52 protein-coding genes, 2 pseudogenes and 1 other annotated feature (1 of these 55 running past the window's edge) are annotated in these 57671 nt (G+C 43.3%); of the genes and pseudogenes, 25 read left to right on the top strand and 29 right to left on the bottom strand.

What is annotated here, in order from left to right:
• The 3 genes from A1232T_RS07255 to recG form a co-directional block, all read right to left on the bottom strand.
• Window positions 1-75, bottom strand: the 5' portion of a protein-coding gene (locus A1232T_RS07255) for a flavin-containing monooxygenase (protein ID WP_077448792.1). It extends 1647 nt beyond the left edge of the window; 75 of the gene's 1722 nt are visible here — the first part of the coding sequence; it begins with the start codon at window positions 73-75; its stop codon lies beyond the left edge, outside the window.
• 102 nt (window positions 76-177) lie between these two features.
• Window positions 178-1086 carry a DMT family transporter gene (locus tag A1232T_RS07250; protein WP_077448791.1) on the bottom strand — a complete coding sequence of 303 codons (909 nt, stop codon included), beginning with the start codon at window positions 1084-1086 and terminating at the stop codon, window positions 178-180.
• 176 nt (window positions 1087-1262) lie between these two features.
• Window positions 1263-3539, bottom strand: coding sequence for an ATP-dependent DNA helicase RecG (gene recG / locus A1232T_RS07245; RefSeq protein ID WP_077448790.1), 2277 nt, complete (start codon window positions 3537-3539; stop codon window positions 1263-1265).
• Window positions 3540-3828: 289 nt separating this feature from the next.
• On the opposite strand from recG, the gene lnt reads away from it, so the two are divergent.
• The 4 genes from lnt to A1232T_RS07225 all read left to right on the top strand — a co-directional run bounded on the left by lnt (window position 3829) and on the right by A1232T_RS07225 (window position 9864).
• A complete protein-coding gene (lnt, locus tag A1232T_RS07240) occupies window positions 3829-5403 on the top strand; it encodes an apolipoprotein N-acyltransferase (RefSeq protein WP_077448789.1) in 1575 nt (524 codons plus the stop codon).
• A gap of 219 nt (window positions 5404-5622) precedes the next feature.
• On the top strand, window positions 5623-6030 hold the full coding sequence (locus A1232T_RS07235; RefSeq protein WP_077448788.1) for a hypothetical protein: 408 nt from the start codon (window positions 5623-5625) through the stop codon (window positions 6028-6030).
• Window positions 6031-6307: 277 nt separating this feature from the next.
• Window positions 6308-7882: a peptide MFS transporter gene (locus tag A1232T_RS07230; protein ID WP_077448787.1), complete on the top strand. Its 1575-nt coding sequence runs from the start codon at window positions 6308-6310 to the stop codon at window positions 7880-7882.
• Window positions 7883-8040: 158 nt separating this feature from the next.
• A complete protein-coding gene (locus tag A1232T_RS07225) occupies window positions 8041-9864 on the top strand; it encodes an aminopeptidase P family protein (RefSeq protein WP_077448786.1) in 1824 nt (607 codons plus the stop codon).
• Between the two features lie 93 nt (window positions 9865-9957).
• Here A1232T_RS07225 and A1232T_RS07220 read toward each other — a convergent pair whose 3' ends face one another.
• The 4 genes from A1232T_RS07220 to lgt form a co-directional block, all read right to left on the bottom strand.
• The gene (locus tag A1232T_RS07220; RefSeq protein ID WP_077448785.1) at window positions 9958-11499 is read right to left on the bottom strand and encodes a phospholipase D family protein; all 1542 of its coding nucleotides are present in this window, start codon (window positions 11497-11499) and stop codon (window positions 9958-9960) included.
• A 163-nt stretch (window positions 11500-11662) separates the two neighbouring features.
• Window positions 11663-12244, bottom strand: a complete 582-nt coding sequence (locus A1232T_RS07215; RefSeq protein ID WP_077448784.1) for a dihydrofolate reductase — start codon at window positions 12242-12244, stop codon at window positions 11663-11665.
• A 69-nt stretch (window positions 12245-12313) separates the two neighbouring features.
• On the bottom strand, window positions 12314-13174 hold the full coding sequence (locus A1232T_RS07210; protein WP_208606925.1) for a thymidylate synthase: 861 nt from the start codon (window positions 13172-13174) through the stop codon (window positions 12314-12316).
• Window positions 13175-13205: 31 nt separating this feature from the next.
• On the bottom strand, window positions 13206-14090 hold the full coding sequence (gene lgt / locus A1232T_RS07205) for a prolipoprotein diacylglyceryl transferase (RefSeq protein WP_077448782.1): 885 nt from the start codon (window positions 14088-14090) through the stop codon (window positions 13206-13208).
• A 233-nt stretch (window positions 14091-14323) separates the two neighbouring features.
• Here lgt and A1232T_RS07200 point away from each other — a divergent pair, with 233 nt between their 5' ends.
• Window positions 14324-15196 (top strand): NRDE family protein, encoded by an 873-nt coding sequence (locus A1232T_RS07200; protein ID WP_077448781.1) that lies wholly within the window; start codon window positions 14324-14326, stop codon window positions 15194-15196.
• Window positions 15197-15336: 140 nt separating this feature from the next.
• On the opposite strand, the gene A1232T_RS07195 is transcribed toward A1232T_RS07200, so the two are convergent.
• On the bottom strand, window positions 15337-15858 hold the full coding sequence (locus A1232T_RS07195) for an RNA pyrophosphohydrolase (RefSeq protein ID WP_077448780.1): 522 nt from the start codon (window positions 15856-15858) through the stop codon (window positions 15337-15339).
• Between the two features lie 469 nt (window positions 15859-16327).
• Between A1232T_RS07195 and A1232T_RS07190 the strand changes: the two genes are divergently transcribed.
• The 3 genes from A1232T_RS07190 to A1232T_RS07180 all read left to right on the top strand — a co-directional run bounded on the left by A1232T_RS07190 (window position 16328) and on the right by A1232T_RS07180 (window position 19574).
• On the top strand, window positions 16328-18343 hold the full coding sequence (locus A1232T_RS07190) for an autotransporter domain-containing protein (RefSeq protein WP_077448779.1): 2016 nt from the start codon (window positions 16328-16330) through the stop codon (window positions 18341-18343).
• 320 nt (window positions 18344-18663) lie between these two features.
• Entirely contained in the window at window positions 18664-19074 is a 411-nt protein-coding gene (locus tag A1232T_RS07185) for an OsmC family protein (protein WP_425272065.1), read from the top strand.
• Between the two features lie 74 nt (window positions 19075-19148).
• On the top strand, window positions 19149-19574 hold the full coding sequence (locus tag A1232T_RS07180; protein ID WP_077448777.1) for an MAPEG family protein: 426 nt from the start codon (window positions 19149-19151) through the stop codon (window positions 19572-19574).
• A gap of 104 nt (window positions 19575-19678) precedes the next feature.
• Here the strand turns inward: A1232T_RS07180 and A1232T_RS07175 are convergent, their stop codons facing one another.
• The 6 genes from A1232T_RS07175 to hisIE all read right to left on the bottom strand — a co-directional run bounded on the left by A1232T_RS07175 (window position 19679) and on the right by hisIE (window position 25373).
• Window positions 19679-20650, bottom strand: coding sequence for a tRNA dihydrouridine synthase (locus tag A1232T_RS07175; RefSeq protein WP_077448776.1), 972 nt, complete (start codon window positions 20648-20650; stop codon window positions 19679-19681).
• 96 nt (window positions 20651-20746) lie between these two features.
• Window positions 20747-22261 (bottom strand): UvrD-helicase domain-containing protein, encoded by a 1515-nt coding sequence (locus A1232T_RS07170; protein WP_077448775.1) that lies wholly within the window; start codon window positions 22259-22261, stop codon window positions 20747-20749.
• 317 nt (window positions 22262-22578) lie between these two features.
• Window positions 22579-23424 carry a twin-arginine translocase subunit TatC gene (tatC, locus tag A1232T_RS07165; protein WP_077448774.1) on the bottom strand — a complete coding sequence of 282 codons (846 nt, stop codon included), beginning with the start codon at window positions 23422-23424 and terminating at the stop codon, window positions 22579-22581.
• Window positions 23421-24062, bottom strand: coding sequence for a Sec-independent protein translocase protein TatB (gene tatB, locus A1232T_RS07160; RefSeq protein ID WP_077448773.1), 642 nt, complete (start codon window positions 24060-24062; stop codon window positions 23421-23423). The genes tatC and tatB overlap by 4 nt, the downstream gene beginning before the upstream one ends.
• A 54-nt stretch (window positions 24063-24116) precedes the next feature.
• Entirely contained in the window at window positions 24117-24371 is a 255-nt protein-coding gene (gene tatA, locus A1232T_RS07155; RefSeq protein ID WP_077448772.1) for a twin-arginine translocase TatA/TatE family subunit, read from the bottom strand.
• 84 nt (window positions 24372-24455) lie between these two features.
• On the bottom strand, window positions 24456-25373 hold the full coding sequence (gene hisIE, locus A1232T_RS07150; protein ID WP_077448771.1) for a bifunctional phosphoribosyl-AMP cyclohydrolase/phosphoribosyl-ATP diphosphatase HisIE: 918 nt from the start codon (window positions 25371-25373) through the stop codon (window positions 24456-24458).
• Between the two features lie 516 nt (window positions 25374-25889).
• Between hisIE and rpmI the strand changes: the two genes are divergently transcribed.
• The 5 genes from rpmI (at window position 25890) to A1232T_RS07125 (ending at window position 30892) form a co-directional block, all read left to right on the top strand.
• The gene (gene rpmI, locus A1232T_RS07145; protein WP_007394883.1) at window positions 25890-26087 is read left to right on the top strand and encodes a 50S ribosomal protein L35; all 198 of its coding nucleotides are present in this window, start codon (window positions 25890-25892) and stop codon (window positions 26085-26087) included.
• 83 nt (window positions 26088-26170) lie between these two features.
• The gene (gene rplT, locus A1232T_RS07140; RefSeq protein WP_007394884.1) at window positions 26171-26527 is read left to right on the top strand and encodes a 50S ribosomal protein L20; all 357 of its coding nucleotides are present in this window, start codon (window positions 26171-26173) and stop codon (window positions 26525-26527) included.
• Window positions 26528-26746: 219 nt separating this feature from the next.
• Window positions 26747-27850, top strand: a complete 1104-nt coding sequence (pheS, locus tag A1232T_RS07135) for a phenylalanine--tRNA ligase subunit alpha (RefSeq protein WP_244152408.1) — start codon at window positions 26747-26749, stop codon at window positions 27848-27850.
• Window positions 27851-27923: 73 nt separating this feature from the next.
• Window positions 27924-30335, top strand: a complete 2412-nt coding sequence (pheT, locus tag A1232T_RS07130) for a phenylalanine--tRNA ligase subunit beta (protein WP_077448770.1) — start codon at window positions 27924-27926, stop codon at window positions 30333-30335.
• Between the two features lie 227 nt (window positions 30336-30562).
• On the top strand, window positions 30563-30892 hold the full coding sequence (locus A1232T_RS07125) for an integration host factor subunit alpha (protein ID WP_077448769.1): 330 nt from the start codon (window positions 30563-30565) through the stop codon (window positions 30890-30892).
• Between the two features lie 291 nt (window positions 30893-31183).
• Here the strand turns inward: A1232T_RS07125 and A1232T_RS07120 are convergent, their stop codons facing one another.
• Window positions 31184-31525 (bottom strand): hypothetical protein, encoded by a 342-nt coding sequence (locus A1232T_RS07120; protein ID WP_077448768.1) that lies wholly within the window; start codon window positions 31523-31525, stop codon window positions 31184-31186.
• A 635-nt stretch (window positions 31526-32160) separates the two neighbouring features.
• Between A1232T_RS07120 and ypfJ the strand changes: the two genes are divergently transcribed.
• On the top strand, window positions 32161-33030 hold the full coding sequence (gene ypfJ / locus A1232T_RS07115; protein WP_077448767.1) for a KPN_02809 family neutral zinc metallopeptidase: 870 nt from the start codon (window positions 32161-32163) through the stop codon (window positions 33028-33030).
• A 154-nt stretch (window positions 33031-33184) separates the two neighbouring features.
• On the opposite strand, the gene A1232T_RS07110 is transcribed toward ypfJ, so the two are convergent.
• From A1232T_RS07110 to trxA, 3 genes are all read right to left on the bottom strand, one after another.
• Window positions 33185-33424, bottom strand: a complete 240-nt coding sequence (locus A1232T_RS07110; RefSeq protein ID WP_077448766.1) for a YMGG-like glycine zipper-containing protein — start codon at window positions 33422-33424, stop codon at window positions 33185-33187.
• 309 nt (window positions 33425-33733) lie between these two features.
• Window positions 33734-35002: a transcription termination factor Rho gene (rho, locus tag A1232T_RS07105; protein WP_077448805.1), complete on the bottom strand. Its 1269-nt coding sequence runs from the start codon at window positions 35000-35002 to the stop codon at window positions 33734-33736.
• 1036 nt (window positions 35003-36038) lie between these two features.
• Window positions 36039-36365: a thioredoxin gene (gene trxA, locus A1232T_RS07100; protein ID WP_077448765.1), complete on the bottom strand. Its 327-nt coding sequence runs from the start codon at window positions 36363-36365 to the stop codon at window positions 36039-36041.
• Window positions 36366-36660: 295 nt separating this feature from the next.
• On the opposite strand from trxA, the gene A1232T_RS07095 reads away from it, so the two are divergent.
• The 3 genes from A1232T_RS07095 (at window position 36661) to A1232T_RS07085 (ending at window position 39444) form a co-directional block, all read left to right on the top strand.
• Complete coding sequence (locus A1232T_RS07095; RefSeq protein WP_077448764.1) at window positions 36661-37374, top strand: RluA family pseudouridine synthase; 714 nt, start codon at window positions 36661-36663, stop codon at window positions 37372-37374.
• A 163-nt stretch (window positions 37375-37537) separates the two neighbouring features.
• Window positions 37538-38644 (top strand): MBL fold metallo-hydrolase, encoded by a 1107-nt coding sequence (locus A1232T_RS07090; protein ID WP_077448763.1) that lies wholly within the window; start codon window positions 37538-37540, stop codon window positions 38642-38644.
• Window positions 38623-39444, top strand: coding sequence for an SDR family NAD(P)-dependent oxidoreductase (locus A1232T_RS07085; RefSeq protein ID WP_077448762.1), 822 nt, complete (start codon window positions 38623-38625; stop codon window positions 39442-39444). The genes A1232T_RS07090 and A1232T_RS07085 overlap by 22 nt, the downstream gene beginning before the upstream one ends.
• 135 nt (window positions 39445-39579) lie before the next feature.
• Here the strand turns inward: A1232T_RS07085 and A1232T_RS07080 are convergent, their stop codons facing one another.
• Window positions 39580-40191, bottom strand: coding sequence for a nitroreductase family protein (locus tag A1232T_RS07080; RefSeq protein ID WP_077448761.1), 612 nt, complete (start codon window positions 40189-40191; stop codon window positions 39580-39582).
• A 305-nt stretch (window positions 40192-40496) separates the two neighbouring features.
• Complete coding sequence (locus A1232T_RS07075) at window positions 40497-41429, bottom strand: pirin family protein (RefSeq protein ID WP_077448760.1); 933 nt, start codon at window positions 41427-41429, stop codon at window positions 40497-40499.
• Between the two features lie 215 nt (window positions 41430-41644).
• On the opposite strand from A1232T_RS07075, the pseudogene A1232T_RS07065 reads away from it, so the two are divergent.
• Window positions 41645-42927, top strand: a pseudogene (locus A1232T_RS07065) (IS3 family transposase).
• Window positions 41920-42036, top strand: a sequence feature (AL1L pseudoknot). (Overlaps the previous pseudogene by 117 nt.)
• Window positions 42928-43061: 134 nt before the next feature.
• On the opposite strand, the gene A1232T_RS14605 reads toward A1232T_RS07065, so the two are convergent.
• Together A1232T_RS14605 and A1232T_RS14600 are read right to left on the bottom strand one after the other, a co-directional pair.
• Window positions 43062-43949 (bottom strand): IS256 family transposase, variant Zn-binding type, encoded by an 888-nt coding sequence (locus A1232T_RS14605; RefSeq protein ID WP_425272064.1) that lies wholly within the window; start codon window positions 43947-43949, stop codon window positions 43062-43064.
• Complete coding sequence (locus A1232T_RS14600) at window positions 43901-44134, bottom strand: hypothetical protein (RefSeq protein WP_077448757.1); 234 nt, start codon at window positions 44132-44134, stop codon at window positions 43901-43903. Before A1232T_RS14600 ends, A1232T_RS14605 begins: the two co-directional genes overlap by 49 nt.
• Window positions 44135-44395: 261 nt before the next feature.
• Between A1232T_RS14600 and panD the strand changes: the two genes are divergently transcribed.
• Together panD and A1232T_RS07045 are read left to right on the top strand one after the other, a co-directional pair.
• Window positions 44396-44776 (top strand): aspartate 1-decarboxylase, encoded by a 381-nt coding sequence (gene panD, locus A1232T_RS07050; RefSeq protein ID WP_028858625.1) that lies wholly within the window; start codon window positions 44396-44398, stop codon window positions 44774-44776.
• A gap of 90 nt (window positions 44777-44866) precedes the next feature.
• Window positions 44867-45835 (top strand): calcium/sodium antiporter, encoded by a 969-nt coding sequence (locus tag A1232T_RS07045; RefSeq protein ID WP_077448756.1) that lies wholly within the window; start codon window positions 44867-44869, stop codon window positions 45833-45835.
• A gap of 117 nt (window positions 45836-45952) precedes the next feature.
• Here the strand turns inward: A1232T_RS07045 and A1232T_RS07040 are convergent, their stop codons facing one another.
• The gene (locus A1232T_RS07040; protein WP_077448755.1) at window positions 45953-48157 is read right to left on the bottom strand and encodes an NADPH-dependent 2,4-dienoyl-CoA reductase; all 2205 of its coding nucleotides are present in this window, start codon (window positions 48155-48157) and stop codon (window positions 45953-45955) included.
• A 357-nt stretch (window positions 48158-48514) separates the two neighbouring features.
• Between A1232T_RS07040 and A1232T_RS07035 the strand changes: the two genes are divergently transcribed.
• A complete protein-coding gene (locus A1232T_RS07035; RefSeq protein WP_077448754.1) occupies window positions 48515-50197 on the top strand; it encodes an AMP-binding protein in 1683 nt (560 codons plus the stop codon).
• 109 nt (window positions 50198-50306) lie between these two features.
• Here A1232T_RS07035 and A1232T_RS07030 read toward each other — a convergent pair whose 3' ends face one another.
• From A1232T_RS07030 to A1232T_RS07010, 5 genes are all read right to left on the bottom strand, one after another.
• Window positions 50307-51455, bottom strand: a complete 1149-nt coding sequence (locus tag A1232T_RS07030; RefSeq protein ID WP_077448753.1) for an aminotransferase class V-fold PLP-dependent enzyme — start codon at window positions 51453-51455, stop codon at window positions 50307-50309.
• 230 nt (window positions 51456-51685) lie between these two features.
• On the bottom strand, window positions 51686-52156 hold the full coding sequence (gene bfr / locus A1232T_RS07025) for a bacterioferritin (RefSeq protein WP_077448752.1): 471 nt from the start codon (window positions 52154-52156) through the stop codon (window positions 51686-51688).
• Window positions 52157-52224: 68 nt separating this feature from the next.
• Window positions 52225-52704 carry a bacterioferritin gene (bfr, locus tag A1232T_RS07020; RefSeq protein WP_077448751.1) on the bottom strand — a complete coding sequence of 160 codons (480 nt, stop codon included), beginning with the start codon at window positions 52702-52704 and terminating at the stop codon, window positions 52225-52227.
• 260 nt (window positions 52705-52964) lie between these two features.
• Entirely contained in the window at window positions 52965-53174 is a 210-nt protein-coding gene (locus A1232T_RS07015) for a (2Fe-2S)-binding protein (RefSeq protein WP_077448750.1), read from the bottom strand.
• A 274-nt stretch (window positions 53175-53448) separates the two neighbouring features.
• Window positions 53449-54090, bottom strand: a complete 642-nt coding sequence (locus A1232T_RS07010; protein ID WP_077448749.1) for a thiol:disulfide interchange protein DsbA/DsbL — start codon at window positions 54088-54090, stop codon at window positions 53449-53451.
• Between the two features lie 578 nt (window positions 54091-54668).
• On the opposite strand from A1232T_RS07010, the gene ubiG reads away from it, so the two are divergent.
• The 4 genes from ubiG to A1232T_RS06990 all read left to right on the top strand — a co-directional run bounded on the left by ubiG (window position 54669) and on the right by A1232T_RS06990 (window position 57509).
• The gene (ubiG, locus tag A1232T_RS07005) at window positions 54669-55379 is read left to right on the top strand and encodes a bifunctional 2-polyprenyl-6-hydroxyphenol methylase/3-demethylubiquinol 3-O-methyltransferase UbiG (protein ID WP_244152411.1); all 711 of its coding nucleotides are present in this window, start codon (window positions 54669-54671) and stop codon (window positions 55377-55379) included.
• A gap of 86 nt (window positions 55380-55465) precedes the next feature.
• Window positions 55466-56173, top strand: a complete 708-nt coding sequence (locus tag A1232T_RS07000; RefSeq protein ID WP_077448748.1) for an HAD family hydrolase — start codon at window positions 55466-55468, stop codon at window positions 56171-56173.
• Between the two features lie 69 nt (window positions 56174-56242).
• A complete protein-coding gene (locus A1232T_RS06995; RefSeq protein WP_077448747.1) occupies window positions 56243-57019 on the top strand; it encodes a YciK family oxidoreductase in 777 nt (258 codons plus the stop codon).
• 223 nt (window positions 57020-57242) lie between these two features.
• Window positions 57243-57509, top strand: a complete 267-nt coding sequence (locus A1232T_RS06990) for a DksA/TraR family C4-type zinc finger protein (RefSeq protein WP_077448746.1) — start codon at window positions 57243-57245, stop codon at window positions 57507-57509.
• Window positions 57510-57583: 74 nt separating this feature from the next.
• Here A1232T_RS06990 and A1232T_RS14390 read toward each other — a convergent pair.
• A pseudogene (locus A1232T_RS14390) lies at window positions 57584-57671 on the bottom strand (RNA-guided endonuclease TnpB family protein); the annotation flags it as partial.

Here is a 57671-nt window from a genome sequence, read left to right as displayed (position 1 = left end):
TGACGGCTTCGAAGAAAGAGAGTTAGTGCGGTTAGGGGAGACAATCGCTGTTTTTAGCTTACCGAGCATACGCATGGTTCATCCTTTGAACTCTAAGGGGGTAGTTTACTTTTCTAGGTTAGTGATAACCTTCAACCCAATGGGTTTTATTTCTTTATTAACATTATGGGGATAAAGTCAGGCTTTAGCCAGCTTTCTAAGAGACAAGTCTAAAGACAGGTAGGTGCCAAATAAAATAACCATAGACCCGACAATAGCAAAAATATCTAGTGACTCACCCAGCAAAATATAACCAAAAATAATAGCAAAAATAGGAATTACTAAGGTAATGCTGGTGGCTCGAACAGGGCCAATGCTTTTGATCAACTGATTCATAAATATCAGCGCAATAGCTGTCGATAAAATACCGATACAAATCACAGAGCCCCAAGCTTTTACGCTAATCGATTGACCATAAGGAAAGCTGTAGAGAGCCACAGGCAGCATGACAATACTAGCAATGATGAGCGTGCCTGAGGTGATGGCAATGGGGGAGACATGCTCTAAGTAGTTACGGGTTATATTGGCGCCAGCGGCATATCCCACGCAAGCAAATAAGGCAAATCCCATCGGCCATAGTTGGGTGTGTAGATCTCCTTGTGCTTCGCTACCTAACATCGCAACTAAGGTTTCGCTCATTAAGATAATAACGCCCACCACCCCAATGGCCAGTCCAAGCAGTTGTTTTTTTGACATTTTGTCATTAAAAAACAAGCTGGCAATCACGCCACTCATCATGGGTACTGACGCATTTAATACTGCCAATACTCCAGCATTGACAGACTTAGCGGCAAAGCCAAATAAGATAAACGGAATCGCTGTAGAGCATAACCCAACGATGGCCATCAGCTTCCAATGAGCGAGAATGCCTTGGCGGTTTTTTGGATTAAGTAATACGAAGATGAGCATGGTCAATCCAGCCAGCTCCAAACGAATAGTGGCAAAGGCCAGTGAGCCAAACTCGGGCACCCCGATTCGATAAAAAATAAAGGACAATGACCACATAAAAGAGAGGGTAAGAAAGGTAATTAGGTCGCGTTTGCTCACAGAGAGGTCCTATGGTCATCTAAGTTAGACAGCTGTATAAAATAACGAAGAAAGCTCGCTATTATAAGACGGGTTGTGAATCAAGGATATGGCGTTAACAAAATATAGCGAAAAAATCTCAGTCTTAAAGATACGCTATAAACCTCACCCTTGAATATCAAAATAGAAAGCTAGCCTTATACATTGGTATATTTGCTGGCCTCAGGCATCCAGCGGTGAATCAACTGGGTCACTTCCGTTTTACGTGAGTCATCATTAATCAGGCGTTTGGCCAAATGACTGGCAATCATCAATAGGTTTTCATCTCGGCTTAAATCCGACACGTAATAGCTCACATTGCCGGTTTGGCGTTTACCGAGTAACTCGCCTGGGCCACGCAGTTGTAAGTCTTTTTGAGCAATAACAAAGCCATCGTTACTGTCACGCAGCACGTTTAAGCGCTCAATGCCTGTCTCAGATAATGGGGTTTGATACAGCAGCACACAGAAGCTTTTGGTAGAGCCGCGACCGACTCGGCCACGCAGCTGGTGCAATTGCGATAAGCCCAAACGCTCAGCGTTTTCGATGACCATGAGTGAGGCGTTGGGCACATCAACCCCAACTTCAATTACAGTGGTAGCTACCAATAAATCTAGCTCTCCATTTTTGAAAGCAGCCATGACCGCTTGCTTCTCAGCCCCTTTCATTTTGCCATGAACCATGCCGATACGGATATCCAGACGCTCACTTAAGTCGGCAAAGGTGGCTTCAGCAGCTTGAGCATTTAAGGTACTTGAGTCATCTACTAGCGGACAGACCCAGTATGCTTGCTTGCCTTCTTTGCAGTTGGCCGCAATGCGTTCAATCACCTCATCTCGGCGGGCTCGGTCAATGGTGACCGTGGTAATCGGAGTACGTCCCGGCGGCAACTCATCAATGATGGACGTGTCCATATCGCCATAAGCACTCATCGCTAGCGTACGCGGGATAGGGGTGGCGGTCATAATCAACTGGTGTGGTGTGCTATCGGCAACTCCTTTGTCAGTCAAGGCCATACGCTGCTCAACCCCGAAGCGGTGCTGTTCATCAATAATGGCCAGTCCCAATTTGGCAAAAACCACGGACTCTTGGAATAAGGCATGGGTGCCGACCACAACTTGCACCTCATTTTCGGCAATAGCTTCTAAAGCTTCACGGCGCTGTTTGGCGGTTTGCTTGCCAGCCAGCCAGCCGACTCCTATCCCTAACGGCTCAAACCAAGCTTTGAAGTTAATCAAATGTTGCTCAGCTAGGATCTCTGTGGGAGCCATGACTGCCACTTGCCAGCCACTATCGAGCGCATAACAAGCCGCAAGTGCTGCAACCAAGGTTTTACCAGCGCCCACATCGCCTTGTACCAGACGTAGCATAGGAATAGAGGTGGCCATGTCACTGGTAATCTCTTTAACGACTCTGTCTTGTGCTCCGGTCAAGCTAAAGGGCAGGTTGGCCAAAAGTTTGTCTGCTAAGGGGCTGTTTGTGTCACATTTAGGGGCTTTGTGCTGATGTAATTGCTTACGGCGATACAGCATACTGAGCTGATGCGCCGTCAACTCTTCAACGATCAAACGTTGGCATGCGGGGTGGGTGCGTTCTTTTAATTGTTCCAACTGCGCCGCTTGTAGGGCGATATCGGTGTGCATCGGCGGCGTATGAATTAAGGTTAGTGCTTCAAACAAACTTAAATGTTGCCAGCTGGGCGTATTGCTAGGTATCTGGCTAGAGGGATTAGAGGGACTGGTTACTGGTATATTTGAGGCAGAAGGAGTAACTGGCAGACCATAGCTGTTGGTGGGTAGCGGCGCTGGCAAGTGATTGACCGCTTCCCAGTCTGAAGTATTAAACACGCTAATGGGTAGGCCTTGCTGATGGATTGTCTGTAAGGCCAACTTTAATAAGGTGCGCAGCTTGTTTTGATGTAACCCTTTGACCGTAGGATAAATGGGTTGTAGCCCGGTATTGACCACAGGTGCGCCTGGGCTGACCACGTTGTATTCAGGGTGTGCCATTTGCACCCCGTAGCGGCTGATTTTTACCTCTCCAAACAGCCTTAAACGGGTGCCCAAAGTCATGGTCTGGGCCAAGCCGGCATAAACCTTAAAAAAACGCAGTTGAATGGCACCAGTAGCATCCTCAATCACCACCGTCATGCCGCTGCGTTTGTTATCCACATAAGTGACTTGTCCCTCAATTAATGCAGACTGACCATCTTGCAAGTCACTGATATTAACCAGACGACTGCGGTCTTCATAGTCACGTGGCAGATGCAATAGCAAGTCAAATAGGCGCTGAACCCCCAACTGCTCAAGCTGTCCTTCAATCTTACTACCGACACCAGCCAGTACATGGACAGGCAAATCTACAGCAGTTTGAGCTATATTTGCAGTAGTCTGAGAAGAAGCAGGGGACGTGTGTCCATTTGAGGAAGTTGGCATAGCGAGTCTCTTGATTGACTGAATTTAAGACCTATTCATTATAATAATCGGGTATAACTAAGCCGCTGTATTCACAGATTATAGAGGATATTTTACCGGCACATCAGGGCTTATTATATATACTGTATCTGGTCTAAGATTTTTTGGGTATAGACTGTTATCATACGCATAATATTGGCTTTATTAATAGTGGTTTTAATAAGTGCTGTTTTTTTGCGCCTTATTTTAGCCAACAAAAGCCTCCAATCTGCCGTTCACCCTTATAAAGATACCAGTTACCGGAGCCGTCATGCGAGCCTCAACTCAACATGTCCAAGATAGATTAAATCAGCCCTATAATGAGCAACAAGCTGCTTTGCTGCCAATGGGTACAGCCGTTATTGTGGCTTGGTTGGCCGGGGCGATGTTTATGCTATCGTTGGCGCCTTATGGCTACTGGATTATTGCGCTGATTTCTCCAGCCTTACTATACGCACTTCTGTTGGGACCGATGAGCAATAAGCGAGCGTTCATCATTGGTGAAGCTTATGGTATGGGGCTGTGGTGTGTGGGGGCATTTTGGTTATATACCTCAATCCATGATTATGGAGATATTCCGGCACCTTTAGCAGTATTGGCCATTGCGGTTATGGGGCTGGGTATGGGGCTGTTCCATGGTTTTCTGGCTCTGATCTTTAACCGCTTTGTGGGTAAGCAGCCTTTGGCTTTTGCCGCTTTGTGGGTATTACAAGAGTGGATGAAGACTTGGTTATTTACCGGTTTCCCTTGGCTCTTCGTTGGTTATGCCTTTACTGAACAGTATTGGCTGTCTTCATTAGCGCCGGTAGCCGGGGTGTTCGCGGTATCTTTCGTAGCGGTTTTATTATCGGCCAGCTTGGTCGATGTGTTTCGCAAGCGGGCAGGGTATCTGGTAGTCAGTGCCTTATTTATAGCCGCGAGCATTGGCCTGTGGTTGACCAATCCTGCGTGGACTCAGCCAAAGCCAAATTCCGAAAACTTAAAGGTATCGTTAATCCAGGGAAATATTCCGCAAGACCTTAAGTGGCTGACCGAATACCGTTATAAAACTCTTGAGATTTATGCCACGCTAAGCAGTACCGAATGGGCTCAAGATATGGTTATTTGGCCAGAATCTTCTATTCCTATGTTTCAAACGGAAGCTTGGCCTTTTATTAGTGAAGTGGTCAAAGTAGCCAAACAAACCGACACCACTTGGGTCACCGGTATTCCTTATAAAGACGAAGCGGCCTATCAACAAGATACAGACAAATATGCGCCGTTTTATAACAGTGTGATAGCTCTAGGCGCCCAAGCTGATGGGCTGTATAAAAAACAAAACTTAGTGCCTTTCGGGGAGTATATTCCGTTTCAAGGGGCTTTAGATTTGTTTCCTAACTTGGCGGGTAGTCAAGATATTATGAGTTATAGCCGAGGTCCTGAAAACCAGTCACCGCTTCAAGTACGCGGCCACAACTTAGGCTCGGCTGTGTGTTATGAGGTGGCTTATCCTGATACCACACGCCGTAATGCACAGAATACCGACTTCTTATTGACCATCTCTAATGATGCTTGGTTTGGTACCTCAGCGGGCCCGCTGCAGCATTTACAAATGGTACAAATGCGCTCTTTAGAAACGGGGCGCTGGTTCATGCGTGCGACGAATACCGGCGTTACCGCCATTATTGATCATACTGGTAAAATTGTGGCTCGAGCACCACAGTTTGAGCGCACTGTGCTACGTGGCGAGGTGCAATCTCGTACCGGAACCACCCCTTATGTTCGCTTTGGTAACACGCCTATTTTATTATTAATAAGCTTAATGCTGGTGTTAAGCTACTTGGGTAAACGCTCCTTTAAACGCTAAATTTAAGTAACCTATAATAGTGGTTTTAACTTTCATTGATAAAAATGTACTGTTAATCCACAAATTGGACAGGGCGTTTTCACAAAAGGTAGCAAATTGCGATATAATAGCAAGATATGTGAACAGTTCTGACTGTGATATAGTGCTATTAATTAAATACTATATGGCAGAGGAACCCCTCTTCTTAAACCTTTATCAAACTATACAGATAGGTGACCTATGGCAGATGCAAGCCAAAATAAACCAAAGAAAGAATTTGCCTACGCTCTGGTAGGGACTGCTGCGTTTTTGGCTATCGTACTTCTTATTGGTATTTCAGCCTTTTTACGCCCTGCAGGTAATCATGTAGCGCCTGAAGCTGCTGTAGAAGAAGCCACTGAAGAAGCTGTTGCTGAAGAGGCAACTGCAGAGCCTGCAGCTGAAGCCGATGCGGCGACAACTGAAGATGCGGCAGTAGAAGCCGCTGCTGATGCACCTGCAGACGAAGCTACTGCAACTGCTGAAGCAGAAGCCGATACAGCAGATACTGAGGCACCAGCTGAAGCCACAGAGACACAGCCTGCAACAGAAGAAGCTGCTCCAGCTGAAGCAGAAGCCACAGAAGAAGCGACTGAAACGGCTCAGTAATTCGTTTTTTAAAGCCATTTAAAATGTGCTAAAACCCGCTCTATCTATATGATAGAGCGGGTTTTTTTAATATAACGTCACTAATTTTTCTTTACCCTTAGTTCAGCACGTGAAACAATACTTCGCTTTAACAAAATATAAAGTTATGAATCTCCAAACTTTGAAGCAACTTTGACATAACTGCTTGCTGTAGAGACTGCTATATAGAGATGGACTGAGTTCACTGTACAGTTGAGAGTGGTATGTTTAACTGTTAGACAACTAAGGAATCAAGATTATGAGTAATGCAGACTCAAATGGGTCAGGGTCTTCCGCTGAAGCACAAGCGTTAGACAGCAGCTTTATGGGCCACCCTCAGCCACTGCGATCTTTATTTTTTACCGAAATGTGGGAGCGCTTTTCATACTACAGTATCCGCCCACTATTGGTGCTATTTATGGTGGCATCCATTAGTAATGGTGGCTTTGGGTTTGATGATGCGACCGCCTCAGCCATTTACGGTATTTTTGCCGGTACGTTGTATTTAGCAGCGGTACCTGGGGGTTGGCTGGCCGATAACTGGTTGGGTCAAGAGCGGGCCTTGTGGTGGGGCAGTATTATTATTGCTCTAGGTCACTTATTTATCGCTCTTTCTGCCTTATTTGGCATGTCGATGTTTTTCATTGGTCTGGTCTGTATTGTTTTAGGGTCAGGGTTATTTAAGACCTGTATCTCGGTCATGGTAGGGGCACTGTATCCTAAAGGAGACGCTCGCCGTGATGGGGGCTTTACCTTGTTTTATATGGGCATCAACATCGGTGCTTTATTGGCCGCCCTTATCGTGGGACTGTTTCAAGAAAGACAGATGTGGCACGTGGGCTTTGGGGTAGGCGGACTGGGTATGTTGGTATCGCTACTGGTATATCGCTTTGCTGCCCGTAAGAACTTAAAACGCTTTGCCAAAGTCAAAGGGATCAAGCCTGAATGGGAAGTGGCCAACGATCAGTATCAACATATAGGACGTTGGGTGGGTTTATTTGTTGCGGCTCTGGTTGCACTAATTGTGTTAATTGCCACAGGAATTATGCCATTTAATCCTAGCATGGTGGCTGAATATATGACCTACATCATCGCCGGTATGGTGTTGTTGTATTTCGCTTATATGTTCATCTCTCCTAAATTGGATAAAACCGATAAGCTGCGCCTACTGATTTGTTTCATTTTAATTATCGGTTCGACGCTGTTTTGGTCAAGTTTTGAGCAGCAACCCACCTCATTTAACTTATTTGCTGACCGTTATACGGACCTAAATGTGCTTGGCTTTAATATTCCAAGTATTTGGTTCCAGTCACTAAACCCTATCTTTATCTTAATGTTGGCACCGATTGTTAGTGTGATCTGGGTATGGTTAGGTAAGCGTAACCTTGAGCCAAACAGTATGGCCAAATTCTCATTGGGTATGCTACTAGCAGCAGCCGGTTTTGGTCTGATGATTATGGCTTCTAAACTGGTGGTAGCCAATCCGGATACTTTGGTATCGCCTTTATGGTTAACCGGTAGTCTATTGTTATTGACTCTAGGTGAGCTGGCGTTAAGCCCAGTGGGATTGTCTTCTATGACTAAGCTTGCCCCCAAAGGCATGCAGGGTCAGATGATGGGTCTGTTCTTCACCTCATTGGCGATGGGTAACTTAGTAGCGGCCTTCTTCGGCGGCCACGTTTCGGCCGATACCATTGACGGTCTACCGGGTCTATTTACCACTATGACGATATTCTTGGTAGTGACAGCGTTGATTTTATTGGCGTTATCCAAGCCAGTAAGAGCCATGCTAGATCGTAGTGAAGCTGAAGATGAGCGCTGCGATACTATTTAAGTCAGCTGTAGATTAAAGGCGATTTTTTAAGTCGCTTACTAACTGAAAACGGTTCTAAAAATCAGACGTGTTACTATAATTGGTAGCACGTTTTTTACTATTTGAAATTACCAAACAAGACACAATAAAAAAACACACCATTCATTCTGAGGAATATTATGAGCAAGTCTGCAATCCAAGAGCGTATCAGTCAATTACGCCAAGTTCTAAAAAACAACGACATCAGTGCCATTATCATCCCCTCTGCTGACCCGCATTTATCTGAATATCTGCCTGAATATTGGCAAGGTCGTCAATGGTTGTCGGGCTTTACCGGTTCAGTGGGTACTTTAGTCGTCACTCATGATTTTGCAGGGTTATGGGCAGACAGCCGCTATTGGGTACAAGCAGCTGATCAATTAGAAGACACAGGCATTACCTTACAAAAGCTACAACCAGGCTCACCCAACCACGCCCAGTGGTTAGCGGCTAACCTAAATGCGGGGGATAGTGTGGCCATCGATGGCAACGTTTTGTCATTGGCTGAACAAGATCGTTTGTTAGACGCTTTTGATGAAGTGGTAGACAGTGAAGAAGACGGTATTCGTCTAATCACTGAGCTGGATTTATTGGGTGAGATTTGGCAAGACCGTCCAGAGCTACCAAGCGCTCAGCTGTATGCTCATGATGCTCAGTTTGTGTCACAGTCTGCCCAAGAAAAATTGGCTGAAGTACGAGCACAGATGCAAGAGATTGGTGCCACCCATCACCTAATTTCAAGCTTAGATGACCTAGCTTGGTTGACCAACTTGCGTGGTAGTGATGTGGACTACAACCCAGTATTCTTGGCACACATGATTGTTACTGCCGATAAGGCGACGCTTTATATCGATAATGTTAAAGTAGGCGAGGATATCGCTAAGCTATTGGCCGATGCCGGTATTAGCGTAGCAGATTACGACCAAGTTCAAAGCGCGTTAAGTGAGCTTACGCCAGATGATTTACTGTTATTAGATCCTAATAAAGTGGCAGTAGGCACTCTAAATGACTTAGGCGATGACATTGCCATGATTGAGCAAATCGCACCAAGTACCTTACTAAAATCTGTTAAATCTAAAGAAGATATTGAGCATGTGCGTGAAGCCATGCGTCAAGATGGGGCTGCCCTTTGTGAGTTCTTTAGTGAGTTTGAAGCCCGCTTGAATAACGGCGAGCGCTTAAGTGAGTTAGATGTGGACAGCATGCTAATTGAGGTGCGTAGCAAACAGCCACATTATGTCTCACCTAGCTTCCCAACCATTGCTGGCTTCAATGAAAACGGCGCTTTGCCACATTATCGTGCCACTGAAGACAAGTTTAGCTACCTTGAGGGCGATGGCTTATTGCTGATTGACTCAGGCGCTCAATACCAAAACGGTACTACCGATATTACCCGTGTGGTAGGTATTGGTAATGTTAATGAAGGCCAAAAACGTGACTTTAGCCTGGTGTTAAAAGCACACATTGCATTAGCTAAGGCTTGTTTCCCAGACGGTATTGCTTCTCCGTTGATTGATGCTATTTGCCGTGCGCCTTTATGGCAAGCACAAATGGATTATGGCCATGGTACCGGCCATGGTGTGGGTTACTTCTTAAACGTACATGAAGGTCCACAAGTCATTGCTTATGCAGCCAGCAATCCGCCAGAGCGTGCGATGAAAGTGGGTATGATTAGCAGTAATGAGCCAGGTCTGTACCGTGAAGGTCGCTGGGGTATTCGTATCGAAAACCTAGTTATTAACCAGCCTGTACCGACACCACAAGAGACAGAGTTTGGTCATTATCTAAACTTTGAGACGGTCACTTTGTGTCCTATCGATACCCGTTTGGTGAACCCAAGCCTATTGACTCAAGATGAGATTAACTGGTTAAACGATTACCACACTCACGTTTATAATGAGCTAAAAGACCGTGTTGAGGGCGAAGCTCTGACTTGGTTAACTGAGCGTACTCAAGCTATCTAACTGCTGTAATTCAAGTTGTACTCAAAAAAGCCGCCTAAATTTGGGCGGCTTTTTTGGTCTGTCATTTAATAGCTTTACAACTATTTAATGGCTCTACAGTAGCCACTCAATAGGCAATAAAGAGCATATCCATACTCCAATACGGGCCCATACTGAGCTGTGTGGTTCATCGTCAAACTCAACTTTTTTATTGTCCTCAATGGTTTCCCAGTGCAATTTGCCTTTGGCCGTTTTAGTGACTTTATAACTATACTGCATCTGATTTTGCTTCATGTTGTCTGCCAAATAGCTGGCCATCTGCTCATTATCAAACACGAAGCCCATTTCTGTATTGAGCGCTGCAGAACGCGGATCCATATTAAAAGAGCCAACAAACAGCGTTTTATTATCAATGATAAGGGTTTTAGCGTGTAAGCTGGCGCCACTACTTTTTAGAATGCCGCCATGGTTCTTGGTGACCACTGTCGCCTGAGGCTTAATCTCGTATAAAGAAATACCAGATAATAGTAAAGGCTTACGATATTTGGCATAACCAGCATGTACTGGAACCACATCAGTAGCTGCCAGAGAGTTGGTCAGCACGGCGACATTCTTTCCTTTTTCAGCCAAGTTACGGAACAAAGCTGAGCCTTGTTTGGTGGGGACAAAATAAGGAGAGATAATAAGCAGTTCGTGCTGTGTGTGACGCATTAAAGGGGCAAGATACGCCAATACTGAGTCTGACTCTTTGGATTTTTGTAGCCCTTTGGCAGGGTCATCGCTGATTAGTTGAACCTCGGTCCAAGTTAGGGATAGGGAGCCTTCACGTAACTGTTTTACAAAGGTAGAGGCACTAAGCTTGTTTAAAAAAAGCTGGGTATCCTCATCAGTTGCCGGTGTGGTATCAAAGGGTTCTATTTGCGTATGTTTGATAATACGCTCTAAAGGATAAGAGGAGTTACTTGCCCAATAACGGTCGAAGTCTTGCTCCACATCTTTAGCGGCTGGCCCCACAGCAGCCATGTCTAAGTCAGCAAACAGCACGCCACTACCGAAGCCAAAGTACTCGTCACCCACATTACGCCCACCGGCTATGGTCACTAGGCCATCAGCAGTAAAAGACTTGTTATGCATGCGATGATTTAGTCTAGAAAAGTCGCTTAAGTAGCCTAAAGGACGAAGCTTACGCTGCATAAAGGGGTTGAATAAACGTATTTCAATATTAGGGTGAGCATTGACGCTGGCGAGCAAGTTATCCATGCCGCCAGTATTATTATCATCAAGTAGTAGGCGGACACGCACCCCACGTTCAGCCGCCTGATATAAGCTTTGCATCAATAGGTGGCCTGTGGTGTCGTCATTCCAAATATAATATTGAACGTCTAAGGTCTTTTGTGCTGAAGCGGCCAACGCTAAGCGAGCCAAAAAAGCTTCGTGGCTGTCATCGAGTAAATAAATGCCACTAAGGCCAGGCTTTTGTTGCATTGAGGGCAAGAACTGCTGGGCCAAAGCTGTACTAGAATCTACTGGCAAATAACTGGATTCGGTACGGTTGCTATTGTCCGGCAAATTCTTATGAGTCACTAGAGCCAATGCGATTAAAAGAGCAATTAAGCCGACAATAAAAAGCAAAATTATTTTTAAGATTTTTAACATACGGCAGCTCTTTTAAGATGACAAGGCAGTGAGGTAAAGTGTTTGATGTTTTAGTAATAATAGCAGGATAGCAGCTATAAAAAAGCCTGCTAAAGTAAGCAGGCTAGAGTTAACTTTGAACTGGGTGTATGGCTATCCACTAGCGCAAAAAGCCAACTTCAGACTAATCTTTTTTCTGAAGATAAGTCACAAACTTATAGCTCAAGCCACTGTTGTCATCGGTAAAAGACTCAGACTCTGCACTTAGCTCGAAGCCCTCAGGTATTTCAGGATAAAAAGCATCACCGTTTTCAATGACGGTATCAACCACAGTTAACTCGATACGGTCAGTAAACATTAATGCGTTTTTAAACACTTTCTCGCCGCCGATAACCCAAATAGTTTCGAACTTTAAGCCATGAGCGACATTAGCTGCATGAGTCAGTGCATCATCTAAGTTGTGTACCACATGCACATCTTCAAGATCTTCTAAGCCTTTTTTCTGGGCATAATCTAGTTGGGTAGTAATGATGAAGTTCACTCGTTTTGGCAGTGGTTTTGAGCCCATAGATTCAAAGGTTTTACGGCCCATAATCACAATGCCTTTTAAGCCGCTGTCGACATAAGTATCCGTCTCGGCAGTAGTCATGGCTTTAAAGTGCTTTAAATCATTGGGGATATGCCAAGGCAAGTCGTTGCCCTTACCGATACAGCGGTTGCTGCTAATGGCAGCGATTTGGGCAACTTGAGTATGGGCGTAGCTCATAAAAATGTCCTTAATCAATAATAAATTATTATTTTTATCACTCTCTTATCGGGGATTGAACTTATGGGTTTATACCGCTACGGGTGCCTTAATGGCTGGGTGTGATTGATAGTTTTCAACACGGATATCATCAAAGGTGAAATCAAAAATATCTTTAATCTCAGGGTTTAGCCATAAGCTTGGTAACTCATAAGCTTCACGAGACAGTTGTTCATTTACCTGCTCAATATGGTTTTGATATAAGTGACAATCGCCGCCGGTCCAAATAAATTCGCCCACTTCTAAATCACAAACTTGCGCAATCATGTGAGTTAATAGCGAATAACTGGCAATATTAAAGGGTACGCCCAAGAATAAATCGGCTGAGCGCTGATATAGCTGACAAGACAATTTGCCATCGGCCACGAAGAATTGGAATAGAGTATGACAAGGGGGCAGAGCAACTTGGGTGGCTTCTGCAGGGTTCCAACCAGAAACAATCAAACGACGAGAGTTTGGGTTGTTTTTGATTTGCTCAATCACTTCAGTAATTTGATCGACGCCATCTTGATTGTAGCTGCCATCTTCAGCTTTAGTGGCGCCATAATTACGCCACTGATGACCATAGATTGGGCCAAGCTCGCCTTCAGGACGGCCAAAGCGAGCGGTTTGTTCAGCAGTGGACCACTCATTCCAAATACGAACTTTGTTGTCTTGCAAGTATTTGACGTTGGTATCGCCTTTTAAAAACCAAAATAGTTCATAAGTGATAGATTTCATATGTACTTTTTTGGTGGTTAATAAAGGGAAACCTTCTTGTAAATCAAAGCGTAGCTGGGCGCCAAAATGACTACGAGTGCCCGTACCAGTACGATCCCCTTTTTCGGTACCGTGGTCACGCACGTAGCGGATTAAATCAAGATAAGCGGCTTCATTTTTGGTAGTTATCATAGTCATACTGTCAAATTATTAAAAAGGTTAATTAAGAGTGAGTGGCGTATTTGCCCCAGTCATATTGCTGACGGCGATAGGCTAGAACCATTAATATCAGGCCAAAAATAATCATAGGCAGGGTGTAAAGCTGGCCTTTACTCATCCAGCCGAAAATTAGCGCATAGCCTTCATCTGGCTGACGGAAGAATTCGATAATAAAGCGACTGATACCGTAGCCCAACATAAATAAGGCGCTCACAGCCATGCGTGGACGAGGTTTGGATGAGAACCACCACAGCAGAATAAACAGTAACAACCCTTCTGCAAAGGCTTCATACAGCTGTGAAGGGTGACGGGGTAGCAGGTAATTGCCATTTACTTCAGTCATTAAAGTTTGTAGCGCAGGGTTGGTGGCAATCAATGCTGCATCGAAGTTTACCGCTTGAGGAAAATAGGTAAGCCAGTTATAGCCACCATCTGAGACACGGCCCCAAAGCTCCCCATTGATGTAGTTGCCAATTCGACCAAATAACAGGCCAGTAGGCACACAAGGAACCACAAAGTCTAAAACGTTAAAGATAGGCTTTTTGTATTTTTTAGCAAAGTAAATCATGGCTAAGGCAACGCCTATAAAGCCACCATGGAACGACATGCCCCCTTCCCAGACTCTGAACAGGTACATTGGGTTTTCGAGTAGTTCACTAAATTGATATAAAAATACGTAGCCAATTCGGCCACCTAAAATTACGCCCAATGCCCCAAAAAATACCAGGTCGGAAACCATCTCTGTACTCCAGCCTTCACGCTTGGTGCTTCGATACCAAGCCAGCCCATAGGCGGCAACAAAGGCGAGCAAATACATAAAACCATACCAGTGCACTTGAAGCGGGCCAAGTGAAAAAGCGACAGGGTCGAATTGAGGATGAATCATCATGAGCAAGGTCTACCTGATTATATTATGGTCGTCATAATAGCAAAAATTCACCATAAGCACATTATTTGACACACTACTTGCACAAGTGTATTTGGGTTAGGTAACACTTCACTAAGTTCTTGGCGAAAGGAGCATCGATTTGACTTACTGGGGTCATAATATGGATAAATAATTGAGACTGCCCCATAATGTAGAGGATTACCAACAACCCCTGTGTCTATTAAGGAAAACCTATGTGTATTGCCGCCATTGCCTGGCAGCTATTTGATGAGCTGCCCTTAGTGATATTATCTAATCGGGATGAGTTCTTGCAGAGGCCTACCACATCGGCACACCAATGGTCTGACCTGCCTATCTATGCTGGTCGTGATGATCAAAGCGGTGGGACTTGGTTGGGCATGCACCAGCAGCCTTTACAATCTGAACAGCCTAATCATTCTGAAAGCTCTAACTATTCAGATAAGATATTCAGTCAAAACGGGCGCTGGGCGGCAGTATTGAACTTTCGAGATGGGGTACAAGCTGAACCTGATCAACGCTCTCGGGGTGAGTTGGTAACCCAGTTTTTGACCAGCGACTTATCTCCTTTAGCTTATGCTCGGCAAGTGGATTTACAAGCGTATGCCGGTTTCAACTTAATTATCGGGGATGAAAAACAGGCGGTGGTGGTCAACAATCGTGGCTATCCTCCCACACCGCTGCACAGCGGGCTACACATTATTTCCAATGGTCAGCCTGATGATGCTTGGTTCAAATCCGAGCGTTTGCGGGGAAGAGTGCGCCAAGAAGTGCTACCTTTAATCAGTGAGAGTTTGGAGTTTCATCAAGGGGACAGCAACTATTGGCTTCCTGCCGCATGGAACGTATTGAACGATACCTTGCAGGCTCCTGATGAGCAGCTACCTGATACCGGTATGCCGCCGGCTTTAGAGCAGGCTTTATCCTCTATCTGTATTGATACTCCCGAATTGCCTAACTATGGAACCCGTACTCAGAGCATTTTGACTTTAGCTCTATTAGCCGACTCAGCTCAGCAAGATAAGCGATTACCCAAGCTTGATCTGCGAAGTCGCGAGTATGTTACGCAGCATAGTTTAAGAGACTAGCTTGAAAAAGCAGCTTAAAAAATTAGTCTAAAAAAAAGAGGCCCGTATCTATGGATACAGGCCTCTTTTAGTAAAACAGTACAATATAAAAATAGAAATCAAATTAAGCAAAAAGACTTTAACGATTCAACCTTTAGCTTTTAAACCTGTAAAAGATGGTTTGTGGTCTCAGGTAAAATCAGCTCTTTTTTTAACGGTAACTCACGTGCCAGCTCTCGCAGTGCACGGCGATACACGCCTCGCTTAAAATGAACCACTTGACCCAGCGGATACCAGTAGCTGACCCATTCCCAATGGTCAAATTCTGGTTTTGCGGTGTCAAAGCGGATGTGTTCGGTATTCGGCTCATCTAGCTGTAGCAAAAACCACTTTTGTTTTTGCCCAATACACAAAGGATGCTGCCCATGACGTATGTAACGTTTAGGCAAGCGATACCTTAGCCAGTTGTCAGTCGCCGCCAAGAGCTTAACGTGTCGAGGATATAAGCCTACTTCCTCCCACAGCTCTCGGTACATGGCATCTAGAGGAGTTTCTCCCTCATCGATACCGCCTTGCGGGAACTGCCAAGAATCATGACCAACTCGTTTCGCCCATAGAACTTGTCCTTGTGTATTTGCCAAGATGATACCGACATTGGCTCTAAAGCCGTCTGCATCAATCATGACGAAAACCTTAAAATTTAAAAATGTTGAAATACAATCAATTTGCGATTTCAAAATTAACTTTGGCTATCTGTTATCGTTTTAATTGCCTAGGTTTAACAGAAATCAGACAAACTGAAAATTATTACCTATATTAAACCAGTATTTAGCGTTAAATGGTAACTATATTTTGATATAAAATGTTTCATGGCCTAGCTAGAAGGTTGCAACTTGGCAATTAGTTGCTCTAATAAATAAAAATGGCTCTTAAAATATAAATATCAATGAAATCAATAAAGTATCAGCCAGAATAAGAGAGGGATAATAAAAGGATAGTCGCTGTGTTCTAACTGCGATAATATAGAGAAGTACCAAGGAATGGGTATTCAAGTTATTGCCTATACTAGGATTTTTGTATACACTTGTTCACTATCTGGTTATGACTCATTTATAAAATAATTAACTTTTAACTAACGACAAGGAAGTCGAGATGTCTGCACATCAAATTTATCAATTAGCCTCTGCTAATTGCCATTCATTTACGCCTACCGTAAAGACTTTATCCAAAGCTATCTTAGCCATTACTTTATCAAGTGTGGGCGTGGCCCATGCCGGTGACTATAGTAGTGTCACTTTTTTTGGTGACAGCTTGACCGATGGGGGGTATTTTAAACCTATATTAGATAAAGAAGAGTCGGGACAGTTCACCACCAACCCTGATAATACTTGGGCCACACCTTTTGCTGAAAGTCTAGGCTTAACCTCTACAGCTCAAACCTTGGGGGGTGATGGATCAGGTAATAACTATGCCATTGGTGGTGCACGAGCAGGACTTGATGTCGAAAGAGAGGGGTTGACAGTTGATTCTGCTAAAACTCAGCTAGATACTTATCTGGCCGATAACAGTGTTGATTCAAAAGGGCTGTATTCAGTTTGGACGGGAGCTAATGATATTTTTGCCGCTTCTAGCGATATTGAAAAAGGTTTTATTGGTATAGTTACTAGTATAGTTACTGGTAGTACACCAGTAGTAACTAAAGAAGAGGTAGTTGCTAAAGCAATTGAAGATCATGTTTTGCCAGCCGTTGAGAGTCAACGCAAAATAATTGATACTTTGAAAAACAATGGTGCAAAGTATATTTTAGTGCCTAACATACCCGATGTAGGACTAACACCTGAGACTATACAAGCAGATGAGAAGATTAAGGATAATAAGCTCTTAGAAGAAACGCTGGGTAAAGATGTTTTTAAGAAAACAGGAAATACGCTAGCGACTACCTATAATGAGACATTATACGAAGGAATTAAAAATACAGGCGCAAACGTCATCCCATTGGATACTTTTAGTTTATTACAAAAGGTTGCAAAAAACCCATCGGCTTATGGTTTTAGCAATATGAATGGTACAGCATGTACTAATAAGGATGATAAAGGAAATATTGAATCCTTAAAATGTGGTAGAGACGATTTAGATAAAGAAAATGCAAATAACAGCTACTTCTTTGCCGACAGTATACACCCCACAGGCCGTGCTCATAAAATGATTGCAGACTATGCCAATGCAGTAGTTACGGCACCCGGTCAGGTGAGCGTACTGCCTCATATTGCGACACAGTCTGGCTTAGCCACTAACGAGCGTTTGCAAACTCATATTAATCAGCGTCAAAGCCAAAACCATACTCTACAGAGCACGAGCCCAGAAGGGTGGGTATCAGCAAATATCAATTCGCTAGATGTAGCTGGATTTGAAAGTAGTGGAAATGCACAGTTATTATTTGGACTAGATTTTACGCATAGCGGCTTACCGAATGCGATGACTGGGGTTTACGCCAATCTAAGTCAATCAGAATTGGACAGCAATGAGCGTAACGGCATTGATAAGGTTGAGTTTGATGAGCTAGGTCTAGGTCTCTATCACAGCCAGAATTTAGGCAAAGTACAGCTAAATGGGGCGCTAGGTTATAGCACTATTGATATGGAAACAAACCGTAAGGTGAGCCTAGATAACTACACCCAAAACTATAAGTCTGATGTCGATGGCAGTCGCTATTATGCGTCGCTACAAGCCGGCTATCCGATGTTGCTCAAAGGCACCACATTAACCCCTTATCTTGGTGCCACAGCCAATCGCGTGAAGCTTGATGCGATTAAAGAAGGCACCTCGGACGATCCGATTGCCATGCAGTTTGATAAGCAAAAATACAATACCATTTATGGTACTTTAGGCCTCAAAGCCAGTAGTCAGCTAAGCAATACGTTAAATGTCTTCGGTGATGTTCATTATCAAAAGCAGTTAGATGACAATCATAAAGAGGTCACAGCCCGTTTAAACACCTTGTCTGATATCTCATTTAAAACGCCAAAAGCGGATTTTGATGATGACAGCTTTGGGGCTAGTCTTGGATTATCTCGTCAGTTCAAGTCCTTCTTTGGTAGTGCTGGCGTGTCATATGCCTCAGGCGATGACGATGATATTACCAGCGTATTTATTGAGTTGATTAAGTAGCTGGCTGTAATTTGATTTAATTCAATTCAAGCACGCTTTAACAGCTCAATTTACAGTGAAACAAGACTAAGGCTGAATAGTGCCAACTATTCAGCCTTTTTATTTTAGAAATTAGAAAGAAGTAAAATCAAGTTAGGTAAGTGATAAGCTAAGTTGAAGACAATGATTACTTGAAGCATATTTGCATCCCACCCATAGCATGGTACGATTAACTTTGGTTTAGATACCAATCCAGCTTATTATAAAAATATAATAACCGTAAAACAGATAAATAGGACAGCAGCATGAGCAATGACACCCCAAGATTAGACCCAAAATCCATGCCACTACAAGGCGATGTGACTTGGAAAGAAGAAAAACACTTTATTGGCACTGCCCCCTCGGGCAAGACCGTTGATATTGATGCCAATAAAGTAGCCGGTGCCAGTCCTATGGAGCTTGTTTTATTGGGTCTAGGCGGCTGTGCCAGCTATGATGTGGTCGGTATTTTGCAAAAAGGCCGTCAGGATATCCAAGATGTACGCTGTGAGTTGTCAGCGGTGCGCGCCGATACAGTACCTGCGGTTTATACCGATATTCACTTGCATTTCGTGGTGACAGGTAATGATGTCAAAGAAAAACAAGTAGAAAAAGCGGTAGCGCTGTCTGCAGATAAGTACTGCTCAGCCAGCAAAATGCTAGCAGACGGTGGTGTGCATGTTACCCATAGCTTTGAAGTGGTTGCCGGTTAAAATAAAGCTAAGGCTTTCAGGGCAAACCTAATAAATAGGCAGTAAATGATAAGTCGAAACCTAAGGAAGATATGATGAGTTGGTTCTTTGCCTTAATACCAGACACTGCAAATGTGGCTATCTGGGCTATGATAATTGCCAGTGCTTTACCTTTTTTGCTGGCTATGTTGGCCAAAGCAATAGGCGGGTTTGGTATGGCAGACAACAGTCACCCCCGTGAGGTGGTTGCTAAGTTTACCGGTAGGGCAGCGCGTGCCAATGCCGCTCAACAAAATAGCTTCGAGAGTTTACCGATATTTTTGGCGTCAGTTATCGTAGCAATGCTGTTTTTTGTCCCACAAATTGTAGTCAACTACCTAGCTGTGATGTACGTGGCTTTGCGTCTGATGTATGCCATTGCCTATATCGTTAACTTGCCAACTTTACGCTCTATTGTTTGGGCATTATCAATGGCTTGTTGTTTTATGCTGTTTTATTTAGCGGTAAAAATGGCCTTTTAGAGTTTTGATAGTCTCAAGATAAAAAGAAAGCCAAAATAAAAAAGGAGCTTGATTCGAATCAAGCTCCTTTTTTGTTTTCAGTAGAAGGTCATACCAATAGAGGGTTACACAATTTGTGCTTGAAGCTTATCCATAATGCTCTGTTTATCACGTACCCGCTTGATGTCTTCCCATAACTCTTTGGCTTCTACGTAGCCTTTGCTTAGCATACCTAGCCACTGTTTATAACGACCAATTAACGCTAAGTCGCTTTTGGCCTCACCTTGAAGAAAGGCAATTTGATGAGCAATTAGTGATTGCCAGGGTAAGATGATGTTTGGGTTCTCAATTTGGGCCACCAAATCTGGTCGGGTCACTGCGCCTCGGCCTAGCATGAGGTGAGGCGTATTTGATTGAGCACTACAACGCAGAGCGTGATCATGATTCCAAATCTCACCGTTGGCAATCACAGGTATCGGCAGTTCAGTAAAGCTGATAATTTTTTCCCAATAAGCGGGTGGCTTATAGCCTTGAGTCTTGGTACGGGCGTGTATTGTCAGCCAGTCGGCCCCACTGTCAGCAATGGCACTTCGAATGTCTTGCAGGTTACTGGTGTCGGTATAGCCCAAGCGTATTTTGGCAGACACTGGGATGTGGTTGGGGGTTTTGTCACGTACGGCAGAGATAATATCACGCATCAGGTGGGGCTCATCGAGTAGGACGCTGCCTCCACGGTGATTGTTAACAGTTTTGGCCGGGCAACCAAAGTTGATATCTATTGCCGGTGCCCCTAGTTCAGCGGCGGCTAGAGCATTTTCGCCCATCAGCTCTGGATTACTGCCTAACAGCTGAATATGAATGGGCGTGCCACTTTCTGTACGGCTGTTATTTTTTAATTCTGGTACATAGCGATAGAACACATGCTCTGGTAACACATGGTGGGTAATACGAATAAATTCGCTCACAGACCAATCGTAGGGTCGTCCCAAGTCAGTAGCAATTTGAGTTAGGATTTGACGCATTAGGGGGTCAGTCAGTCCCTCCATGGGAGCGAGCAGACGCACAGGATTTGAGAAAAATTGGGCTGAAAAAGACATGGCGATTACACAGACGGGGAAATAAAGGAGGCATGATAGCTTATCTTTACCAATACAGCTACTACCTCATAATTAGGATAAGGCACCGCCAAAACGCTAAGTGCCATAAATGACTTTTTTACCGCTTTTAAAGCCAGAGATTAAGTCACTAATATTACTAATGTCTAGATTGTCTTTGGCTCGAGTACAGGCCACGTATAATAAACGCAGCTCTTCAGGGCTAATCTTTATCCCGTGAGTAGTCACATCATAATAAAAGTCATCATCAAGCTGTACCGTATTCCACTCAAGCCCTTTTGCTTTGTGGGCAGTAGATATGACATAGTCTGCATCACGTACATCCGTCAAGCTATTTACGGCCTGTGACAACACATCTGTACCATGGTCATCGACCAGCTTAACCAAGGTTTTTAGATCGCTTCCTTCATTGGTCTCGGCATAATCTTGAACATCACTCCAGTTATAAAAATAGGCCAGCTCTGGTACGCCGTAGGCAGATTTACCGGCCTTTAGACTCTCAGCGGCTTTACAGAATTTGAGCATTCTATCAGCGTCTGCTTGTAGGGCGACCTTGTGCCCATTCTTTAGCCCTGACAACAGCTGTGCCATTGCAGCAGCGTTAGTCCGGCATAAAATGGCATCTTTTTTACCATGGGTCGAAATTTTGTTCGTACTGGAGGTCTTCTTGGGATTGCCTCGTAAGGGAACTTCTTCTTGTAGCGCTTTTAAAAATAAGTTGGCCACATCGGCGATGTCTTCCCCAAACCGGAAGGACTGAGTCAGTAAGGTCTGCGGTAAAGGGAGCTTTTTCATGGCATTGACCGCCCCACGCCATTCATAAATTTGCTGATGGGCGTCACCGACATAGATGACCTGACGCGACTGCTGAGTTAGGATACCCATCATTAAGGGGTCTGCATCTTGGGCTTCATCAAATAAGATAAAGTCAGCCGGAATAATAGGCTTTGATAGAGCCCACAGCTTTAGATAAATATCATGGCCAATGCCCGCTGGGTGTCTAGCATCTATAGACTGCTGCCAACGCTTCTCCACTGCAGGGTACAGCATCTCACGCAGTTGCTCTTCGTCTGATGCCGAAATCCAGCTGGGGAATATCAAATGGCGAGGGGCAGGGTAGCTGGCATGAGTGCTACAAAAGTTGCTAACCGCATCACTGACAAATCGTGCTTGGCGGGCAGGGGTTAAATTAACATAAGTGGTTTTCCCCTCCATCTGACGGCGTACTTGGACAGTGCGCAGCCCCAAATCATCGCCCAATCGCTTGGGTGAAAAACGCGGTAATGACAGCTTGGCGGTAATATCGCGAGGCACATGACGGTATGCTAAAGAGTGAAAGGTGCGACAATCTACATGACCTGGGAACTTTTGCTTCGCCTCATTAGCAATGCCTTTGTTAAAAGCCAAATATAGGCCTCGGCCACGCAGACGTTCAGCGATAAGCTTTAGTGTGGTGGTTTTACCGGCACCTGCATAGGCGACGATTTTAAAGGACTTACCATCCATGGCCATGTTTAAAGCAGCCAACTGCTCATCGGTCGGAGCACTCATATAGGCCGGCATGGGTGCTGACGATAAAGCAGTTACAGACATATTATTACCTATGGATAAAAAAAGAGGGGTAAAAAAACCATTGACGAAGCAATGGTAGCTGACACAGCTCATTGGTTAAGTAGTGGTCTATTCTCTCTTTTAGAAGATGAATAGAGCCTGTAAATAGAGCTGTAGCGTAATATAAAAGATATAGGGGCCAAAGTTTGGCTATAGAATTGGAGCGATAAATAAGGACTCCAAGCTATTAACAAGAAGTTGATGCTGGGAGTCGAGGGTTATTATAGCAGATTAAAGAGCGCTGAAAATTTAAACGGTGTATTTAGCGAAGACTAAAGAGGGGCTAGGTTTTGCTCCAGCTACTCTTTGTCAGCAAGAGCTGCTTTCTTTTCTTTCACCAAAACACGGGCCAAAAACAAACCGATTTCAAATAATAAAATCATAGGAACGGCCAACAAGAACATAGAAGGCACATCAGGAGGTGACATTACCCCAGCTGCCGCAAAGCAAGCGACAATCACGTAGCGTCTTTTATCGGCAAGGGTAGCGACTGATACGACACCCGTCACAACCAAGATAAGCACCACCACCGGTATCTCAAAGGTAATCCCAAACAGCATCAACAGCTTGGTCACAAAGCTAAGATAGCTTTCGATATCGGTCATTGGCACGACGCTTGAGGGCGAGAAGGTAATCAAGAAGCTCAACGCTCGTTTTAAGACCACAAAGTAAGCAAAGGCTACCCCAGTATAAAAAAGCAGGATTGAGGACAGCAAAATAGGAATGGCTATTCTTTTTTCGTGCCTATATAAGCCTGGAGCAACAAAAGCCCAAATTTGATACAAGATAAAGGGCATCGCAAAGAAGGCGGAAGTCAGTAACGTCAGCCGAATAGGGGCCATGAAGTTAGCCACTGGATCGATGGCAATCATGGTGGAGGCTGTGGGCAGTATCTCTACTAGCGGCTCAGAGATAATATCGTACAGCTCGCGCGAGAAACCCACCAGTCCTAAGAAAATAACAGCAACTACCACCATAATTTTGATCAGGTGTGATCTTAGCTCAACCAAATGCTCAGTCAACGGCATATCTTTCAGAGCGTCATCACTGGCTGTTGTGTCCGTGGAGTTCATAGCCTCATTGTCATTTTGGTTGTCAGTGTCTTTAGAGGTGAAGCGCTGTTTCTTCTTTTTTAATAAACTCATGGTCTGACCTCAGTAGGCTTAGCTGAGCCAGTGTCTGTAGTGTATAACAAAGGATTGGCGGTATAGTTGGGTAAAAAGGGCGGTGGCGGCAAGCGTCGCACTCGGTCGTAGTCTCCCAATAAAAACCACATGTTCTCCCAAGGGCGGGTCATCTGTGGAGCAGAGACTTCAGCGGGCTGGTCTTCAGCAGAGTCATCAATGTCAGTAGTTTGAGTGGTTAATGAGTCCGATCCCTTTACAGAGCCATAAGAATAATCGGTATTTGGATTGGCATTAGCAACAGGATGCACCCACTCTTTATCTTCAGTGTTGTCCGTAGGTTTTCCTGATTGTAATTGTCTAAGCTGTGAGTTTTGTTGTTGCTCAAACTCTTGGATACTGCCACGCAGCTGAGCCATTTCTTTTTGCATCTCAGCTTCTGACTCACGGATTTTAGCCAACTCTTGCTGCATTAATTGGCGAGTTTCTGCCAAGTCCAGCTCAGCTTCCATTTCAGCCTTCAAAGTGCCTATGGTACGGCGGAACTTAGAATAGTAAGTACCTACCGTACGCATCGCTTGCGGTAACTTTTCGGGACCCAAAACGACGAGCGCAATGATACCAAAGACCATAAGCTCATAAAAACTGAAGTTAAACATAGCCGCTTAATATCCTATCACTGTATTTAATAGCACAGACACCTGTAATAAGAACTAAGATTGATGAGTGTCTTCAGCCTTTGTTTTTTCTACTGTCACTTTGACCTCTGAGTTTTCAGAGGTTTCGTGATCGATAACTTTTGGCTGGTTTTTGGCTTTGGCATGGGCTTCTTCTTCATCTTTTACCGCGTCTTTAAAGCCTTTAACCGCACCCCCTAAGTCTTTACCTGCGTTTTTTAATTTCGAGGTACCGAAAATAAGCAAGGCAATGCCTAGAATAATTAACAACTGCATTGGAGATAGGCTCATGATAGTGTCCTTTTATTTAACTCATTAATTTAGGGATAAAGCTTCAGTGGTTTTTGACTCAAATTAGACCCAAAACCCTTATATCTATTGCGTACGGCTATTTTTCTCATCTATACCCGACAGGCCAAATCGTCTCGCTAGCTCTACTAAAACGCGATCAGACCGTATATTAAACCAAGCTAATGTGACAATTGTATGGAACCAAACATCAGCAATCTCATAAATAAGGTCATCGGTTAAAGCTTGATGCTCCTCACCTATGTCACTATCTGTGGCGACCACAGCTTCTGTGCTGTTGCTAGCAAAGGCCAAATCTTTAGCCGCTATGATGGTCTCGACCGCTTCTTCACCGACTTTCTCTAAAATCTTATTAATACCCTTGGCATATAGGCTAGCGACATAGGAGCTTTTGGCATCGGCTTGTTTGCGCTCCGCCATCACGGCATCTAAGTGCTGGAGTACGGTGCTGGCTTCAATAGCTGCCGCAGAGTCTGTGTTATCAGTTACGCTACTATTCTCTGTGGTTATTATAGCATCCGTTTTATGGGAGGCAGTAGTGCCATAAATCTCATTGGGGTCTTTAAGAACAGGGGCTACCGTCTCCCAACTAGGGGTGGATGACGTTAAGTCTAGCTTACGATAAAAGCAGGATTTACGTCCGGTATGACAAGCAATGTCGGCTATTTGAGTCACAGACAATACAATCACATCCGCATCACAATCTAGATGAATGTCGTGCACAATTTGAGTATGTCCCGAGCTTTCTCCCTTATGCCATAACTTACCGCGCGAGCGTGAAAAATAAACCGCTGTTTTGGTCTGTGCCGTAAGCTGTAAAGACTCACGGTTCATCCAAGCCATCATTAAAATCTCACCCGTCTCTTTGTCTTGAGCAATCGCTGGGATGAGGCCCTCTGTGGTGAAAGTGATTTCATCTAACCAAGGGGCATTGTTATTGAGGTTAACGCTAGTATCAGTAATTGGTGTATCGGGGTTGGACATGAGGCAGCACCCTGTTAATCAAGTTAAAGCTAGTCAAATTAAAGCTAAGTTCTAATTTTTTCAATCTGGTCCCTTTACAGACTCCTTTTTCATTGTTAAAGAGCATAGTAACTGCTGTAGAGGGGCGCAATCTTTTTAGGATATAGCCTTAGTATATAGGTTTATAATCCAGTCGGCATTATTATATAGCAAGCCCTGATTTGTACGATATGACGATATATAGACAAAAGCTGAGAAAGCGTAAGGTTTAGATTACAGGCGTGGATAATATTTTTAATTGTAGGCATTAAAGTTGGCTTAACAGAGTGAATTTAGTTGGTTAAAAGCTTAGTATCTGATATAATGCGCGCTTCCCACCTCAAGGCAGTGTTGGAATCGTCTTTATAATAAGCATTTAATGGCTGTTTATAAAGAAAGATAAACCCACTGACGAACAGGTTTTCCCTTGGCTGTTAAGTCAGCAATTATCAGTCTTAGATAATGGCATAGACTAGCAACAAAGAATAAGAGGTTCTTATGAAAGTTAAAATGAAAACAAAACGTGGTGCTGCTAAGCGCTTCAAAAAAACTGCTAACGGCTTCAAGCGTAAGCAAGCGTTCAAACGCCACATTCTGACCAAAAAGTCTCCTAAACGTATTCGCCAATTACGTGGTACGAAACTGGTGCATGTTGCTGATGTAGCTGCGGTTCGCCGTATGTGCCCTTATTTATAACCCACTTAATTTTTATTGTTCTTATATTATTTAACTTAATTGAAAGTATAAGTTCAGGCAAATCAATTTATTAGGAGTATCTTATGGCCCGTGTAAAACGTGGTGTTCAAGCAAACCGTCGTCACAAAAAAATCTTAAAGCGCGCTAAAGGCTATTACGGCGCTCGTTCACGTGTTTATCGCGTAGCGGTACAAGCTGTAACTAAAGCTGGCCAATATGCATATCGTGACCGTCGTAACAAAAAACGTACTTTCCGTCGTCTATGGATCGCTCGTATCAACGCTGGTGCACGTTTAAATGGTTTAAGCTATAGCCGTTTCATCAATGGTCTGAAAAAAGCAAATATCGAAATCGATCGTCGCGTTCTAGCTGACATCGCTATGCACGATGCTGCTGCATTCACTGCATTGACTGAAAAAGCAAAAGCTGCATTGGCTTAATTATTAAAATTAAGCATAAGTAGTTATTATCGTTATAAAAGAAGCCATCGCATATGATGGCTTTTTTTGTTTTATTTGCTTACAATTACTGCAACTGAACATTTATAACTATTATATACAAACGCTTAAGTTGCAGCCCCGACTTTGCTATCCTTAAATTTTAGGTGCCTGAAGCTTCACTAAGGCTGCCATTAGCTAACAAACTCTGAGAATGCTTACATGACTCAATCTGACGTTTCATCAACTGACCCTACATCAAATGCTGCTGACAATAAACGCAGCTTAGCTGAGCTTACCGCCAGCCTACCAAGCTTATCTGATGTGTTAAGCGAGTTAACCGAAGCCGAGTTACAAGGCTATGCTGAGGCAGCTAAGTCTGCGATTGGCGAGATTGTTAACCCTGCAGATTTACAGCAAATGCGAGTGACACTCACCGGTAAAAAGAGTGCTTTAACTGGTTGGTCGAAGCAGATGGGTAAACTCGATGCCGACAGTAGAAAAACGAAAGGTGGCTGGTTGCATCAAGTACGTACTCAGATCACTGACAGCCTAAATGCCCAGCAGCAAGTATTAGAAGAGGCGGCACTTAACGCCAAGCTTGAAGCAGAGCGTATTGACATCACTTTACCCGCTCGTGGTCAACAAAAAGGTCAATTGCATCCTGTAACTATGACCGCTCAGCGCATGCAGCAGTTCTTTATGCAAGCTGGCTTTAATGTGGCAACAGGTCCTGAAGTTGAAAGTGATTACTACAACTTTGAGGCGCTAAATATTCCGTCGCATCACCCTGCGCGCGCCATGCATGACACCTTCTATTTTGATGCACATTATTTATTGCGTACGCACACCAGTCCGGTACAAATTCGTACCATGGAAGCAGGTGAGCCACCGATTCGTATTATCTGTCCAGGTCGTGTCTACCGCTGTGACTCAGACCAAACGCACTCTCCTATGTTCCATCAGCTAGAAGGCTTGATGGTGACTGAGCACACCACTTTTGCAGAGTTAAAAGGCCTTATTAACGAGTTTTTAGAAGCCTTCTTTGGTAAGCAATTAACCGTACGTTTCCGTCCATCATTCTTCCCATTCACTGAGCCTTCAGCAGAAGTAGATATCTTAGCGGATAACGGTAAATGGCTTGAGGTTATGGGCTGCGGTATGGTGCATCCCAAAGTATTGACCAACTGTGGTATCGACTCTGAAAAATACACAGGCTTTGCCTTCGGTATGGGTATCGAGCGTTTTGCCATGCTTTATTATGGTATTGATGATTTGCGTTTGTTCTTCCAAAACGATGTGCGATTCTTACGCCAGTTTGGATAAACCACAAACGGTTATTTTGAATCATACTCTACCAATAACAGACATAATAATTTGACAGCCTTTTGAGAATTCTATGAAAATTAGCGAACAATGGTTACGCGAGTGGGTAAATCCCAACAATGATACACAGGCATTGGCCGATCAATTAACCATGGCAGGCCTTGAGATTGATGATATTGAAGCGGTTGCTGCCGACTTTAGTGGCGTGGTCGTGGGTGAGGTTATCAGCGTTGAGCAGCATCCTGATGCAGATAAGCTACGAGTGACTCAGGTTAATATCAATGCCGATGCGCCTTTACAAATTGTTTGTGGTGCGCCTAACGTCAAAGTTGGCATGCGTGCGCCAGTGGCAACCATTGGTGCCAAGTTGCCTACTGAAGATGGCAAAGGTTTTAAAATTAAGAAGAGTAAGCTGCGTGGTGTAGAGTCACAAGGTATGCTGTGTGGTGCCTCAGAGATTGACTTACCAGACGTTGTTGATGGTCTGCTAGAGCTACCAGAGGACGCCCCAATTGGGGTGGATATCCGTGACTACCTTGGTCTAGACAATAAAGTATTAGACATCTCTATCACACCAAACCGTGGTGATTGTTTTAGTGTGCGCGGTGTTGCTCGTGAAATCGGCGTCATCAATGGCCTACAAGTAACGGCACCTGAAATCAAGGCACAACAAGGTGAAGTGGATACCACACGAGCGGTAACCGTAGAAGCCATTGACGCTTGTCCTCGTTATTTAGCGCAGCCTGTTTTAGACATCGATCGCAGTGTTGAGACCCCAGATTGGATGCAAAAAGCGTTGCTACAAAGTGGTCAGCGTCTGCATAACTTCTTAGTTGATGTGACCAACTATGTTCTATTAGAGCTTGGTCAGCCGTTACATGCGTTTGATGGCGATAAGCTGTTTGGTAGTATTCAGGTTCGTATCGCTAAAGAGGGCGAAACACTTGAGCTGCTAAATGAACAAACCATTACCTTTAAAGGCGATGAGTTAGTTATTGCCGATGAAGAAGGCATTGTGGCATTAGCTGGTATCATGGGTGGTATGCGCAGCAGTGTGACTGACAGCACCACCAATATTGTTTTAGAAAGTGCTTTCTTTGATCAGTTAGCCATAGCAGGCCGTGCCCGTCGTTTTGGCCTTCATACCGATGCGTCACAGCGCTTTGAGCGTGGGGTAGATTTTGAGCTGCCAATGCAGGCTTTAAATCGTGCGGTTAACCTAATTAGTAGTGTGGCCAGCGCTAAAGCCGGTAATATTACTGCGGTTGAAAACCTTGAGAAACTACCAAAAAGAGCAGCTGTCGAATTGCCTCTGCATAAAGTGTCAGAAGTAATTGGCATTGAAATTGAAAAACAGCGTATTATTGAAATATTGACTCAACTTGAGATTCAGGTAGAAGAGCAGCAACAAGACGGCGTGACCGTGCTAAGCTGTTTGCCACCAAGTCATCGCTTTGATATTGAAATCAAAGAAGATTTGATTGAGGAAGTGGCTCGTATCTACGGCTATGACAATATTCCAAGCACCTTACCTAACCTTGGTGTTGATATGCGTTACGACGATAGCGCAGACTTAACACACCGCTTAAAGTTGACTATGGTTGATGCAGGCTACATGGAAGCCATCAGCTTTAGTTTCAGCGATGAAAAAATGGAAAAGGCTTTGGATGATTCAAAGCTGGGTAACTTGTTAGCATTGGCCAACCCTATTTCAGCAGATTTAGCGGTTATGCGCCGTACTTTATTGTCTAGCTTGATTCCTTGTGTTCAGTATAACTTGAATCGTCAGCAGCCTAGAGTTCGCTTCTTCGAAACCGGTCTAAGCTTTGTGGGTGCTACGATTGATGAGTTGGTACAAACGCCAAGCCTAGCTATCGTAGCTACCGGTGACATTAATCCAGAGCAGGCCCACAGCAATCGTGCGATGGACTTCTTTGACTTAAAGCGTGATGTAGAACAATTACTGCCTTCAACTTTAGACGAGTCACGCATCAGTTATCAGCGCAGTGAAATGGCCTTCTTGCATCCTGGCCAAAGTGCTGAATTATTAATTGATGGCAAAGTAGTGGGCTGGTTGGGCCAACTGCATCCTACTGTGGCACAAAAGCTTGATTTACCAACAACTTGGGTAGCACAATTGGCTTTAGCCCCTATTTTAGAAGAAGCTCGAGTGACTCAAAGTATCGCTAGCCCTTCTAAGTTCCCACAGGTGCGTCGTGATATAGCCTTGCTAGTAGAGGCTGAAATTCCACGTCAGGCTTTATCTCAAACCATTCGTGAAGCGGGTGGGGCGTTGTTACAGCAACACTGGTTGTTTGATGTGTATCAAGGCGAGCACACGCCAGAAGGTATGCGTTCAGTGGCCTTTGCTCTAGTTTGGCAAGACGTTGCGCAGACTTTGTCTGATGACGTAGTCAATGAAGCTATGCAACGTGTCATTGAGGCATTGCAAGAGCAGCATGGTGCACAGCTAAGAGACAGCTAATCTTTAGTCTCAAAGGTGTTTTTATAGTAGGATACGGTTAACGCTATAAATTAGGGGTTAACTGGTTTTAGGAGGGGTGATTGCACCCCGTCCTAAATTTTGCGTTGATATTAATTGACGCATTAGGAGGAAGCCTAGCGAGCAGGAAGCTTAAAGGGTATTTTAATTATAATAATTCTGGGTCTCTTTAGACCATTTCAAGAGTTTTACACCATAAGGAAGCCGTAATGACAGTAAAAAACTCAGAAACACAGACGTTGACCAAAGCAGATATCATTGATCATTTGGTTGGCAAGTTTGGTTTTACAAGACAGCAAGGAAGGCTGCTAGTAGACTCATTCTTTGATGAAATTTATGATAATTTAGTAGAGGGTAGAGACGTAAAGCTCTCTGGATTTGGAAACTTTATTCTAAAAGATAAAAAAAGCAGACCAGGTCGTAATCCTAAAACTGGAGAAGAGGTACAGATCTCAGCTCGCCGAGTGGTTACTTTTAAAGCAGGGCAAAAATTACGTCGTCAAGTAGAGGACTATCAGCTACAGTCTCAATCGCTATAGTCTTAATTTTAGTGGTAAAGCGCGCCAATGATTTAGGGATAGGCTGATAAAGCAGATTTGTATGAGTCATTGGTTTGTTTTTAAATAAGCAGCTAAAAGCTAAAAGCTAAAAGCTAAAAGCTAAAAGCTAAAAGCTAAAAGCTAAAAGCTAAACTCAATTTAACTATCTATAGTTCTTATATCTACAACTCTTAACTACCTACTGTTCGACAAATAAAAAAAGAGAGCCAAAGGCTCTCTTTTTTCGTACTATTGTTAGTGTTACTAGACAATAGAAACTTTATCGCTAAATTACTGAGCAACTTCGTCAGCAGCAGCTTCGCCTTCAGCCATTGCTTCGTTAGCAGCAGCGTCAGTATCGATGTTGTCAGCTTCTTCAGCAGCTTCAGCGTCGCCGTCAGCAGCAACAACTTCAGCTTCAGCAGCAGCTTCTTGAGTGTCAGCAACAACTTCTTGCTCAGTAGCAACTTCTTCGCCTTCAGCAGCAGCTTCTTCTAGCTGTACTTCTGCGTCTTGTAGCTCTTCTTGAGCGTCGTTGATGTCTTCAACAGCGTTTTCTTTGTTGCTATCACAAGCTGTTAAACCCATAGTAGCTGCCATTAAGCCTGAAAGTGCAAGTAGCTTAAGTTTCATAATTTTCTCCAAGAAAGTGAAATATAACTGACACATCAATTTATAAAAAGCTACGCAGAAATAGGAAGTATTGCTGTCATTTAACTTTCTATAAATATAATTTTGAAGGGTCAGAATTCGTTAACGATTATACATCACTAATATTACAAATTAAAGTAAATTTGGTTAAACATTATATTTAGATACAATTTTTAACGAAACGCTTGGAACATGTTTACCAGTATGTTTCAACTGCCCAGCCCATAAATATACAAAATAGCTATTTATAAAATTGGCAGGTGTTCTAAACTCTATTCATATATGGTTGTATATAATATAGATTTACTTGTAAAAAGCTACAATATAATTTAGGTAAAAAGTGACTAAATGTAAATATATGGGGGTTTAGGCAATAATTTATAGCCTACGCTCCGAATATCTGCTAATTATACTTTTTAATATAACGGCATGCATTAAAAATTTTTTGATTTTTTCAAAAAAGTGTCATATTTAATAGTAGTAGTAAATTTGATATCTATGATACTAACCTGCCAAGCTATGATATAAAGGCATAAACAAGTTTATAGCCAAACAAAAATATTGGGGTTACTATGAATATCCCCCTGACTTTTAGGTAATGATTGAGGCGAATATCTATGAAATGGCGTGATAGAAGTGGTAGCTCAAACGTACGCATGAGCGGTGGTAAGGCCGCTGGTGGGGGAATCTTTGGTATTATTATTGGGCTGGTCTTATGGCTAGTGTTTGGGGTGAACCCCATGACTGCCTTTCAGACTGGACAATCGATGACAGCAGGAGACAGTACCAGTACTCAGCCTTTAGATGACAACAGTCGTGATGCTCAGTTTGTCTCTGTGGTATTGGCAGATACGGAAGCGGTATGGCAAGAGATCTTCCAGGAGATGGGCAGCAGCTATAGAGAGCCTAAACTGGTTTTATTTAATGGCCGAGTAAATTCAGCTTGTGGTAGTGCTACCTCAGCTACCGGTCCTTTTTATTGTCCAGGGGATCAACAGGTTTATTTGGACACCTCGTTTTTCACTGAAATGCGTAATAATTTAGGAATTGCCGGCGATCAACAAGGCTCAGGCGATGCTGAAAACCAAGGCAAGGCCGGTGACTTCGCCCAAGCTTACGTGATTGCTCATGAAGTTGGTCATCATGTACAGACTTTATTAGGCACTTCTCAGAAAGTGAATCAAGCCCGTCGTCAACTTAGTGAAACCCAAGGCAACCAGCTTTCGGTACGTCAAGAGTTACAGGCGGACTGCTATGCTGGCGTTTGGGCCAACCGCAATCAGCAGCGGGTTCAGTTCTTAGAAGAAGGCGATATAGAAGAAGCCTTACATGCGGCCAGCCAAATCGGCGATGACCGTCTAACTCAAGGCACGGTTATGCCAGATAACTTCACCCATGGTACCAGCCAACAGCGTGTAAATTGGTTTACTCGTGGGCTTGAAAGCGGTGATATCCGCAGTTGCGACACTTTCTCTGGTGCCGTTTAAGCCAGATTTTAAGGGGCTATTTATTAAGTAGATGGCCTGTTACGACCTAATTAATATAGCCTAGTTAATGTAGAAAACCAATCAACATAAAAAAAGAGCCTGCAATGCAGGCTCTTTTTTTATGTAACTTACTAAAGCAAGTTAGCTAAAAATATTAGTTAGTGTGATCAATTACATAACCACTGATACCACCAATAGCGGCACCTGTTGCAGCGCCTTTAGCGATGTCTTTGCTGTCGCCTTTAGATTTGATCAGGGCACCAGCAACCGCACCAGCAGTAGCACCTTTAGCAGTATTGTTCATTGAGTTATAGCCACCTGTTGAGTTACAGCCAGCTAGAAATAGGGCTGAACTGGTCATGGTTGCTAGAGCAAGAGTCTTAGATAGTTTCATGGTGTCTTCCTTGTCATAAGATAAACAAAAAATAAAAGAGGAGAGTGTCTTACCTAGTATCAGCTAACTTCTTATTACTTCATAAGAAATACTTTATAAGCTAAGCCGACTGGGTCAGCCACGGAGTATATGACTCTATACTAAACCATTTGTAACATTTAAGTGTATTAAAATGACTGGTGTTTGCGTCTAAAACGTAAAGCTTGTTACACCGATGTGTCCGGAATAAAGAAAAGTTAAGGTAAAAAAAGACCACCTAGGGGTAGTCTTTTTCTTCAAGCTATTAATTAGTTAAGCCTTGAGTCAGGTTTAGTTTTGCGATTTACGCTTCATTTGGTCAAAGAAGTCATCGTTGGTCTTAGCTTCTTTTAAGCGGTCTAGTAAGAACTCAGTAGCTTGCACCCCATCCATCGGCTGAAGCAGTTTACGTAGAATCCAAACCTTACGCAGCGTATCTTCATCTAGCAGACGCTCTTCACGGCGAGTGCCTGATTTTTTGATATTAATGGCTGGGAACACACGTTTTTCAGCCAAATCACGCTCAAGAGTGATTTCTTGGTTACCGGTACCTTTGAACTCTTCAAAGATAACGCTGTCCATTTTACTGCCTGTATCGATCAGCGCAGTTGAGATAATAGTTAAGCTACCACCTTCCTCGATATTACGTGCTGCACCGAAGAAACGCTTAGGCTGGGCTAAGGCATTAGCATCGACACCACCAGATAATACCTTACCTGAAGACGGCACTACGGTGTTATAAGCACGCGCCAGACGGGTGATTGAGTCTAATAAAATTACCACATCTTGTTTGTGCTCAACCAGACGCTTGGCCTTTTCAATCACCATTTCGGCCACTTGAACGTGACGTTGTGGCGGCTCATCAAAGGTTGAGGCAACCACTTCACCGCGAATAGTACGCTGCATTTCAGTCACTTCTTCTGGGCGCTCATCGATAAGCAGTACAATCAGATAGCACTCAGGGTTGTTGCGAGTGATAGATTGAGCAATGGTCTGTAATAAGACGGTTTTACCCGCTTTTGGCGGCGCAACGATAATTGAGCGTTGACCCTTACCAATTGGGGCGATTAAGTCAATCACACGGCCGGTTAAGTCTTCGGTAGTCCCGTTACCCATCTCAAGCTTTAATTGCTCGGTAGGGAAGAGGGGAGTTAGGTTTTCAAAGATGAGTTTGTGACGTGAACGGTCTGGAGTGTCAAAGTTGATTTCACCGACTTTAAGTAGGGCAAAATAACGTTCTGAATCTTTTGGCGGGCGGATAGTCCCTGCGATGGAATCGCCTGTTTTTAGGCTAAAACGTCTGATTTGGCTAGGGCTAACATAAATATCATCAGGTCCAGCTAAATAAGAGCCTTCTGAAGATCTTAGGAAGCCAAATCCATCGGGAAGGACTTCTAGTACGCCATCACCATAAATGGCTTCCCCATTTTTGGCATGTTTTTTTAAGATAGCAAAGATGATGTCTTGTTTGCGACTACGCGCAAGATTGTCGAGCCCCATTTCTTTTGCAATATTTAGCAGTTCAGCAACGGAGTTCTTTTTTAGTTCAGTGAGGTTCATAGAGGTTTCGTTTGATGGTTGTTGAGTCATAGTCAGCTGCCGGTACGCCTATATAAACTAAGCATATGCAATAGGTTATAAAAGTGCCTGCGATAACAAAATATCGCCACACGTTGATGGAGTTGGTGAAAAATAAAGATAGGAAAAAGAATGTGTCATTAACATGAATAGTTCTTACTTAGCTCAATAAGATCTAATTTCCATTAGGTATCAGGTTAGAGGCTTTACTATTTGTATTTACCACTTCTAGCCAAAGCCACTGGTTAAAAATAACCAGAAGGGTGGAGATAAATAAAGAAGGCTTTGTTATCTGTATTTGGCTTAAATAGGATTAATCAGTTGTGGTCATAGACTGTATCAGTCATTGACTCTACAAAGGATTGGAATAGGTTACTATCTATAATCATCGAGCCTAAGATGACTCAATAAGACGGTCAACATCCAGCAGATAATTTATAAATAAATCACTAAATAAGGGCCAAACCTATTTGTTAATAATAATCGGTTATTGGATACAGATAGGATGTACGGTAAAGCTAGAAAGTGAGAAAAGATATTTTGGTTGTCAATATCTAGCGTTAAATCATCAATAACAGACTCTCAACTGGCGTGTCAGTCAGTTAATACGCAAGTGATAACAGAGGTATTAAGACAGGGGTGATTGAGCGATGATTATGTGCAGATAAGCGTATATTTACAGCAAAGATGCCTAAAATACGAGGCACTCTTTATTGTGATGCGCAAATTGACAATAGATATTCTCTAGGAGTCAAACTATACGGTGTTTACCCGCGTCATGTCAATGGTTTTGTTAGGTTAAAATATATTTTAATGCCAGTTTGGCTAAGATAAACCATTTAATTTACGAGGGGTTAGGGTAAGTTAAAAGGCTTGTGGTTATTGAGTAGACAGTAACTCTCATCCTTTTTAAACCCAAAAAAAAGCGGCTGTCAATGACAACCGCTTTTTAGGCGACTTATAACACTCTCACCTGTGATCAGCCAAAGTAACCGGCTGACTTATTCGGAGAGATGAATTATAGGTGCTTATCTAATAAGGCAGCTAGATCAGCTTTAGGCTGTAGGCCCATAACCATATCTACTTTTTCACCGCCTTTGAATACCATTAAAGTTGGGATGCTGCGGATACCGAAACGGCTAGCAGTTTCTGGGTTTTCATCCACATCAACTTTAACTACTTTAACTTTACCAGCGTAGTCATCAGCCAGCTCTTCTAGTACTGGAGCAATGGCTTTACAAGGACCACACCAAGCTGCCCAAAAGTCTACTAATACAGGCACATCAGATTGTGCAACGTCTTGTTCGAAGTTTGAGTCGGTTGAGTTAACGATTAAATCTGACATAATTTTTTCCTTTTATTGGTGTTAAAATCTAATTAAGACAGTATAGGCATAAGCGGTCGGCTTGGTTGTTTACGACATTTACTACAGGGCTTTTACTGTAGAATTAAGGCTTAAGACTGCCTAGTCTGAATCATGGGGTCTATATTACCATTTATTGTGCCAAGTTTTGTCTTTGCCCCGTTAAGTATGGTTAATAATTGGTATCAGTTGGATTGATGGTATACTTTGACGCCCAACTATTTAGGGATACAACCCTTCTATTTAATTCTTTTTTCTCTTAATTTTGTGACCTGTTATGGCAATTTCTATAGAAACTGTAAACCAATTAAACCTTGAAGAAGCTGAGCGTGATGAGCAGTTTTTTAAAGACTTTATGACCCAAATAACTGTCTATGAAGACGAAGATTTACTGTTGGTAGATAAGCCTGCCGGCCTACTAAGTATTGATGGCAAAGACTTAAAGGTCAGCTTACTGTCTCGCTTAGAGCGTGCCAACCCAGAGGTAAAGCTGATTCATCGCTTGGATATGGATACTTCAGGTCTAATGATTTTTGCCAAAAACAAACCGGCACAGACCCACATTAGTAAGCAGTTTATTGAGCGTATTCCCCAAAAAGAATATCAAGCCATTGTCCAAGGTACACTGGCTGTACCAGGCAAAAAAGGCGAGATTAATATTCCCGTGCGTTATGAGCCAAGTATTAAGCCTATGCATGTGGCGGATCCTGAGTGGAAAAAGCATGCGTTGACTCATTATGAGGTATTACATCACGAGCTACGCAAGGGCAAACCTGTGACGCGAGTGGCCTTACATCCTGTGACGGGCCGCAGTCATCAGCTGCGAGTGCATATGGTGCATTTAGGCCACGTTATCATCGGTGACCCCATTTATGCTGAGGGGGAAGCGCTTGAGTTGGCTCCAAGATTGAACTTGCATGCCCATAAGCTACGTTTAAAGCATCCCACCTTAAATACTTGGATGGCATGGGAAAGTGCGGTACCGTTTTAAAGGTACTGCCATTTTAAAGATAGGCTACGGATGTCTTTATATAGGTTTATAATAAATTATCCTTAAAAAACTAATGAAGTCTCACTTTAGGCTTTAAATAACAGGGGACAAGTAGTCTTTTATTTAGGGAAGTCTCAAACACATTGACTACAAAGACTGTATCATGAGTATTATTCACTCAGTTTCTCATTTTAAATCGTCCCGTGATGCCGCCAAGCCTCTACATAGGGTAGAGGGTGTGCGTGCTGCGGCCGAAGATTTTCGCAAGACCATGTTGGCCAACCCAAAGGTTAAATTTTATAAGACCTTTGAGCTTATCCGTATTCCATACCCTAGCAAATATGGCTACCTAAATGCCTTTGCATTGCCCACACCTTATATCCATATCTGTAATAAACTGTTTGTGATTCAGTTTGATAGTGAGGAAGGGATTAAGACCTTGTTGGTGAGCCCTTCAGACTGGGAAAATCAGCGCGATACCCCTTACTTTTATCACATGCTAGAAGATATGGGTGTCTTATCTAAGCCGGTTGAGAAGATGATTGTTCGACCTAGTGATACGGTACTAACGGCTATTGCTAAGCTGGGTCTGGCACCAGAAGATGTCGACTATATCACCTATGACCACTTGCACACCCAAAATCTAACCCGTTGGCTAGGAGGCGGTGGTCAAGCGGCCATTTTCCCAAATGCTAAGCTATTGGTCATGCGTGAGGAGTGGGAGAGTACCCAAGCCTTATTACCGTGGCAAAATCAGTGGTATTGCCCAGGCGGTATTGATGGTATTGATGACAGCCGTATTGAGCTTATTGATGGGGATGTGTTCTTAGGGGATGGTTCAGTGGCGTTAATGCATACCAAGGGTCACACCGAGGGCAACCACTCTATTGTGGCACACACCGATCAAGGCTTGTTGGTTACCTCTGAGAATGGGGTAAGTATGGACTCTTATGCGCCGCAGCACTCAAGCATTAAAGGTTTGGCCAAATATGCTGAGTTGACTGAATCTGAAGTGGTAATGAATGGCAATACCTTAGAGTATGGTATTGACCAGTATCTATCGATGGTCCAAGAAAAAACTGTGGCGGGTCCTTATCCAAAAGATGAGCGCTTCTTTAATATGGCATTATCTTCTGAATCTGCCGGCTACTATCTGTTCCCAGGTACTGCTCCCACAGTACGTATGGGCGAGCTAGAATTTGGTACCTTCACCCCAAAAACAACCCCTACCAAAAAAAGAGGTGGCATATGGCGCAAGTTTACATCGTAACAGGAGCCGCTTCAGGTATCGGTCGTGCCTTATGCCAACGCTTGCTTAGTGATGCAAGCAATAAGGTGTGTGCTTGTGACATTAATTATGAGGCTTTAGCTGAGATTTATGCGGACCATACGTTAGCAGAATCTGATGGCTCCTTGGTTTTACAACAGTTGGATGTGCGCCGCGTAGATCAGTGGCAAGGCGTGGTTGAGACGGTATTAAATCACTGGCAACGTATTGATGTGATGTGCAATGTGGCCGGTGTGCTAAAAGACAACTGGATTGCCGATATTGTCATTCCTGATGAGGTTGATTTGCACTTTGATATCAATGTCAAAGGGACCATCTATGGCACCCAAAGCGTGGTAGAAACCATGCGTCAGCAGGGCAGTGGCCATATCATTAATGTGGCCTCACTAGCGGCCTTATCGCCTGTACCCGGTCTGTCTTTATATAGCGCCAGTAAGTATGCAGTGCGCGCCTATTCATTGGCCGCGGGCATGGAGCTTGAGCAGTATGGCATTGCTGTGACTACCTTATGTCCGGATGCGGTACAAACTCCTATGCTCGATCAGCAAAAAGACAAAGAGCAAGCGGCTTTAACCTTCTCGGGCAGTCGCACTTTGACAGTAGATGAGGTGGTTGATGCCATTGTGGGACCGGTCCTCAAAAAGCGTCCTTTTGAAATGGTATTACCCCCAAGCCGTGGTGTGGTGGCAAAGATAGCCAATGTCTTCCCGCAAACCACAGGTAATTTTGTGGATACCTTCCGCAAGCAAGGGGCCAAAAGACAAGCCAAGAGTAAAAACTAACGCACGACTAATTAAGTTGCTCTGATAAACCCCCATAAAAAAGCAGCCCTGATCTCTCAGGGCTGCTTTTTTTGAATAAACCAGCTTATTAGTAAGCTGTTTATCCGGTCTTTTCAGACACTATATATGGGCTAATTATACACCAAATACTTTTAGACGGCTGTCAACAGGTGCGAATTCTTTTTCGCCTGCAGGCTGCTCGATACCACCGAATACTAGCTGAGCAACAAGGTTCCACTCAGGATCGATGTTCCAAGTGCTGTCTACATCTTCATCAATGATTGGGTTGTAGTGCTGTAAGCTTGCACCAATGTTTAGGCTAGCTAGAGCAGTCCAAATCGCATACTGATGCATTGCACTGGTGTGCTCTGACCATACTGGGAAACGGTCTGCATATAGAGCGAAGTTTTCTTGTAGACCTTTAACAACAGTTTGATCTTCATAGAATAATACCGTACCAGCACCTGCTTTGAAGCTGTCAATTTTTTGTTTAGTGCTTTCAAAAGCAGTGTCATCATTTACGATAGCACGTAGTTTGTCTTCAGTGATCTGCCATAATTTTTCGTGGTCTTCACCAAATAATACCACTAGGCGGCTTGACTGAGAGTTGAACGCTGAAGGAGTGTGTAATACAGCGTGCTCAACTAGCTTAACGATTTCTTCTTTAGATACAGGAAGTTGATCGTTGATAGCATAGATAGAACGACGAGCTTCTGCTAGAGATTGGAATGCTTGTAGGTTTGACATAATAATTCTCCAATTTATGAAAGGATGTAATTAAAGGGTAAGGTTAACTCTATTTGTCACAGGCCGTTATTTTTTATTAAATACTACAAAAGGTAGAGAGAATTAGATTAGTTACTCTTTTTAGCGGCTACTTTGAGCGCTACCAGTCGTTTGGGTATTTAGGTTACTTAACGCCTATGAACACAACTGGGGAACGCCTATGAACACAACTGGGGCTAATTATAAAATAAATAAAAAAATTCTCTACTACTTTTTTGTAAATATATTTTAACAGTGAGTTCTGTTCATTAATTAAATCTAAAAAGTTATTCTTTAAAACCTTCAGGTAAAGCAGGGGCTTCTAAGCGCTTCAACTCAGAGTCTACATTACCAAAGCGAGGGTGGTTGTTATTCCAGTCTTTAATCGCCAGCTCGATATCTTCTTTATTATCGGCCACGAAGTTCCACCACAATAAAACTTTTTGATTCAGTGGCTCACCGCCTAATAGCATGAAACGAGTGCCTTTTTTACCTGAAACTTTAATAGTAGTAGTTTCACTAATGTCATCGAAGCGAATCAATTGGTTTTGCTCGTACTGCTGACCTTGGTATTCAACGCCATCGACCACCATCAAAATACCGTACTCGAAGCCTGGCTGTAAGGTAAGCTCAACTTCAGTGTCTTGCACTAAGTGGACATCTAAGCCAATAAGCTTGGTGTACTGAATGGTTGGGGCTTCATAGCTGTCACCCTCTGGGGTGGTGTAGCTTCCTGTCGTTAATACAAACTCAGCGCTATCCGTTGACCAGCTTGGTAGCTTAGGATAATGGTGGAAGTTACGCTCAATCTTTTGATCTGTAGGTAGCGCAATCCATAGCTGTACCATGTTCATACCGCGCCAGGCATCAGCAGAGCCGCCCGTGTCTGGGAATACGCTTTGTTCAGTATGGCTGATACCTTGATCATTACCGGTACCTGCTGTCATCACGTTGACTTGGTTTTTAGTGATAACTTGCTCATTACCGATACTGTCTTTGTGTAGTACTTCACCATCAATCATCCAGCTAAAAGTTTGCAGGTTGATGTGCGGGTGACGGCCCACCTGCATACCGTCTTCATCTTCCCCAAATTCAGCAGGGCCAGCATGATCCATAAAGCACCAAGCACCGATAGGACGCTTGCCTTTATTAGGAAGTAAACGGGCAATAGGAATGCCACCAACATCAGCAATGCGAGGATCAAGAATTTCAGTTTTCATAAGAGACTTCAACTTGTATTTATAAGATAGTTTGTTAGATTTTAGCCAAAATGTAGCTATGGCTTGTAACGATATACAGTAGCCTTTCTGGTTTTCTTAAAGTAGCTGACTAAGTAAATATTTGTTTAATTGTTGTCGGAGGCTCAGAGTAGGAAGGAAGCCAGTTGAACCGCCCCGGGATTGTCGGAGACTCAACGCTCCAAGAGAATACGACAATGAAAACACGAAACTATACCCCCGAAATGAAAGAGCGAGCCGTCCGTATGCTAATTGAAGCTAAAGACGACTACCCATCCACCTGGTCAGCCATCAAAGCCATAGCGCCAAAGATAGGTTGTACGCCTGAGACCCTACGATCATGGCATAAAAATCACGTAGATAAGACCATTCCTGCAAATATTCAAGCTCAAAGCCAAGCCGAGCGTATCAAAGAGCTTGAACGTGAGAACAGAGAGTTAAAGCAAGCCAATGAGATTATAAAGAAAGCAGCCGCTTTTTTCGCCCAGGCGGAGCTCGACCGCAAACCCAAGTAATGGTTGATTTTATTGACGATCACAAACAAAAATATGGAGTCGAGCCAATCTGTAGAGTATTACCGATTGCTCCATCCACATACTATCGTGCTAAAGAGCTAGAAGAAAGTCCTGAAAAACGTTCACAGCGTAGTCAGCATGATGAGTTCTATCTAGGTGAGATTAAACGTATCTGGAAGGACAGCAAATGCCGATACGGTGCTCGTAAAGTCTGGAAACAGTTGAAGTCCGAAGGTGTACATCCTGCACGTTGCACTGTAGAGCGGTTAATGCGTCAGCATGGTATGCAGGGTATTTGGCGAGGTAAAGGTAAGATAACCACTAAGTCTCGTGATGATCAAATACGGGCAGACGACTTAGTTAATCGTAATTTCAGTGCACATAGACCTAACCAGCTATGGGTTGCTGACTTTACTTACGTTAAAACATTGAGTGGTTGGGTCTATACTGCCTTTATCATTGATGTGTTTGCTCGCGCTATCGTTGGTTGGAAAGTATCAGATCGAATGAACACGGATATGGTGATGGCAGCGTTAAATCAAGCCATTGCAGACAGAAACCATCCTAAAGATGTCATTCATCATAGTGATCGCGGCGTTCAGTACTTATCCATTCGCTATACGGATAAGATGGCTGATTCTGGCGTTATTGCATCTGTTGGTACAACCGGTGATTCATACGATAATGCGTTAGCTGAAACGGTTAACGGGCTTTATAAAACAGAGGTGATTGAATATTTAAAACCGCAGTGGCGGGATGCGTATGATGTTGAATTAGCAACCCTTGAATGGGTCGTCACTCGAGCATAGCTCTCGCCTTGCAAAGCTAAATCGATACTTAATCGATTTTTAACGCTTCTCAGGTTTAACAAAACTCGCATTCATAGTACGATTGGTTATGTGTCGCCTTTTGAATTTGAGAGACGATACTATGATAGCCTTAATGAGTCAGACAAAGCTGCCTGACTCAAGCAATACACTCTCCGATAAAGTCGGGGCGGTTCACTTGCTGTATCCACTCAGGGTCTATTAATTCACGGTGTAATGGACAAAATTCAGGCTAAAAACTAGCGGTTAGTCTCTAATGGACATTTTTCAGGCTAATTAGCAGAGTATGTCATTACAAAGTTGTTAATAAACTTAAGCTTACGTTGTTTATTTAGCCCATTATGACTACTTAATTGGCGTTTTAACTCACTAAACAACCCTTCTAGAGAATTGGTCGTATTTGGGATGTTTAAGTCCTCCAATTCTCTATAAGTGAATAACCAATCACTGTTGGTTCTTAAGCTTCTATAGGCACTTCTAAGACGCTTATGGGTGTACCAAGTCTTACCAGTATCCGTATTGATACTACGCTCATTTAAGTAGTCTTCATGGGTCAAATACCAGCTATCTAAGTCTTGAATGAATGTAGTTTTATCATAATACTTTATGTTTAAGGCAAGCTGTCTAAGGGCGATACTAGCGACATTTTGAGGTCGACGTGTTAAGTATCTAGTGATGATCTGTAGCTGATGAAACTGGCACATTTGCATGGGTATATCTTTAAACAAAGCATTAAGACCTCGTCGTCCATCGCAAGTAATGCTTGTTATATCAATGCCTTGTGATTGTATATGCTCTATTCCTAGTTTATACAGTGCGTTGGTTTCATAATGAATAATGCGGTGGTGTAATACAGTTTTACTTGTATAGTCGATAAATACCATTAAGCCAAATGTTCGACCAAAGTAGGTCGTGTCCATCACTATGTTTGCACGCGTAGGTAGCTTATTAAGTGACTTTATTTCAATAGTATCTAGCCGTCTTTGTATGGTCTTTATGCTACAGCTATACTTATTAGCAAGTTGTTTATAGGTCTGTTTACCTTGTGTATATTCAGTCCACAATATTTCATTATTAAGACGTTTGCCACCTAAAAACTGCCGATCACAAATTAGGCATTTGTACTGTTGTTTTCCTGATTTGTGACCGTTCTTTTTAATGTGTTTTTCACCACAAAAAGGGCAGTTTTTTGATTCATGGCTTTCAATCCTTGCAAATACTTATAGTATATAGCTTTAAGGGCTGTGTCAGCCTGAATTTTGTCCATTACACCTAATTCACTAAATTGTTCTAGGGTGTCTGGAATCCTTTTATGCGTCTCATTAATAGCGTCTTGTAGTCTCATAGTAAAATAGCCCATCTACTTATTAGATGGGCTATTTTATTACTTTTATTGAGTTTTTGCCTTAACTGACTGGCATTAGGCTGTAAAGATGGCTTTTTTCCTTCCTCTACCCTCAAAGTGGCTTATATTAAAACTAGATTATTCAATAGTTTTTTGATAATTTAAGCACAAATTGCAGAAAACAGCTCATTTTATGGGTATAATCTGCTTTCGAATTCTTTTCTGCACGACCTCTAGTCCATAATTTCAAGGAAATCCTCTATGTTATTGACCTTATTAAAAGGCAAACTACACCGTGCCCGCGTCACTCATGCTGACCTGCATTATGAAGGCTCTTGTGGGATAGATGGCGACTTATTAGATTTGGCTGGTATTCGTGAGAACGAATCGATTGATATCTACAACGTAAGCAACGGTAAGCGCTTTCGTACCTATGCCATCCGTGCTGAAGCAGGGTCTGGCATTATTTCATTAAATGGTGCAGCGGCTTACATGGCGGATTTAGGCGATATCGTTATCATTTGTGCTTATGCACAGATGGACGAAAAAGAAGCTGATACTCATAAGCCAAAATTAGTTTACTGCAACGAAGACAACACCGTAAAAGACACGGCTAACGTCATTCCTGTGCAAGTATCTTAATGAATACTGTTTACTATCTTTATTGAAAAATGCTAAGCGATTTATATTGCTTAGCTTTTTTTATTTTTATAAATCTTATTGGAGTTTCTTATGGGCCTAGCGATTATCGCTGTCATCATTGGCCTGGCTATTTTGGTCTGGAGTGCTGATACCTTTATTGATGGCGCAACCAGTCTGGCTGTGCGCTTTAATATGCCTAGCTTCTTAATTGGGGTCATTATCTTAGGGATTGGCACCTCTGCCCCTGAGTTGGTCGTTTCTGCTTTAGCTGCCTTATCAGGGAGTCCGGATATAGCCTTGGGTAACGCCTATGGCTCTAATATCATTAATATTACGTTGGTATTGGGGATGACTGCCCTAATAAGCCCCATCATCATCCGTAGTGATGTGATTCGCTACGACCTGATGCTGTTAATAGCCGTTACTGCTTTGGCTGCCATTCAGTTGCACGATGGCAACCTGTCCTTAATGGATGGTATTGTCTTAATTATGGCCTTAGTGTCTGTGCTGCTGATACAGATATTTTTGAGTCTACGCAGTAATAAAGATAAAGTAGAGCTCCCAGAAGAGTTGGCTGCCAAACAAGAAGTGAATGTATTAAAATCTTTTGGTGCCTTAATCTTAGGGCTTAGCTTATTAATCGCTAGCTCAAGAGCCATTGTATGGGGTGCGGTCGAACTGGCCACGTTATGGGGCATGAGTGAACTTCTGATTGGACTTACTATTGTGGCCATTGGTACTTCCCTACCTGAGTTGGTCGCTAGTGTGGCCGCAGCCAGACGCGGTGAGCACGACATGGCACTGGGTAACGTAATTGGCTCTAACTTATTTAATACGCTGGGTGTGGTTGGTGTAGCCGCTATTATTAAGCCGATACAAAATATTGATCCACAGATTGTATCCCGAGATATGCTGGTGGTAGGCTTAGTGACCGTACTGCTATTTATTTTGGCAATCATTGCCTTTAGACGTCAGGGTGAGATGAAGCATGGTAGCGGCGTGGTCCTAATTTTGACCTTCATTTTCTACTCAGTATGGCTAGCTAAGTCAGCTATCTAATCTAAATCTCTAGCTATCAAGTGTTTTATTTAGCCTTATCTTTAGCGTAATAAAAAAACGGCCGCTTTAAAGCGGCCGTTTTTTTAAGTGTTACTGTTACAAAACTAATTACTGGTGTTATAGCTTAGCAGCTAACTCAGCGCCATCACGAATCGCACGTTTGGCATCCAATTCTGCCGCCAATTTAGCCCCACCGATAATGTGATACTGAGTCTCCCCTTTTTTAGCAGCCTTACCTTTTTTCACATCGGTTACAGCGGGCATCAAGTCATTTACCGACTCTTGTCCGGCACATACCACGATTGTATCTACACGCAGTAACTGACTGTGTCCTTGAGGGGTGGTAACCCATAACCCTTCGTTGGTTACTTTGTCATAAGTCACACCAGGCATTTGCATCACACCATGTGATTTAATATGAGCACGGTGTACCCAGCCTGTGGTCTTGTTTAAGCCTTTACCCAGACGACCTTCACGGCGTTGTAATAAGTATACTTGACGGGCAGGTACAATTTTTTCAGGCTTGGTTAAGCCGCCATCTGTTTGATAGTCGACATCACCATCCACCCCCCACTCTTGCTTCCAATCCTCTACTGACTGTGGCTCAGGACGATAGCTTGGGTCTTTTAGAGTTTCAGGGCCTAGCTCGTGTAATGGCTGACCGTGACGTGCAGTTAAGTACTCACTGACATCGAAGCCAATCCCGCCAGCACCAATAACGGCAACCGTCTCACCCACAGCTTTTTCACCCGATAATAGCTCTGCATAGCTAATCACTTTTGGATTATCAGCTCCCTCAAGCTTACCCTCTAAGCTACGTGGCACAACCCCTGTGGCAATGACCACATCATCATAGTTGGCTTCATCTAGCATCTCTTTGGTAACTTTAGTATTTAGCTTGATGGTTACACCTTGATGATTTAACTCATTGAGGAAGTAGCGTGTGGTTTCAAAGAACTCTTCTTTGCCTGGAATCACTTTGGCGTAGTTAAACTGACCGCCCAAAATGTCTTTGGCTTCATAAAGCGTGACATCATGACCTCGCTGGGCTGCAATAGTAGCCGCTGACATACCGGCCACGCCCCCACCAATCACCGCTACTTTTTTCGGATTCTTGGTAGGCTCATAGTTAAGCTCTGTCTCATAACAAGCACGTGGGTTAACCAAACAGGTTGAGCGTTTGTTTTCAAAGGTATGATCTAAGCAGGCTTGGTTACAAGCAATACAAGTATTGATGCGATCATTTTCACCATTCTTCGCTTTATTGACCCAGTCTGGATCGGCTAAGAATGGACGGGCCATTTGAATTAGGTCTGCGTGTCCTGCAGCCAAGATGCTCTCAGCTGTCTCAGGCATGTTGATACGGTTGGCAGCCATTACTGGGATAGACACATGCTGCTTCACTTCTGCAGTGTAGTCGATGAAAGCGGCACGTGGCACACTGGTCACAATGGTCGGTACACGTGCTTCGTGCCAGCCGATACCCGTGTTGATGATGGTAACACCCGCTTCTTCCAATGCTTTAGCAACGGTAATAACCTCATCCATGACATTACCATCTTGCACCAAATCAATCATAGATAGACGGAAGATAATAATGAAGTCTTCACCAACCGCTTTGCGTACTGCTTCGACCACCTCAAGAGGGAACTTCATACGGCCATTAATATCACCGCCATACTCATCTTTACGCTGGTTTACATGACGCGATAAGAATTGGTTTAGCAAATAGCCTTCTGAGCCCATAATCTCAACACCATCGTATCCTGCTTGCTTGGCTAAAGAAGCTGAGCGCGCATAATCTTCAATGGTGCTTTTAATATTTCTCACGCTCAGCTGGCGAGGCTTAAATGGAGAAATAGGCGACTTAAACGGACTGGCAGAAACCACAAAAGGATGATAACCATAGCGGCCACTGTGCAAAATTTGCATAATAATTTTACTATCATGACGATGCACAGCACGGGTTAGACGCTGATGGTTAATCACGTCTGCTCTGGTATTCATCGTGCCGCCAGCAGGCAACAACCAGCCTTCACGGTTAGGTGAGATGCCGCCTGTGATCATCATGGCCACGCCACCTTTAGCGCGCTCAGCAAAATAAGCTGCCAGCTTACCGTAATTATAGAAGCGATCTTCTAGGCCGGTGTGCATCGACCCCATAACAATACGGTTTTTCAACTTGGTATGACCCAAGTCTAATGACTCAAAGATATGCGGATAAGGAACATTTGTGGTGGCAATATTATTAGAGCCAGAGCTTTCCCCTGTGACATTGCCATTTGAGTTGTTTAAATCGTTAGAGGTAGCAGCGGTTGCCATAAAAATATCCTTATTAAATACAGAGTAATTACTAAACCCAATGAGTAGTAACGTTTAACAGAAATATGTGACTAAGGAGAGTAGACCTTACTAAGCATTTGCTAGATGTGTCTTAGACTAAGTCAAACTGATAATATCATTTAACCACAATGAGTTAACATCGTTTTATTGACTTACAATTAATACTTATGTGTTGACTAGATAAATTTAGTTAACATATACTCACTGACTAAACTTATCCCATCACCATCGTATCATAAGCTGATTAAGCTAGGTCATGCAAAGGGTATGCAATGACCGTCTGGGCATTCTCGCTGAGATACGAATGCTGTAATTTCTGATAAAGGACTATCTGTCATGACCGATTTTAGTACTGGCTTAGGCAAAAATGCGGCCAATCACCAAGCGCTAACTCCTCTACAATTTATCGCCCGCACAGCCTCCGTATATCCCAATAGAACTTCTATCATTTATGACGACCTGGTGCACGCACCGATTACCTACACTTGGGCACAAACCTATAGCCGCTGCCGCAATCTTGCCAATGGTTTAAGAAAACTGGGTATTAGTAAAGATGATACTGTGGCCATCATGGCGCCTAACACCCCAGCTATGGTTGAGGCTGCCTTCGGGGTACCTATGTCGCAAGGCGTATTGTGTACGTTAAATACCCGCCTAGACATCAACGCCCTATCTTTTTGTCTTCAACACTCAGAAGCCAAAGTACTGATTATAGACAGTGAATATGCCAATCACGTTGATTTAATTGAAGAAGCTTTCCCTAACTTAATCTTAATTCATGCCACGGACAGAGCTTTTTCTGAAGTGAAGCCTTTTGGCAAAATGAGCTACGAGCAGCTCATTGAGTTTGGTGAATTTGAAAGTGAGCAGGCAGCACAAGATTTTGATCTTACTATTTATCCAGAAGATGAGTGGGATGCAATTGCCTTAAACTATACCTCAGGCACAACTGGTAAGCCCAAGGGCGTGGTCTACCATCATCGAGGCGCGACGCTGAATGCCTTATCTAATATTCTTGATTGGGACATGCCAAAGTTCAATACCTACCTATGGACTCTGCCTCTCTTCCATTGCAACGGTTGGTGTTTCCCTTGGACCGTAGCTGAGCGCGCAGGTATCAACGTCTGTTTACGTCAAATTGATGCCAACCTGATTCTTCAGCTGATTGCCAAATACAACATCACCCATTATTGTGCGGCGCCTATTGTGCATAACATGATTGCCGCAGGTGATGAGTCCTTAAAGCAAAACATCACTCATAGTGTAAACGGCTTTGTGGCTGGTGCTCCCCCATCAGAAGCGATGCTTGAGAAAATGGAAGCCATGAACTTCAATATTACTCACGTTTATGGTTTAACTGAAGTTTATGGCCCCGTCACTATCTGTGCTGAGCATGATGAGTGGCAAGATTTGTCTGTCTCTGAGCGTGCTTCCAAGAAGTCTCGCCAAGGCACAGCCTCTCATCTAATGACAGGCTTTGAAGTACTAAGACAAGGCACCAACGAACCAGTTGCTGCAGACGGACTAGAAATGGGAGAGCTGGCTTTAAAAGGCAATATGGTCATGAAAGGCTATCTAAAGAACCCAAAAGCTACCGAAGAAGCTTTTGAAGGCGGCTGGTTCCGTACTGGGGACTTAGGGGTCAAACACGCCGATGGTTATATCAAGATTATGGACCGCTTAAAGGACATCATTATTTCAGGCGGTGAGAACATCTCAAGTATTGAGATTGAAAATGCTTTATACAAGATGCCTGAAGTGAGCAGCTGCGGCGTAGTGGCCGCCTCCAATGACAAATGGGGTGAAGTCCCAGTAGCTTTCATTGAGATTGCCCAAGGCGCCACACTAACCCGTGATCAAGTCGTTGAACACTGCCGTCAGCACTTGGCCAAGTTTAAGGTGCCTAAGCACGTTATCTTTTGTGAGATTCCAAAGACCAGTACCGGTAAAATCCAGAAGTTTGAGCTGCGTAATGCCGCCCAATCTATGGCCAACGAAGAGCCGAAAGTCATGCACTAAGTTTGACAGCTTAGTTCAATTCAATCAATAAAAATGCCCATTGATTACTCAATGGGCATTTTTATTTTTCTATTAAAAAGCGTTTAGATTAAAGATTTGCCAGTCGCGCTTATTTAGCAGGCTGTACTTTATCTAATACCGCTTTAAAACGCTCTACTGCGCCATCTACATCCGTTAGCTTATCAAGGCCAAATAAGCCTAGACGGAAAGTCTGGAAGCCATCTGGCTCACCTACTTGCAGTGGTACGCCTGAAGCGATTTGCATACCTTGTTCGGCAAAGGCGCGGCCTTTGTGCATCTCTTCATCATCGGTGTAGCACACCACAACGCCAGGGGCTTGATAACCTTCAGCAGCCACGCTTTGGATACCACGGTCATCTAATAGGTCACGAATGCGATTGCCAAGCTCCCACTGTAATTGTTTTAACTCTTCAAAGCCAATGCCTTTGGCCTCTAACATCACATCACGGAACATGCGTAAGCTGTCGGTTGGCATAGTGGCATGATAGGCGTGACCACCATTTTCATAAGCACGCATTACCGTTAACCACTGTTTTAAGTCTAAGCTAAAGCTGTCTGACTCTGTGGCTTCTACTTGAGCCACAGCTTTTTCGCTTAGCATAACAAGACCGGCACAAGGTGTGCTGCTCCAGCCTTTTTGTGGAGCAGAAACAAGAACGTCGATACCCAGCTCTTTCATATCTAACCAGATACAACCTGAAGCGATACAGTCGATAACCAGCAGACCACCCACGCTATGCACAGCTTCTGCCAATTGCTTGATATACTCATCAGGTAGTATCATGCCAGAAGCGGTCTCAACATGCGGGGCAAATACCAAATCTGGCTTTTGCTCTTTAATCGCTGCCACAGCTTCTTCAATGGCTACTGGTGCGAAAGGATTTGGTGCACCCTCTTCTGATTCACCTTCTACCTGATGTGCCTTTAAGGCCGCTACTGATTTGGCAAACTTTCCTTTTTCTAAAATCTGAGTCCAACGATAACTAAACCAGCCATTACGCACAACTAGGCAGTTCTTATCAGTGGCTAATTGGCGGGCGATGGCTTCCATAGCATACGTACCTGAGCCTGGCACAATGGCCACAGCATCTGCTGCGTAAACTTGCTTTAGGTTGCTGGATAAGTCATTCATTACCTGTTGAAATACTTTCGACATGTGGTTTAAAGCACGGTCAGTATAGACCACTGAATACTCTAATAAACCATCAGGATCAACATCGGGACGTAATGCAGGCATAGCTACTCCTATTTTTTTATTCAAATCATATATTGGGGGTCACACGAGTTATACCACAAATAAAATCTTGCGTTTTTAGTATAGCTGTAACTGGCTTATGAGTACAACTTAACTAATGACTAAGCTGAATTTATATAAAAAAAGACCAGCTTACTTTCATAAGCTGGTACAAGCTAGCCTTGCAAAGAATGGACTGCTTTTAACCCATCAAAAGACGTGCTATTAGCCTTCTAGTCTTCAATTTTGGCTTGGATATAGTTTTCTATACCCATCGCTTTAATTAAGTCTTGCTGCGTATCTAGCCAGTCTGAGTACTCTTCGTTACCGTCTTTTAAGTCTAGTAAAAGCTTACGTGACACATAATCTTGTTTTTGTTCACACAGCGTAATCGACTCGGTAATAGTGGCAAATTTTTGATCTTCTAAGCGCACATTACACTCAATCATCTCGGCCACATCTTCGCCAATGAACAGCTTGCCATAATCTTGTAAGTTTGGCAGACCTTCTAATAATAAAATACGTTCAATTAGAGCATCTGACCACTTCATCTCAGCGATAGACTGTTTATAGAAAGCTTCATTTAACTCTTCAATACCCCAGTTTTTGGCGATACGGGCATGCAAAAAATACTGGTTAATCGCGATTAGGGATTGGCCAAGCACCTTATTTAAAGCGCGAAGGACTTCTTTATCACCCTGCATAACTTTCTCCTACTTTTTACTTTAGCACTTATTAGGTGCTGAAATTTTTATTATCTATGGCTTAAAGCTTATTCTGAGATTTCACCCATTTGGCTTTGTAAGTAGTTTTGTAGACCCATCATATCAATCAAGCGAAGCTGCTGCTCTAACCAATGTGCATGATCTTCTTCGGTATCTTCTAATTGAGCCACCAAGATATCCCGGGTGACATAGTCGTGCTCTTGCTCACAAAGCGCGATGCCCTCTTTTAGGTGCTGCTGTACTTGGTATTCAAGGTCTAAATCTAGCTTCAGCATTTCAGGAACCGTGCTACCCACATTAATAGGATCAACCGTCATATCCGGCTTACCACCAATCATTAATAGACGGCGGATAATGGCTTGAGCATGCTGAGTCTCATCTTCCATTTCATGATGAATACGCTCATACAGCTTGCCGTAGTGCCACTCGCCATACATCTCTGAATGAATGAAATACTGATCACGAGCTGCCAGCTCACCACCGAGTAAGAAGTTTAAGTAATCAATAACTTTTTGACTGCCTTTCATGGTATTTCCCTTTTATTTATTTAGCTTGTATTTATCTATTTAAATTATTTTTAGTTGATTTATTAGTTCACCCCATAGTAGCAAACTTAAAACGTTTAAACAGTGTTTTTTAGAACTGACAATGTAGGGACAAATGTAACTAAGAAATCCTCAGCCCTAAAAAAAGTGAACCCGAATATCTCGTAGCTCACTTTAATTCTATTTTTTATTATTATTTATAGTTGTTTTATAGTTGTTTATTAATAGTTTCTTAGTCCACTTTACACAGCATAGGCCAGTTGACTCACCAATTCACTATCCACTGCATTTGCATGATGCTCTTCTAACAAATCATTGACCATAGGTTCACAGCAGCCACAGCAAGTCGCGACTTCTAAGGTTTCTTTCAATGCTTGCATTGAGTCGACACCTGAAGCAAGAGCGGCTTTAATTTGACGGTCTTTAACATTATTACATATGCAAACGATCATCTTGTTATCCTCATCTATTGGCTTGCCAGAGCACTCCAGAGCGCTTAAGGTTAGTAAGTTAACCCATATGATAACGATAATAATTCTTATTTACAATATGTTTTTGACTCAAACTTTCTCAATTTACAAAACACTGCTGTTTAGAAAACCTACTTACACAAAGCTTAATTCCCCTAGTTTTAGACAAACCTAATTTTTTGAAAAAAAAAGACCAAGCTAAAAGCTCGGCCTTCTTTCATGGGTACACATTTATTAATAAGCAGTTAAGCGAAAACTATTTGCCTGCTTTTAAGTCTGTGCGTACTTTTTTCACTAAATAGTCTACTACCTTTGGCACTTTCTCAGATTCACCTTGTACCACGTACTTACCATGGACAACCACGGCAGGAACACCCGTCAATTGATAGCGTTTGGCACCTGCTTTTGAGCGAGCCACTTTAGTGCTAACAGCAAATGAGTTATATAGACTATTGAATTTCTTTTGATCCAAACCTTCGCTGGCATACCATTTAGCTAAAGAGTTTTGGTCAAACAGACGTTTGTTGTCTTTATGAATCGCATCAAACAGTTTGTTGTGCGTCTGAGCTTGATAGCCCATTAATTGAGCAGCGTAGAAGCCACGAGCATTCACTTCCCACATTGGATTTAAGGCTGCAGGCGACTCAAAGAAAATCACATCGCTAGGCTTGGTTTTGGCCCATTTTTGCATATGCGGATTTAAGGCATAGCAATGCGGACAACCGTACCAGAAGAACTCGCGAACAATAATTTTGTCGCCGCTAATGCTTTCAGGATTATCCAATACTACATAGTCTTTACCTGCCACATAATCTGCTGCGGAAGCTGGCATCGAGGCTAAGCCTACAGCGGCAACTAAAGAGGCTAAAGCAAAACCTCGCTGAGAATAAAACTTCATCGTAATTCCTTAAGAATATGTATATAGATAGATTTGGGATCAATATTGAATTTGAAGTTCGCCACTCAGATACCTAGGGCTTGTTAACCACCCATAAATATCAAATAACAGTTAACCTAAAAAATTATTATAAAGGTCAACAAGTCGTCGCTACTTATTCAGGTATCGCTATGATACCGCATTTATCAGTACTGTGTGAACCGTAAGCCTTACTAAAACCTTAATAGATGGTTAAATAAGCGTTATTTAGCTTACTATTTACCCTGTTGAATAGCGTTAAATTTGATAAATTGGGCTTAGCAATCCCCACCCTGACCCACCTTGATAGATGCCCTATTTTATTAAGCGTGGTAAGATAGACTATAAATAATATAGACTCGAAACAATAAAGTTAACCCGCTTAGTGATAAACTCGGTTAATAATTAGACAACTTTAAGGTTTAGGATAACTCATGACCCAGTTCAATACGCCAACCGACTCAACCTCTTCTGAAACTCCAGTTTCAAACGCTGACACACAAAGTGGTACTCCTGGGGCTACCCAGCCGCAAAGTAATGATCTGGGAAATAATGTGGACATGAGTGAGGTGGGTAAATTCACCCAACTTGCTAACCAGTGGTGGGACAAACAAGGCCCATTTGCCACGTTACATGAGATTAACCCACTTCGCCTAAACTGGATTGAAGAGAACGTGGTTCGTTACATGGGCACAGGGCTCACTGGAAAGACCGTATTAGACGTGGGCTGTGGCGGAGGAATCCTAACGGAATCTATGGCTCGCAGAGGCTCTGATGCGACCGGTGTTGACTTAGGAATTGAGAACTTACAAGCCGCTACGGTCCATGCTGAACAAGGTGGATTAACAGACCGTTTACGCTACAAGCATATCGCTATCGAGCAGTTGGCTGCGGAACAGCCTGAGAGCTATGACGTGGTCACTTGTATGGAGATGCTTGAGCACGTTCCTGACCCCAGTCAAATTGTACAAGCCTGCTTTGATTTATTAAAGCCAGGCGGCGTTTGTGTTCTATCGACCATTAACCGCAATCCTAAGTCTTATTTGTTTGCCATTATTGGCGCTGAATATGTACTGGGTTTACTAGACCGCGGTACGCATGATTATGCCAAATTCATTACCCCAGCTGAGCTTGATAAAATGGCCATCACTGCCGGCTTTAACCGCCAAGATCTAATCGGCTTGCATTACAACCCGATTACTAAGCGTTATTGGCTAGCACAAAACGTTGATGTGAATTACATGATGGCTGTGGTTAAGCCTACTGAATAACCCTAAGCAATAACGTTTAAATACGCTTTTGTTTTTGAGTTTTTAGAATTGAATTAATTAACCCATCCTTTAAAAAAGAAAAAACTATGTCAACCAATTACGTAAAAGCCGTCTTATTTGATTTAGACGGCACTTTAATCGACACTGCGGCAGATTTTATCCGCATCATAAGACGTATGTCTGAAGCCAATGGCTGGCAAGCGCCCTCTAGCGAAGCCATTCGTGAGCAAGTTTCAGCCGGTGCAGGGGCTATGGTTAGCCTGATGCTAAAGCACAACAGCCAACCTCTGACAGAAGAGCAAGTACAGCAATACCGTCAGCAGTTTTTGGACGAATATGAAGCAGAGATCTGCGTCGATAGCCGTGTGTTCCCAGAGCTTGAATCGCTATTAGACTATTATGATAAAAACGGAACGCCTTGGGGTATTGTAACTAACAAGCCTCGTTACTTATCTACCAAGCTTTTAGAGTGCCTAAACCTTGCTGAGCGCTGCTCCGTCTTGGTCTGCCCTGACGATGTAAGCAATACCAAACCTGACCCTGAACCGATGTACCTAGCTTTAGAAAAGCTTGAGCTGCCTCGTGGGGTTGCCAATAGCGTCATATACGTAGGCGACCATATTCGTGATATTCAAGCTGGCGCCGCAGCTGGCATGACCAATGTCCTAGCCAGCTATGGTTATATTCCCCCTGAAGATCAAGATGATTTAGAAGCTTGGGGCGCTGACTATATCGCTGAAACTCCCAAGGCGCTGGTAAAACTGTTACGCTCAAAAGAGTTTGATTATCTGTAGTTTTACTCTTTTTGGATCAGTGGTTTTAAGATTTTTATACTAAATTCTCTGTAAATAAATAGTGACCTTATGACTCAAACTCCTTTAACACATGAACAAATTCGCACCTTTAGTCCTGAGCCAAACTGCTTAGAGGGTAAAACTATCTTAGTTACTGGTGCAGGAGACGGTATCGGCCGAGTTGCTGCCCTAACCTACGCAAAATACGGGGCTACTGTGTTGTTGCTAGGCAAGACCTTAAGTAAGTTAGAAGCAGTTTATGATGAAATCGAAGCAGCGGGCGGCAAACAGCCGGCCATTATACCCATGAACCTTGAGTCGGCCAGCTATAGCGATATGCAGCAGATGGCGAACCTTATCCAAACTGAGATCGGTGAGCTTCATGGCGTGCTACACAATGCCGGAGTTTTAGGGGCGCTAACGCCTTTAGAGATGTATGATATCGTGACATTTGAACAAGTGATGCGTATCAACACTACGGCCACCTTTATGCTAACTCAGGTTCTGATGCCACTGGTAAAAGCCGTGGATAATGGCTCTTTTGTGTTTACCAGCAGTTCAGTGGGCACTCATCCCCGTGCTTTTTGGGGAGCCTATGCCCTATCGAAACAAGCCGTTGAAGGTATGAGTGATATCTTTACTCAAGAGACTCAAAACACCACCAGCCTACGCTTTAACTGTATCAACCCAGGGGCGACCCGTACCAATATGCGTGCTCACGCTTATCCTGGCGAGAACCCAATGAGCCTTAAAACACCAGAAGAAATCATGCCAGCCTATGTGTGCCTAATGAGTGATGCCAGTATTGGGGTTAGAGGTCAAGTTGTCGCCTTACAACCTAAATAGCTCAAAGCCTGGTTAACTCTTGGGTAGTTATTGGTTATTAGGTAATTAGGTGATTAGCTGAATCAGTTTAAGGCCGTCTACTTAGTAGGCGGCCTTATTTTTTCATCTATAATCTTGAAGCCTGCTACTAGCTATCATCTTGAGAAACGACTCTTAGCCCCCATTATATAAGGATAGGCCCCTATTTTATTTGGGCATATTTTAGTAATAAAAGGAGTTTATTATGGCCGGAGGATGGGCGCGTGATGGCGCTGAACACGAACAAATGGATGCCACCGTCAATGATGCTCTTGAACGAGCCAGAAGAGCCCTACCTCAAGGGGAGAGCTTAGAGTTCTGTGACGAATGTGGCGAGCGTATCCCAGAAGCTCGGCGTCAGGCTTTGCCTGGAGTAGAGTACTGTGTTAAATGCCAGTCTGAACTAGAGACCACTGCAAAAACACAAGAGCTTTATAACCGCCGTGGTAGTAAAGACAGTCAGTTACGTTAACGAATTATCTTCAGCCTGCTAACAGCTCACAAGGCTTAAGTAACTAAGTCGCAAGATTTGACTTCCTCCCCTCGCTAAACCGAGGGGATTCCTACAGCTAGACGGTCAAGCCCGACCGCAAGGATGTTCTTAGCAGCATTGATATCTCTATCATGCCATGTG

The organism is Psychrobacter pasteurii (assembly GCF_900162815.1).
Classification (GTDB): domain Bacteria; phylum Pseudomonadota; class Gammaproteobacteria; order Pseudomonadales; family Moraxellaceae; genus Psychrobacter; species Psychrobacter pasteurii.
The sequence above is the reverse complement of the archived record's forward strand: the minus strand, read 5'-3'. Positions and strand labels throughout refer to the sequence as shown.

Excerpts from the sequence above, each read along its gene's own strand:
- A1232T_RS07085 (WP_077448762.1), top strand. The coding sequence starts at position 38,623 with ATGGCGCAAGTTTACATCGTAACAGGAGCCGCTTCAGGTATCGGTCGT.
- tatA (WP_077448772.1), bottom strand. The coding sequence starts at position 24,371 with ATGAGCCTATCTCCAATGCAGTTGTTAATTATTCTAGGCATTGCCTTG.
- A1232T_RS07180 (WP_077448777.1), top strand. The coding sequence starts at position 19,149 with ATGAGTTGGTTCTTTGCCTTAATACCAGACACTGCAAATGTGGCTATC.
- rplT (WP_007394884.1), top strand. The coding sequence starts at position 26,171 with ATGGCCCGTGTAAAACGTGGTGTTCAAGCAAACCGTCGTCACAAAAAA.
- A1232T_RS07010 (WP_077448749.1), bottom strand. The coding sequence starts at position 54,090 with ATGAAGTTTTATTCTCAGCGAGGTTTTGCTTTAGCCTCTTTAGTTGCC.
- pheS (WP_244152408.1), top strand. The coding sequence starts at position 26,747 with ATGACTCAATCTGACGTTTCATCAACTGACCCTACATCAAATGCTGCT.
- A1232T_RS07040 (WP_077448755.1), bottom strand. The coding sequence starts at position 48,157 with ATGGCAACCGCTGCTACCTCTAACGATTTAAACAACTCAAATGGCAAT.
- A1232T_RS07225 (WP_077448786.1), top strand. The coding sequence starts at position 8,041 with ATGAGCAAGTCTGCAATCCAAGAGCGTATCAGTCAATTACGCCAAGTT.
- ypfJ (WP_077448767.1), top strand. The coding sequence starts at position 32,161 with ATGAAATGGCGTGATAGAAGTGGTAGCTCAAACGTACGCATGAGCGGT.
- bfr (WP_077448751.1), bottom strand. The coding sequence starts at position 52,704 with ATGAAAGGCAGTCAAAAAGTTATTGATTACTTAAACTTCTTACTCGGT.
- A1232T_RS14600 (WP_077448757.1), bottom strand. The coding sequence starts at position 44,134 with ATGAGACTACAAGACGCTATTAATGAGACGCATAAAAGGATTCCAGAC.
- A1232T_RS07030 (WP_077448753.1), bottom strand. The coding sequence starts at position 51,455 with ATGCCTGCATTACGTCCCGATGTTGATCCTGATGGTTTATTAGAGTAT.
- A1232T_RS06995 (WP_077448747.1), top strand. The coding sequence starts at position 56,243 with ATGACTCAAACTCCTTTAACACATGAACAAATTCGCACCTTTAGTCCT.
- A1232T_RS07035 (WP_077448754.1), top strand. The coding sequence starts at position 48,515 with ATGACCGATTTTAGTACTGGCTTAGGCAAAAATGCGGCCAATCACCAA.
- A1232T_RS07200 (WP_077448781.1), top strand. The coding sequence starts at position 14,324 with ATGTGTATTGCCGCCATTGCCTGGCAGCTATTTGATGAGCTGCCCTTA.
- A1232T_RS07000 (WP_077448748.1), top strand. The coding sequence starts at position 55,466 with ATGTCAACCAATTACGTAAAAGCCGTCTTATTTGATTTAGACGGCACT.
- lgt (WP_077448782.1), bottom strand. The coding sequence starts at position 14,090 with ATGATGATTCATCCTCAATTCGACCCTGTCGCTTTTTCACTTGGCCCG.
- A1232T_RS07215 (WP_077448784.1), bottom strand. The coding sequence starts at position 12,244 with ATGAGCTACGCCCATACTCAAGTTGCCCAAATCGCTGCCATTAGCAGC.
- A1232T_RS07075 (WP_077448760.1), bottom strand. The coding sequence starts at position 41,429 with ATGAAAACTGAAATTCTTGATCCTCGCATTGCTGATGTTGGTGGCATT.
- ubiG (WP_244152411.1), top strand. The coding sequence starts at position 54,669 with ATGAGTGAGGTGGGTAAATTCACCCAACTTGCTAACCAGTGGTGGGAC.
- hisIE (WP_077448771.1), bottom strand. The coding sequence starts at position 25,373 with ATGTCCAACCCCGATACACCAATTACTGATACTAGCGTTAACCTCAAT.
- A1232T_RS07090 (WP_077448763.1), top strand. The coding sequence starts at position 37,538 with ATGAGTATTATTCACTCAGTTTCTCATTTTAAATCGTCCCGTGATGCC.
- lnt (WP_077448789.1), top strand. The coding sequence starts at position 3,829 with ATGCGAGCCTCAACTCAACATGTCCAAGATAGATTAAATCAGCCCTAT.
- A1232T_RS07235 (WP_077448788.1), top strand. The coding sequence starts at position 5,623 with ATGGCAGATGCAAGCCAAAATAAACCAAAGAAAGAATTTGCCTACGCT.
- trxA (WP_077448765.1), bottom strand. The coding sequence starts at position 36,365 with ATGTCAGATTTAATCGTTAACTCAACCGACTCAAACTTCGAACAAGAC.
- A1232T_RS07185 (WP_425272065.1), top strand. The coding sequence starts at position 18,664 with ATGCCACTACAAGGCGATGTGACTTGGAAAGAAGAAAAACACTTTATT.
- A1232T_RS07170 (WP_077448775.1), bottom strand. The coding sequence starts at position 22,261 with ATGTCTGTAACTGCTTTATCGTCAGCACCCATGCCGGCCTATATGAGT.
- recG (WP_077448790.1), bottom strand. The coding sequence starts at position 3,539 with ATGCCAACTTCCTCAAATGGACACACGTCCCCTGCTTCTTCTCAGACT.
- A1232T_RS07045 (WP_077448756.1), top strand. The coding sequence starts at position 44,867 with ATGGGCCTAGCGATTATCGCTGTCATCATTGGCCTGGCTATTTTGGTC.
- A1232T_RS07210 (WP_208606925.1), bottom strand. The coding sequence starts at position 13,174 with ATGATAACTACCAAAAATGAAGCCGCTTATCTTGATTTAATCCGCTAC.
- rpmI (WP_007394883.1), top strand. The coding sequence starts at position 25,890 with ATGAAAGTTAAAATGAAAACAAAACGTGGTGCTGCTAAGCGCTTCAAA.
- tatB (WP_077448773.1), bottom strand. The coding sequence starts at position 24,062 with ATGTTTAACTTCAGTTTTTATGAGCTTATGGTCTTTGGTATCATTGCG.
- A1232T_RS07190 (WP_077448779.1), top strand. The coding sequence starts at position 16,328 with ATGTCTGCACATCAAATTTATCAATTAGCCTCTGCTAATTGCCATTCA.
- A1232T_RS07220 (WP_077448785.1), bottom strand. The coding sequence starts at position 11,499 with ATGTTAAAAATCTTAAAAATAATTTTGCTTTTTATTGTCGGCTTAATT.
- A1232T_RS07230 (WP_077448787.1), top strand. The coding sequence starts at position 6,308 with ATGAGTAATGCAGACTCAAATGGGTCAGGGTCTTCCGCTGAAGCACAA.
- A1232T_RS07175 (WP_077448776.1), bottom strand. The coding sequence starts at position 20,650 with ATGTCTTTTTCAGCCCAATTTTTCTCAAATCCTGTGCGTCTGCTCGCT.
- A1232T_RS07015 (WP_077448750.1), bottom strand. The coding sequence starts at position 53,174 with ATGATCGTTTGCATATGTAATAATGTTAAAGACCGTCAAATTAAAGCC.
- pheT (WP_077448770.1), top strand. The coding sequence starts at position 27,924 with ATGAAAATTAGCGAACAATGGTTACGCGAGTGGGTAAATCCCAACAAT.
- A1232T_RS07120 (WP_077448768.1), bottom strand. The coding sequence starts at position 31,525 with ATGAAACTTAAGCTACTTGCACTTTCAGGCTTAATGGCAGCTACTATG.
- A1232T_RS07110 (WP_077448766.1), bottom strand. The coding sequence starts at position 33,424 with ATGAAACTATCTAAGACTCTTGCTCTAGCAACCATGACCAGTTCAGCC.
- A1232T_RS07095 (WP_077448764.1), top strand. The coding sequence starts at position 36,661 with ATGGCAATTTCTATAGAAACTGTAAACCAATTAAACCTTGAAGAAGCT.
- A1232T_RS06990 (WP_077448746.1), top strand. The coding sequence starts at position 57,243 with ATGGCCGGAGGATGGGCGCGTGATGGCGCTGAACACGAACAAATGGAT.
- tatC (WP_077448774.1), bottom strand. The coding sequence starts at position 23,424 with ATGAGTTTATTAAAAAAGAAGAAACAGCGCTTCACCTCTAAAGACACT.
- rho (WP_077448805.1), bottom strand. The coding sequence starts at position 35,002 with ATGAACCTCACTGAACTAAAAAAGAACTCCGTTGCTGAACTGCTAAAT.
- A1232T_RS07080 (WP_077448761.1), bottom strand. The coding sequence starts at position 40,191 with ATGTCAAACCTACAAGCATTCCAATCTCTAGCAGAAGCTCGTCGTTCT.
- A1232T_RS07195 (WP_077448780.1), bottom strand. The coding sequence starts at position 15,858 with ATGATTGATGCAGACGGCTTTAGAGCCAATGTCGGTATCATCTTGGCA.
- panD (WP_028858625.1), top strand. The coding sequence starts at position 44,396 with ATGTTATTGACCTTATTAAAAGGCAAACTACACCGTGCCCGCGTCACT.
- bfr (WP_077448752.1), bottom strand. The coding sequence starts at position 52,156 with ATGCAGGGTGATAAAGAAGTCCTTCGCGCTTTAAATAAGGTGCTTGGC.
- A1232T_RS07125 (WP_077448769.1), top strand. The coding sequence starts at position 30,563 with ATGACAGTAAAAAACTCAGAAACACAGACGTTGACCAAAGCAGATATC.